The organism is Nocardiopsis sp. FIRDI 009, from assembly GCF_003386285.1.
Taxonomy (GTDB): Bacteria; Actinomycetota; Actinomycetes; order Streptosporangiales; family Streptosporangiaceae; genus Nocardiopsis.
Window position 1 is genome coordinate 1 of the sequence record NZ_QPNC01000018.1, and the last position, 57,671, is coordinate 57,671.

49 protein-coding genes and 1 pseudogene (1 of these 50 running past the window's edge) are annotated in these 57,671 nt (G+C 73.6%); 20 read left to right on the forward strand and 30 right to left on the reverse strand.

Annotated features, from left to right (window positions below):
• Positions 1-25: 25 nt before the first annotated feature.
• Positions 26-1,435 (reverse strand): DUF6177 family protein, encoded by a 1,410-nt coding sequence (locus DVR05_RS15300; protein ID WP_198659203.1) that lies wholly within the window; start codon positions 1,433-1,435, stop codon positions 26-28.
• 198 nt (positions 1,436-1,633) lie between these two features.
• Here DVR05_RS15300 and DVR05_RS15305 point away from each other — a divergent pair, with 198 nt between their 5' ends.
• Positions 1,634-2,005, forward strand: a complete 372-nt coding sequence (locus DVR05_RS15305) for a VOC family protein (protein WP_116246569.1) — start codon at positions 1,634-1,636, stop codon at positions 2,003-2,005.
• Between the two features lie 34 nt (positions 2,006-2,039).
• On the opposite strand, the gene DVR05_RS15310 is transcribed toward DVR05_RS15305, so the two are convergent.
• From DVR05_RS15310 to DVR05_RS15355, 10 genes are all read right to left on the reverse strand, one after another.
• Complete coding sequence (locus DVR05_RS15310; protein ID WP_157982451.1) at positions 2,040-3,074, reverse strand: TIGR04222 domain-containing membrane protein; 1,035 nt, start codon at positions 3,072-3,074, stop codon at positions 2,040-2,042.
• Between the two features lie 135 nt (positions 3,075-3,209).
• The gene (locus DVR05_RS15315; RefSeq protein WP_304598595.1) at positions 3,210-4,637 is read right to left on the reverse strand and encodes a glutamine synthetase family protein; all 1,428 of its coding nucleotides are present in this window, start codon (positions 4,635-4,637) and stop codon (positions 3,210-3,212) included.
• Positions 4,634-6,487, reverse strand: a complete 1,854-nt coding sequence (locus tag DVR05_RS15320; RefSeq protein WP_116246571.1) for an IucA/IucC family siderophore biosynthesis protein — start codon at positions 6,485-6,487, stop codon at positions 4,634-4,636. The genes DVR05_RS15315 and DVR05_RS15320 overlap by 4 nt, the downstream gene beginning before the upstream one ends.
• Positions 6,488-6,514: 27 nt before the next feature.
• Complete coding sequence (locus DVR05_RS15325) at positions 6,515-8,338, reverse strand: IucA/IucC family siderophore biosynthesis protein (RefSeq protein ID WP_116246572.1); 1,824 nt, start codon at positions 8,336-8,338, stop codon at positions 6,515-6,517.
• A complete protein-coding gene (locus DVR05_RS15330; protein WP_116246573.1) occupies positions 8,328-9,671 on the reverse strand; it encodes an MFS transporter in 1,344 nt (447 codons plus the stop codon). Before DVR05_RS15330 ends, DVR05_RS15325 begins: the two co-directional genes overlap by 11 nt.
• Positions 9,668-11,017, reverse strand: a complete 1,350-nt coding sequence (locus tag DVR05_RS15335) for a lysine N(6)-hydroxylase/L-ornithine N(5)-oxygenase family protein (RefSeq protein ID WP_116246574.1) — start codon at positions 11,015-11,017, stop codon at positions 9,668-9,670. The genes DVR05_RS15330 and DVR05_RS15335 overlap by 4 nt, the downstream gene beginning before the upstream one ends.
• Positions 11,014-12,597, reverse strand: a complete 1,584-nt coding sequence (locus tag DVR05_RS15340) for a pyridoxal-dependent decarboxylase (RefSeq protein ID WP_116246575.1) — start codon at positions 12,595-12,597, stop codon at positions 11,014-11,016. The genes DVR05_RS15335 and DVR05_RS15340 overlap by 4 nt, the downstream gene beginning before the upstream one ends.
• Positions 12,598-12,784: 187 nt before the next feature.
• On the reverse strand, positions 12,785-13,357 hold the full coding sequence (locus DVR05_RS15345; RefSeq protein WP_116246722.1) for a GNAT family N-acetyltransferase: 573 nt from the start codon (positions 13,355-13,357) through the stop codon (positions 12,785-12,787).
• Positions 13,358-13,456: 99 nt separating this feature from the next.
• Positions 13,457-14,773: an alanine racemase gene (locus DVR05_RS15350; protein WP_116246576.1), complete on the reverse strand. Its 1,317-nt coding sequence runs from the start codon at positions 14,771-14,773 to the stop codon at positions 13,457-13,459.
• A 192-nt stretch (positions 14,774-14,965) separates the two neighbouring features.
• Complete coding sequence (locus DVR05_RS15355) at positions 14,966-15,997, reverse strand: ABC transporter substrate-binding protein (protein ID WP_116246577.1); 1,032 nt, start codon at positions 15,995-15,997, stop codon at positions 14,966-14,968.
• A gap of 175 nt (positions 15,998-16,172) precedes the next feature.
• Between DVR05_RS15355 and DVR05_RS15360 the strand changes: the two genes are divergently transcribed.
• The 3 genes from DVR05_RS15360 to DVR05_RS15370 are packed head-to-tail and all read left to right on the forward strand — an operon-like array spanning position 16,173 to position 19,236.
• Entirely contained in the window at positions 16,173-17,273 is a 1,101-nt protein-coding gene (locus tag DVR05_RS15360) for an iron ABC transporter permease (RefSeq protein WP_116246578.1), read from the forward strand.
• Positions 17,270-18,376: an iron chelate uptake ABC transporter family permease subunit gene (locus tag DVR05_RS15365; RefSeq protein ID WP_116246579.1), complete on the forward strand. Its 1,107-nt coding sequence runs from the start codon at positions 17,270-17,272 to the stop codon at positions 18,374-18,376. Before DVR05_RS15360 ends, DVR05_RS15365 begins: the two co-directional genes overlap by 4 nt.
• Positions 18,373-19,236, forward strand: coding sequence for an ABC transporter ATP-binding protein (locus DVR05_RS15370; protein WP_116246580.1), 864 nt, complete (start codon positions 18,373-18,375; stop codon positions 19,234-19,236). Before DVR05_RS15365 ends, DVR05_RS15370 begins: the two co-directional genes overlap by 4 nt.
• 45 nt (positions 19,237-19,281) lie before the next feature.
• Here the strand turns inward: DVR05_RS15370 and DVR05_RS27420 are convergent, their stop codons facing one another.
• Both DVR05_RS27420 and DVR05_RS27425 read right to left on the reverse strand, forming a co-directional pair.
• A complete protein-coding gene (locus DVR05_RS27420) occupies positions 19,282-19,845 on the reverse strand; it encodes a zinc-binding dehydrogenase (protein WP_232832159.1) in 564 nt (187 codons plus the stop codon).
• A 233-nt stretch (positions 19,846-20,078) separates the two neighbouring features.
• Positions 20,079-20,231: a hypothetical protein gene (locus DVR05_RS27425; protein ID WP_232832160.1), complete on the reverse strand. Its 153-nt coding sequence runs from the start codon at positions 20,229-20,231 to the stop codon at positions 20,079-20,081.
• Positions 20,232-20,613: 382 nt separating this feature from the next.
• On the opposite strand from DVR05_RS27425, the gene DVR05_RS15380 reads away from it, so the two are divergent.
• The 3 genes from DVR05_RS15380 (at position 20,614) to DVR05_RS15390 (ending at position 24,411) form a co-directional block, all read left to right on the forward strand.
• Positions 20,614-22,641 (forward strand): PhoX family phosphatase, encoded by a 2,028-nt coding sequence (locus DVR05_RS15380; RefSeq protein WP_116246582.1) that lies wholly within the window; start codon positions 20,614-20,616, stop codon positions 22,639-22,641.
• A 122-nt stretch (positions 22,642-22,763) separates the two neighbouring features.
• Positions 22,764-23,573 (forward strand): methyltransferase domain-containing protein, encoded by an 810-nt coding sequence (locus DVR05_RS15385; RefSeq protein ID WP_116246583.1) that lies wholly within the window; start codon positions 22,764-22,766, stop codon positions 23,571-23,573.
• 184 nt (positions 23,574-23,757) lie between these two features.
• Positions 23,758-24,411 (forward strand): DUF3761 domain-containing protein, encoded by a 654-nt coding sequence (locus DVR05_RS15390; RefSeq protein WP_116246584.1) that lies wholly within the window; start codon positions 23,758-23,760, stop codon positions 24,409-24,411.
• Between the two features lie 41 nt (positions 24,412-24,452).
• Here DVR05_RS15390 and DVR05_RS15395 read toward each other — a convergent pair whose 3' ends face one another.
• Positions 24,453-25,748: a cytochrome P450 gene (locus tag DVR05_RS15395; RefSeq protein WP_116246723.1), complete on the reverse strand. Its 1,296-nt coding sequence runs from the start codon at positions 25,746-25,748 to the stop codon at positions 24,453-24,455.
• 76 nt (positions 25,749-25,824) lie between these two features.
• Positions 25,825-25,923 carry a cittilin family RiPP precursor gene (locus DVR05_RS27430; RefSeq protein ID WP_232832161.1) on the reverse strand — a complete coding sequence of 33 codons (99 nt, stop codon included), beginning with the start codon at positions 25,921-25,923 and terminating at the stop codon, positions 25,825-25,827.
• 369 nt (positions 25,924-26,292) lie between these two features.
• On the opposite strand from DVR05_RS27430, the gene DVR05_RS15400 reads away from it, so the two are divergent.
• Positions 26,293-27,345 carry a DUF2293 domain-containing protein gene (locus tag DVR05_RS15400; protein WP_116246585.1) on the forward strand — a complete coding sequence of 351 codons (1,053 nt, stop codon included), beginning with the start codon at positions 26,293-26,295 and terminating at the stop codon, positions 27,343-27,345.
• 19 nt (positions 27,346-27,364) lie between these two features.
• On the opposite strand, the gene DVR05_RS15405 is transcribed toward DVR05_RS15400, so the two are convergent.
• The gene (locus tag DVR05_RS15405; RefSeq protein WP_116246586.1) at positions 27,365-29,887 is read right to left on the reverse strand and encodes a PEP/pyruvate-binding domain-containing protein; all 2,523 of its coding nucleotides are present in this window, start codon (positions 29,885-29,887) and stop codon (positions 27,365-27,367) included.
• A gap of 271 nt (positions 29,888-30,158) precedes the next feature.
• On the opposite strand from DVR05_RS15405, the gene DVR05_RS15410 reads away from it, so the two are divergent.
• Complete coding sequence (locus DVR05_RS15410; RefSeq protein ID WP_116246587.1) at positions 30,159-31,385, forward strand: sulfotransferase; 1,227 nt, start codon at positions 30,159-30,161, stop codon at positions 31,383-31,385.
• A gap of 3 nt (positions 31,386-31,388) precedes the next feature.
• Here the strand turns inward: DVR05_RS15410 and DVR05_RS15415 are convergent, their stop codons facing one another.
• Entirely contained in the window at positions 31,389-32,312 is a 924-nt protein-coding gene (locus DVR05_RS15415) for a ketopantoate reductase family protein (RefSeq protein WP_198659204.1), read from the reverse strand.
• A gap of 257 nt (positions 32,313-32,569) precedes the next feature.
• Here DVR05_RS15415 and DVR05_RS15420 point away from each other — a divergent pair, with 257 nt between their 5' ends.
• Entirely contained in the window at positions 32,570-33,250 is a 681-nt protein-coding gene (locus DVR05_RS15420) for a pyridoxamine 5'-phosphate oxidase family protein (protein WP_116246588.1), read from the forward strand.
• A gap of 28 nt (positions 33,251-33,278) precedes the next feature.
• Here DVR05_RS15420 and DVR05_RS26620 read toward each other — a convergent pair whose 3' ends face one another.
• From DVR05_RS26620 to DVR05_RS15440, 5 genes are all read right to left on the reverse strand, one after another.
• Positions 33,279-34,451, reverse strand: a complete 1,173-nt coding sequence (locus tag DVR05_RS26620) for a hypothetical protein (protein ID WP_157982452.1) — start codon at positions 34,449-34,451, stop codon at positions 33,279-33,281.
• The gene (locus DVR05_RS15425) at positions 34,448-35,875 is read right to left on the reverse strand and encodes a hypothetical protein (protein ID WP_116246589.1); all 1,428 of its coding nucleotides are present in this window, start codon (positions 35,873-35,875) and stop codon (positions 34,448-34,450) included. Before DVR05_RS15425 ends, DVR05_RS26620 begins: the two co-directional genes overlap by 4 nt.
• Positions 35,876-36,062: 187 nt before the next feature.
• Positions 36,063-36,572, reverse strand: coding sequence for a pyridoxamine 5'-phosphate oxidase family protein (locus tag DVR05_RS15430; protein WP_116246590.1), 510 nt, complete (start codon positions 36,570-36,572; stop codon positions 36,063-36,065).
• Between the two features lie 90 nt (positions 36,573-36,662).
• Positions 36,663-37,979, reverse strand: a complete 1,317-nt coding sequence (locus tag DVR05_RS15435) for a multidrug effflux MFS transporter (protein WP_116246591.1) — start codon at positions 37,977-37,979, stop codon at positions 36,663-36,665.
• A gap of 284 nt (positions 37,980-38,263) precedes the next feature.
• On the reverse strand, positions 38,264-38,863 hold the full coding sequence (locus tag DVR05_RS15440; RefSeq protein WP_116246592.1) for a helix-turn-helix domain-containing protein: 600 nt from the start codon (positions 38,861-38,863) through the stop codon (positions 38,264-38,266).
• A gap of 205 nt (positions 38,864-39,068) precedes the next feature.
• Here DVR05_RS15440 and DVR05_RS15445 point away from each other — a divergent pair, with 205 nt between their 5' ends.
• Positions 39,069-39,989, forward strand: a complete 921-nt coding sequence (locus DVR05_RS15445; RefSeq protein ID WP_116246593.1) for a class I SAM-dependent methyltransferase — start codon at positions 39,069-39,071, stop codon at positions 39,987-39,989.
• On the opposite strand, the gene DVR05_RS15450 is transcribed toward DVR05_RS15445, so the two are convergent.
• Positions 39,986-40,702, reverse strand: a complete 717-nt coding sequence (locus tag DVR05_RS15450) for a nuclear transport factor 2 family protein (RefSeq protein WP_116246594.1) — start codon at positions 40,700-40,702, stop codon at positions 39,986-39,988. The genes DVR05_RS15445 and DVR05_RS15450 overlap by 4 nt on opposite strands.
• Positions 40,703-41,234: 532 nt before the next feature.
• Here DVR05_RS15450 and DVR05_RS27435 point away from each other — a divergent pair.
• The 7 genes and pseudogenes from DVR05_RS27435 to DVR05_RS15480 form a co-directional block, all read left to right on the forward strand.
• Positions 41,235-41,579, forward strand: a pseudogene (locus tag DVR05_RS27435) (class I SAM-dependent methyltransferase); the annotation flags it as partial.
• A 290-nt stretch (positions 41,580-41,869) separates the two neighbouring features.
• Positions 41,870-42,001, forward strand: coding sequence for a hypothetical protein (locus DVR05_RS27745; protein ID WP_255423091.1), 132 nt, complete (start codon positions 41,870-41,872; stop codon positions 41,999-42,001).
• Between the two features lie 143 nt (positions 42,002-42,144).
• Entirely contained in the window at positions 42,145-42,546 is a 402-nt protein-coding gene (locus tag DVR05_RS15460; protein WP_116246595.1) for a molybdopterin-binding protein, read from the forward strand.
• Positions 42,539-43,387 (forward strand): molybdate ABC transporter substrate-binding protein, encoded by an 849-nt coding sequence (modA, locus tag DVR05_RS15465; protein ID WP_116246596.1) that lies wholly within the window; start codon positions 42,539-42,541, stop codon positions 43,385-43,387. Before DVR05_RS15460 ends, modA begins: the two co-directional genes overlap by 8 nt.
• A complete protein-coding gene (locus DVR05_RS15470; protein WP_116246597.1) occupies positions 43,384-44,199 on the forward strand; it encodes an ABC transporter permease in 816 nt (271 codons plus the stop codon). Before modA ends, DVR05_RS15470 begins: the two co-directional genes overlap by 4 nt.
• Positions 44,196-45,299: an ABC transporter ATP-binding protein gene (locus DVR05_RS15475; protein WP_116246598.1), complete on the forward strand. Its 1,104-nt coding sequence runs from the start codon at positions 44,196-44,198 to the stop codon at positions 45,297-45,299. Before DVR05_RS15470 ends, DVR05_RS15475 begins: the two co-directional genes overlap by 4 nt.
• A gap of 190 nt (positions 45,300-45,489) precedes the next feature.
• The gene (locus tag DVR05_RS15480; protein ID WP_116246599.1) at positions 45,490-45,843 is read left to right on the forward strand and encodes a DUF3040 domain-containing protein; all 354 of its coding nucleotides are present in this window, start codon (positions 45,490-45,492) and stop codon (positions 45,841-45,843) included.
• Positions 45,844-45,878: 35 nt separating this feature from the next.
• Here the strand turns inward: DVR05_RS15480 and DVR05_RS15485 are convergent, their stop codons facing one another.
• The 3 genes from DVR05_RS15485 to DVR05_RS15495 all read right to left on the reverse strand — a co-directional run bounded on the left by DVR05_RS15485 (position 45,879) and on the right by DVR05_RS15495 (position 51,060).
• The gene (locus DVR05_RS15485; RefSeq protein ID WP_116246600.1) at positions 45,879-48,128 is read right to left on the reverse strand and encodes a penicillin-binding transpeptidase domain-containing protein; all 2,250 of its coding nucleotides are present in this window, start codon (positions 48,126-48,128) and stop codon (positions 45,879-45,881) included.
• A 567-nt stretch (positions 48,129-48,695) separates the two neighbouring features.
• Positions 48,696-50,042, reverse strand: a complete 1,347-nt coding sequence (locus DVR05_RS15490; protein WP_116246601.1) for an FAD-dependent oxidoreductase — start codon at positions 50,040-50,042, stop codon at positions 48,696-48,698.
• Positions 50,043-50,373: 331 nt separating this feature from the next.
• A complete protein-coding gene (locus tag DVR05_RS15495) occupies positions 50,374-51,060 on the reverse strand; it encodes a 1-acyl-sn-glycerol-3-phosphate acyltransferase (RefSeq protein ID WP_116246602.1) in 687 nt (228 codons plus the stop codon).
• A 291-nt stretch (positions 51,061-51,351) separates the two neighbouring features.
• On the opposite strand from DVR05_RS15495, the gene DVR05_RS15500 reads away from it, so the two are divergent.
• Entirely contained in the window at positions 51,352-52,005 is a 654-nt protein-coding gene (locus DVR05_RS15500; RefSeq protein WP_116246603.1) for a cyclase family protein, read from the forward strand.
• A gap of 19 nt (positions 52,006-52,024) precedes the next feature.
• On the opposite strand, the gene DVR05_RS15505 is transcribed toward DVR05_RS15500, so the two are convergent.
• From DVR05_RS15505 to DVR05_RS15515, 3 genes are all read right to left on the reverse strand, one after another.
• On the reverse strand, positions 52,025-54,097 hold the full coding sequence (locus tag DVR05_RS15505) for an FUSC family protein (RefSeq protein WP_198659214.1): 2,073 nt from the start codon (positions 54,095-54,097) through the stop codon (positions 52,025-52,027).
• Positions 54,098-54,172: 75 nt separating this feature from the next.
• Positions 54,173-55,438 (reverse strand): hypothetical protein, encoded by a 1,266-nt coding sequence (locus DVR05_RS15510; RefSeq protein WP_116246605.1) that lies wholly within the window; start codon positions 55,436-55,438, stop codon positions 54,173-54,175.
• 112 nt (positions 55,439-55,550) lie between these two features.
• A complete protein-coding gene (locus DVR05_RS15515; RefSeq protein ID WP_116246606.1) occupies positions 55,551-56,093 on the reverse strand; it encodes a GNAT family N-acetyltransferase in 543 nt (180 codons plus the stop codon).
• A 311-nt stretch (positions 56,094-56,404) separates the two neighbouring features.
• Between DVR05_RS15515 and DVR05_RS15520 the strand changes: the two genes are divergently transcribed.
• On the forward strand, positions 56,405-57,334 hold the full coding sequence (locus DVR05_RS15520; protein ID WP_116246607.1) for a LysR family transcriptional regulator: 930 nt from the start codon (positions 56,405-56,407) through the stop codon (positions 57,332-57,334).
• A gap of 52 nt (positions 57,335-57,386) precedes the next feature.
• Here DVR05_RS15520 and DVR05_RS15525 read toward each other — a convergent pair whose 3' ends face one another.
• Positions 57,387-57,671 carry the 3' portion of a LysR family transcriptional regulator gene (locus DVR05_RS15525; protein ID WP_116246608.1) on the reverse strand. It continues 639 nt past the right edge of the window, so 285 of the gene's 924 nt are visible here — the last part of the coding sequence; its start codon lies beyond the right edge, outside the window — the gene reads right to left on this strand; the stop codon is at positions 57,387-57,389.

Below are 57,671 nucleotides of genomic sequence, written 5' to 3' on the forward strand. Positions count from 1 at the left end.
CTACCGCAGACAGGCAGCCCAAGAATCATGACAAAACGGATCTACAACTGGAGTACCGGGGTGTTGAGGTAGAGGTCGACCGCCTGCTGGCAGAACTCCTCGGAGTAGGTCTTGCGGGCCATGCCCTGATTCTCGCTTCCTCCCGACACCTGTCGGGTTCAGCGTGTCCAAGATCCAGGGTTAAGCCCCGGTCGCTGCGTCCGCGCACACGCCGCACCTGGAGCCCCTCCAGGAGCCCCTCGGCGGCCAGGGTCCCGACCAGCTCCGGCAGGGCGTCGAACGGCACGTCGCCCTCCTCGGTGAAGCCGATCGCCAGCGACACCTGCTCGCCGACCCGATCGCCCCGCCTCTCCACGCGCAGCGACCCCGCGAACGGGTGGCCGACGCCGTGCGGCCCGCTGACGTGCACGAGGGTGCGGCGGCGCGACCGCTCGCGCACGAACCCCGCAATCCTCTTCCGGTCCCAGGCGGTGAGGGCCGGTTCGTGCGGGCCCCATCCGGCGGGCACCGCACCGGCCAGACGCCCGGTGAGGATCTCGACCGCCCGGCCCACGCGGGCCTTCGAGGCGTCGCGGTGCAGCACCGACAGCTCGATGATGAGCTGTGTCTCCATCGGGTCGGTGGAAAGGAACCCCGGGACGGCCTCGGGTCCATCGGACTCCTCGGCCGCTCCCGTCCCGGGCCGGAGCACCGGCGCGTGCTCCCCGCGTTCCCGGGCGTTGCGCAGCTCCTCCTCCAGGCCGTTCAGGTCGGCCCGCTCCGGAACGAAGCCGTACGCCTCGTCCCAGCGCAGCGCGAGGCCGGTCAGACCGTCGAAGTGGGTGCCGTCCCCGTCGCGCACCACCCAGCGGCCGAGCGGCCCGGCCAGGAAGGTGCGCAGGGCGTAGGTGAGCCGGGAGGTCGCCGGGGTGAGGACCTGGATCGCGCGCCGTGCGCCGTGGACCCCCACCGCGTCGTTGAGCCACGACGAGAACCCCACCACCGCGCGGTCCTGGGCGACGACCACCGCGTGCCGTGCGGCGCGTTCGACGGTCGGGTGCGCGGTCTCCTCCCACACGTCGGCGTCACCGGTCGAACCGTCCGGGAGCGACGTCCACACGAGCCCGCCGAGGCGTAGCGCGAGCGCGTCGGCGATCCGGTGCGCGGCATCGCGGCCCGGAGCGTCGGGACGCGCGCGCAGCTCCAGCCACCAACACGGATCGGGCAGGCCCGTGGTCGCCTCGTTCCCGAGCAGCCGTCCGACCTCGCCACGCGCCTCCACCCGCTGCCCCGGTTCGATCGTCACCAGGAGGTGTCCGGCCGCGTCACGCACCTGGAGGACGCCGGTCTCCTGGTAGCGGCCGAGGAGCAGGGCGGGGTCGAGGTCGGCCAGGACCCGGGTGAGCGCGGGGGCGTCGGGCTCCTGGGCCACCAACGCCACGACGTCGTAGCTCAACGGTTCTCCGTCTGGTCGGGAACAGGGGGGGTAGGGGGTGACGCGGGACGCTGGGTCGGCCACCTCCGGTGGGTGAGCATAGCCAGGCCGTGGTTTCCCACAGAGCGCGACCACGCCCTGACGGCACGGCGGTCCCGGTGCCGGTGCCGCCATCGGCCCCGGGCGGACCCACGCCCCTTGTCACACCGCTCGGGGGCAATGGCCGCCATGACCCATCGCCACCACGGCATCGACTACGTCGAACTCACCGTCGCCGACCTCGACCAGGCCAAACGCTTCTACACCGAGGCCTTCGGCTGGAGCTTCAACGACTACGGACCCCGGTACGCGGGTATCCGGGGTCCCGCGGGCGGGGACGCCCCCGAGGTCGGCGGCCTCGCCCTGGGGGAACGGCCCGATCCGGGCGGGCCGTTCGTACTGCTCTACTCCACCGACCTGTACGCGTCGGCGGAAGCCGTCCGGAGAGCGGGCGGCGACGTGGTGAACGGCCCCTACCCCTTCCCCGGCGGGCGGCGGTTCCACTTCACCGACCCCGACGGCAACGAGTCGGGCGTCTGGTCGAAGGACTGACCCCTCCGGCGCCGCCCGACCCCTCGTCCACGCGTCACTCGCAGCCGTGGTTCCAGTCCCGTCCGGTGGGGTCTCCCTGGCAGCGGCGCGCGAACGCGGACAGCTCCTCGAAACGGTGGATCCTCTCTCCGTCGTCGGCGCGCGCCGACGACGGAGAGAGGACCGGGCCCTGCCCCGACACACGTCGCAGGCCGCGGAAACCGAGGACGGCCGTGTGGCGCAGCGCCTGGTCCAGGGTCAACCGCCCGCCGCCGAGGGGCGGCGCGCCGTACGACTCCCGGGCCCTGGCCAGCAGCGAGGCCCCCGCCGCGGTCACGGGTGTGGCGGTCGCCCCTCCCGCCCCGCCGACGCGCGCCAGGGCCGTCACCGACAGCAGAGCGGCGGTCCCGCCCGTGGAGAGGATGAAGACGATCCACCAGTCCGCCGTCCCCGGCCCGGCGCCGGTGACGGCGGTGAACAGGAGGATCGCCGTGAGCACCACGGAACTCAGCAGCGTGACCACGGCCGAGCCGCTCGCGTCCCTCCGGCGGTCGAGGACCCCGGGCACGTCGCCGGATCGGGTGGAGAGTCCGCGCTCGACGAGCCCGCGCCGCAACCGGCCCACCTCGTCGCTGGGAATGTCGTCCACCAGGAACGGCGCCGGTGTCCCCCCGCGCGACCGGAGGAGCGAGAGCATGTGGTGCTGGAGCGGGTCCGGCTCCCCCGGGTGCGGGTTCCCCGCCCCGTCCTCGACCGGGGTGACCCAGGCGCCGTCCGGGTGCGCGGTGACCGGACGGTCGCCGAGGACCTCCGCCTCGCTCCGCACACGGACCCGCCCGGTGAGGAACAGGTCCATGAGGGCGACCTCCCCCACCCGCACGTGTTCCCCGCCGGGATCCCCCGCCAGGTAGGCGAGTTCGTAGGGGGTGAGTTCGTCCGGGTGGACCGGGGGCGGGGACGCCCGGTCCGGGCCGGGGTTCTGGGCCCGGCGCGCGACGCCGCCGGTGAGCCTGCTCGTCAGGGGCCGTGCGCCCAGAGCCGTGCCCGCGCACACGCCCGCGGTCAGGGCGATGATGATGCCGGCGTCCACTCCGATCCTCCCGTCGTCACCGTCTCCAGACTCCCCCGACCCCCGACGCCGTCACCACGCCGGTGTGAACGCCCGGTGACCGCTCCGGGGACCGCGCGGCGCCCCGCCTCCTCGCGCGGCGGGGGCGCCGCGGTCTCAACCGCGCTCGAAGTGGCGGCGGCGCTCGAAGTCGGTGACCGACGCCGAGAACGCGGCCAGCTCGGAGCGGGCGGCGGCGGCCTGGTGCCGCACCACGTCCGGGCCGAAGCACGCGCGGGCGATCTCGCTGTTCTCCCACGCCCACACCGCCTCCTCCAGGGAGGTCGGCAGCCGGGGTCCGTCCTGGGCGAACGCGTTGCCCACCGTCGGCTCCGGCAGCGGCAGCGCCTGCTCGATCCCGTACAGCCCCGCCGCGACGATCGCCGCGACCGCCAGGTAGGGGTTGGCGTCCCCGCCGGGCACCCGGAACTCGATCCGCGCCGACTCCCCGGAGCCCACCACGCGCACCGGGCACGTCCGGTTGTCCAGCCCCCACCCGATGCTGCTCGGCGCGAACGCGTCCGGCGCCAGCCGCTTGAACGAGTTCATGTTCGGCGCGTACATCAACGAGAAGTCGCGCATGCACGCCAGCTGCCCGGCCACGAAGTGCTCCATGTACTTCGACATGCCGTACCGGCCGGTCCCGTCGTCGGCGAAGACCGGCGCGCCGTCCTCGTCGCGCAGTGACAGGTGCACGTGGCAGGAGTTGCCCTCACCGCCGTCGTACTTGGCCATGAACGTCAACGCCACACCGGCCTGCGCGGCCAGCTGGCGGGCGCCCGCCTTGTACACCACGTGGTTGTCGCAGGTGCGCAGCGCCTCATCGTAGCGGAACACGATCTCGTACTGTCCCGGGTGGCACTCGCCGCGCGCCGACTCCACGGTCATGCCCGTGCGCTCCATCGCCGTGCGGATCCGGCGCATCAGCGGATCGACCTCGGTGACCTCGGGGACGGCGTAGTCGGAGTTGAACCGCGTCGCCGGGGTCAGGCCCCGGTAGTCGGCCTCGAACGCGCTCTGGTAGTCGTCCCGGAACACCAGGAACTCCAGCTCGGTCCCGGCCAGCGCCCGCCACCCGCGCTCGGCGAGCCGGTCCAGCTGGGTCCGGAGCACCCGGCGGGGCGCGACGGCCACGGGCGCGCCGTCGGCGCCGTGCGCGTCCCCCAGGACCAGCGCCGTCCCCGGGTCCCACGGCAGGTACCGCAGGGTGGACAGGTCGGGCATGATGTCGAGGTCGCCCAGCCCGCCCCGCCACGGGTCCGTCGCGTAGCCGGGGCGCGCCTCCATCTCCACGTCGGTGGCCAGCAGGTACAGGCACGCGCCGAACCCGTCCCGGACGATCCGGTCGGTGAAGTCGCGCGGGTTGACCCGGCTGCCCTGCACCCGGCCCTGGAGGTCGGGCAGGGCGACCAGCACGTCGGTGATCGCGCCCGAGGCCACGTCGGCGCGCAACCGTTCCAACGGGACCGGGAAGGGCGGCGGGGGCGGGGCGGGCGGCAGGGTCTCGGTCAGCGGCGGCAGGTCGGCGCCGAATCCGGTGGTCACTGGGTCTCCTTCGACGACGGGCCGCGGTACAGCGGGTTGGGGATCGGCGGCGCGTCCAGGTGGAACTCGGCGTCACGCTCGGCCCGCTCGTGGTACCCGCCGCCCAGCAGGCGCTCCCGGTTCAGGCACACCCGCTCGAACTCGGGCTGGAGCAGGTCGAAGGCGGCGTACCGCTCGGCCAGCTCGGGGAACTCCTCCTGGTAGCGCAGGATCTCGGCGCGCACCAGCTCCCAGAACCGGTCCTCGGGCACGCCCAGCTGCTCCTCGACCAGCGGCGCCAGGTACCGGAAGTGCCCGATGAACAGCGACTTGGCGATCGAGGACGTCAGTTCCCGGGCGTCGAAGCGCATGAGCACGCCCAGCGCCTCCTCGGGCAGGTCCGCGTACTCCGGCAGGTCGGTGTCCAGCAGCTTCATGTCGTCCACGAAGTCCTTGACCGCCAGCCGCACCGGGCGGTCGCGGTCGTCGTAGACCACGATCGCGTTCTCCCCATGCGGGTTGAACGCCAGACCGTAGCGGTAGAGCAGGTGCAGCACGGGCGGCAGGATCGCGCCGAACAGCCTGGTCAGCCACGCCTCGGCCGACAGCTCCGAGCGCTCGACCAGCTCGGCGGTCAGCGACCGGCCCCGGCCGTCCACGTGCAGCAGGGCGGCCAGGGTGCGGGCGGTCTCCTCCTGGCGCAGGTGCTCGGTGACCGGCTCGCGCCACAGCGCCCCCAGGAGCTGGCGGTGCCGGTAGGGCGCGTCGGGGATGTCCTCCAGCACGGGGTGGCGGACGGCGACGGCGGCCACCTCACCGGGCAGGATGACCTCGCACCGCTCGGACAGGAAGGCGTCCTTGTCGCGGAGCTGGTGCACCCACGTGGTGCTGGCGGGCGCGGCCCGGCACAGTTCGGTGGGGATGCCCCGGTAGACCATCGTGTTGAGGATGGCCAGCGACAGCTTCACGTTGAGCCGGTCGGGGCGGGTGAGGTTGGTGAAGGTGCGGATCGACTGCTGGGGCAGGTAGCGGTCGGGGGCGGTGCCCAGGGGGACGATCAGCCCGGCGGCCACCTCGGCGGCGAACAGCGGCACGACGACCTCGTCCCACTGCCAGGGGTGGACGGGCAGCCACACGTACTCGTCGGCGCGCTCGCCCGCCTGGTCCTCCAGGCGCGCGGTGAACCGCTCCAGGACCTCGGGGTCCAGCTCCTGGGCGCGCAGTTCGGGCTGGGACAGGCCGGGTACGCCGTGGTGCTCGGCCAGCGAGCGGTGGACGGCGATCCACGGCAGGAGCTGGGCGCGGCGCTCCTCGGGCGGGTACAGCGCCCGGTCGCCGGAGGAGAAACCCACCCGGCCCTTGTTGGCGAAGATCCACGGGTGCCCGCTCTGATGCCCCTCCAGGTGGGCGTGGTCCAGGTCGGCCAGGCGGGCGGCGGTCGCCTCGCCCTCGGCCAGTCGGGTGTCGGCCGAGAGCGTGGACATCAGCTCGCCGACCGTGAACGCCTCCACCGCCGGGTCGACCACCCCGGCCGCCCCCAGGTCGCGCAGCAGCCCGAAGGGCGTACCGGGGCAGGCGGCGCCGTCGGGGGCGTGCCGCTCGACGCTGCCGGGTTCGACCCGCCAGGCGTCCATGCTGGTCCGGCGGCCGGTGAAGGTGTAGGCGGCGCCGGCGCCGGTCTCGGCCCGCCAGCGCCCCTCGGCCTCGGGCCCCAGCGGCTCGGGCCGCAGGGCGTACTCGAAGCACAGCTCCGCGACCATCTTGGCGATCAGGTGCTCACAGGCGCGGTCCCAGCGCTCCGGGGACAGCTCGGTGGGCACGGGCAGCGGATCGGGCGGGGTGACGGGGGGCCTGGTGGCGTGGGTGTCCATGGTGTTCTCGCTTCCGGGGAGAGTGGGTCAGGGCTGGGCGAGCGGGTTGTCGACCATGCCGTGCATGACGTCGAACTCGGCGTCGCGCTCGGCGCGGTCGTGGAACCCCCCTCCCATGAGCTGCTCGCGGTTGAGCGCGACCCGGCCCACCTTGGGGGCCAGCAGGTCGAACCACGCGAAACGCTCGGCCAGCTCGGGGAAGCGCTCGTGGTAGGCCGTGATCTGCTCGCGCGCCAGCGCCCACAGCCGCTCCTCGGAGACCCCGAGCTGGCGCTGGACGATGTCGGCGAGGTAGCGCAGGTGACCGGCGCAGATCGCCGACAGCACCGAGTGGGCCAGCTCGCCGGGCTGCCAGCGGTGCAGCATCGCCCGCACGTGGTCGGGGATCTCGGCGTACTCGGGCAGGTCGAAGGGGAGCAGTTCGACGTCGGAGCCGAAGTCCTTCATGGCGACGCGCACCGGTGTGTCGGTCTCGTCGAAGATGAGCACGATGTTCTCCCCGTGCGGGGTGAACGACGCGCCGTACCGGTACAGGTAGTGCAGCACGGGCGGCAGCAGCGCGCCGACGAAGCGCCGCAGCCACTCCTGGGCGGTCAGCCCCGAACGCTCCACCAGTTCGGTGACCATCGCGCGCCCGTCGGTGCCCTCCAGCAGCAGGCACGCCATGGTGCGGGCGCGCTCGCCCTCGGCCAGGCTGTTGTGCACCGGCTCGCGCCAGATCGCGCCGAGCAGTTCGTGGAACCGGTAGGGCGCCTGGGGGAGGCGGTCGAAGACCGGGTGCGGGACGGTCGCGGAGGCCACCTCGCCCAGCATGACCACGCGGCACTCCTCGCGCAGGAAGTCGTCGCGCGCCACCAGTGACCGGAGCCAGGTGCTGGTGTGCGGCGCGCACGCGGTCTGTGTGCCCGACAGCCCCCGCCACACCAGGGTGTTGCGGATCATCAGCGGCACCTTGACGTTGCGCCGGTGCGGCCGGTCCAGGTTCATCAGGGTGCGGATGGACTGGAAGGGGCGGTAGCGGTCGCGGCTGCGGCCGAGCTCGACCACCCGCCCCTGGGCGATCTCGGCGGCGAACAGCGGCGCCACGATCTCGTCCCACTGGAAGGGGTGCACCGGCAGCCACAGGTAGGCGTCCGGGTCGCCGCCGCGCGCCCGCACGGCCTCGGCGAACTCGGCGCGCTGGTCGGCGTCGAGCTCCTCCTCGACCAGGCGGTGCCGGTCGGTGTCGGGCATGGACTGGAAGCGGCCCAGGTCCGGGTGGACGGCGATCCACACCAGGTGGAAGGCACCGCGCGCCTCGGGCGTGTACCGGGCCGCGTCGGCGGCCGAGAAGCCCAGCCTGCCCTTGTTGAGGAACATGCACGGGTGACCGGTCTGGTACCCCTCCAGGTCCTCGTAGGCCAGGTCGGCCAGGGCGGCGGCGCCCGGGGTGGCGGCCAGCAGCCGGGCGTCGGCGGTGTGGGTGGCCAGCAGGTCGCGCACGACGTCGGCCAGGGAGTCGCCGGGCAGCCCCACGGTCTCCTGGGCGTCGGTGACGAACACGGTCGGGTCCCAGGCCGCCGTGGTGCCCTCCGGGGTGGTCCGGGTCAGGGAGTCGGGGTTGACGTGCCAGGAGCCGAAGCCGCCCCGGCGGGCGGTGAACCGGTACTCGACGCCGCCGTCGACCGTCAGCGACCACGCGGGGTCGCCCTCGCCGTCCCCCTCGACCGGGACGGGCACGACCATCTCCTCGTAGGCCGTCTCGGCGACGACCCGGGCGAGCAGGCGGCGGCCCGCCTCGCGCCAGAGCCGCGCGTCGGGGTGGTCGTCGGCCTCGGTCGCGCCGGGCAGCGGGGTGGTGTCAGTGGACATGCTGGTCCTCTTCCTCACGGTTGCGCGCTCGCGGATCACGCGCGGGTGCGGGGTCGGTCTCGTGGGTGGTCGGGGGTGTGCGGGCGGCCCGGGGACCGCCGGCCGGGTCGGCGGCCGCCGCGTCCTCGGCGGGACCCTCGGGGAGGGCGATGAGCAGGAGGGACAGCACCGCGAACAGTCCCGCCCCGGCGGCCAGCGGCAGGCCGAGTCCGGCGGTGGCCAGCCCCGTGGCCAGCAGTGGGCTGATCAGGGTGGCGCCCACGCGCACGGTCTCCACGGCGGCGAACGCCGGGCCGCGCGCCCGCGTGACCGCGAACACCCGCAGGTCCAGGGCGACGTGGCCCAGCCCGAGCCCGGCGCCGAACACCACCCGGCCCAGGGTCAGCAGGGCCAGGTCCGGAGCGAGGAACTGCACGAGCAGGCCCAGCGCCGCGACCGAACACGCGATCGGCAGCAGGGCGCGGCCCAGCACGGTGTGGACCCGCCCGGCCAGCGGCAGGACCGCGAGCACGGTCAGCTGCGGCAGCAGGAACAGGGCGGCGGCCACGGTGGGGCCGATCCCGGAGTCCTCGGCGTAGAGGGTGAAGAACGGGCGGACCACCAGGCGCGCCGACTCGGCGGCCAGGACGGCGGCGCACACCGCCGCCAGGGGCAGCAGCAGTGCCGGGCGCGACCACCGCCGGGCGGGGCGCGCGCCGGTCGACCGGGTCGGGGGACCCCCGTCGGCCGGGTGCTCCGCGTCGCCGCCGCAGGCGGGTTCGTCCCGGACGGCGGGCTCACCGGCACGGCCGCGCGGCAGGTGGCGGTGGCACAGCACGGCCAGCGCCACGTACAGCAGCGCGCACGCGGCGATCCCCCAGCGCGGGTTGGGCAGCGCCATGATCCCGGCGCCCAGGACCGTGGCGGTCACGGTCCCGACGTTGATGATGTAGGTGTGCGCCATGACGTCGCGCATCCGGTCGTTTCCGCTGCCCACGAAGGCCGGGTAGGCCAGCGCGAAGGACATGGTGACCGCCACCTGCACCGCCGAGAGCACCGTGAAGACCGTGTAGGTCGGCGCGGCGGCGATCATCAGCTCCAGGACGGCCGAGATCCCCAGCCCCCAGGTGACCAGGGTCGCCATCGGGAAACGGCGCGCCACCAGACCCCACAGCGGCATCGCGACCAGGGCGGTGACCCGGCACACCCAGATGTAGGTGCCGGTCGCCGACATGTCCGTGACGCCGAACAGACGCTCGAAGAGCTGGGGGTAGAAGGGGCTCAGGGCCACGTCCGACACCAGGTGCAGGACGATGACGAGCAGGTACAGGCGGCGGAAGGCGGGGACGGTCACTCGCCGTCCCCCGGGGTCTGGGGCGCGCCGAAGGACGTGAAGGCGGTCCGCTCGGGCAGCCGGTAGACGGTGCGGCCGGTCAGGCTGTTGAGGATGGTGGCCGCCCGCCACGCGCCCAGACCCAGGTCGGGGGTGCCCACACCGTGGGTGTGCAGCTCGGCGTTCTGCACGTGGATCGGCGCGGTCAGCGCCGGGTCGGTGCGCAGGCGGTGGTCGGCGTCGATCGCGAACCGGCCGCGGTCGTCGGTCTCGATCAGCTTCAGGACCGGCTCCAGGAAGTCCGGCCGCCGTTGGGCGTACCCTGAGGCGGCCACCACGCCGTCGGTGCGGGTGGTGAACACCCGGTCCTGCTCCCGGTGGCGGAAGGTGAGCGCGATCCGGCCGTCCTCCTCGCGCGCCCGGAGAAGCTCGCAGTGGGCGCGCAGGCTCACGTCGACCGGGGCGCCGCCGACGCCGCGCTCGTACAGCGCGTCGTGGATGTCGGAGATGGTGTCGGCGCTGATGCCCTTGTACAGCTGCCACTGGGCGGGCACCAGACGGTCCCTGGTGGGCTGGGGCAGCGCGTGGAAGTAGCGGGTGTAGTCGGGGGTGAAGTGCTCCAGGCCGAGCTTGGAGTACTCCATCGGCGCGAACGCGGGGGAGCGGGTGAGCCAGTTGATCCGGGTGTCGGCGTGGGCGGGGGAGCGCAGCAGGTCGAGGAAGACCTCGGCGCCCGACTGTCCGGAGCCGATCACGGTCAGGTCGCGCGCGCCGTCCAGCCCGCGCACCCGGTCCAGGTACTCGGCGGCGTGGAACACGCGGTCGCCCGCCAGCTCGCGCAGCGCCTCGGGCAGGACCGGTTCGGTGCCGATACCCAGGACCAGGGCGCGGCCGCGTACGGTGCGGCGGACGCCGGAGGACTCCTCGTACTCGACGGTGAACACGCCGTCGTCGTGGTGGACCGCGCCGACCCGGGCGTCGAAGCGGCACGAGTCCAGGCCGGTGGCCACCCAGCGGCAGTAGTCGTCGTACTCGCGGCGCGGCACGTGGAAGTTCTCGGAGAAGTAGAACGGGAACAGCCGGTCGTGGTGGCGCAGGTAGGACAGGAAGGACCAGCGGCTGGTGGGGTCGATCAGGGTGACCAGGTCGGCCAGGAAGGGCACCTGGAGACGGGCGCCGTCCAGCAGCAGACCGGGGTGCCAGGAGAAGCCGGGGCGGGCCTCCAGGAAGCGGGCGCTCAGGCCGGGGACGCCGTCGGCGAGGGCGGCCAGGGCCAGGTTGAAGGGGCCCAGGCCCACGCCCACGAGGTCGTGGACCTCCCGGTCGGGGCCGGCGGTGTCGGGGGTGGGGTTCGGGGCGGCGGTCATCGGGCCTCCTCCAGGTTCTGGACGGCCGCGGCCTCGGCGTCACCGGCGGCGACGACCAGGGCGAACAGGGCGGCGATGTCGTCGGGGGTGGTGTCGGGGTTGAGGAGGGTGAGCTTGAGCCAGACCCGTCCGTCGATGTGGGTGCGGCCCACCACGGCCTGTCCGCGCTCCAGCAGGCGGCGGCGCAGGCGCGCGTTGACCTGGTCGCTGTGGGGTCCCGCGTCGTAGCGGAAGACGACGGTGGTCAGTGCGGGGGCCGCCGCCAGGGTCAGCTTCGGGGAGGCGACCACCTGGGCGCTGGCGTCCAGGGCCAGGGAGCGGCAGGCGTCCACCATGCGGCCCAAGCCCTCCCTGCCGAGGGCGCGCAGGGTGACGGCGATCTTGAACACGTCCGCGCGCCGGGTGGTGCGCAGCGAGTAGCCGAGCAGGCTGGGGTAGCCCGCCTCCTCGTCGTCGGTCGGGTTGAGGTAGGACACCGACCGCGACAGCGGCGCGAACGAGGCGCGTTCGCGGGTGAGCAGGACGCCCGCCGCCACCGGCTGCCAGCCGAGCTTGTGCAGGTCCAGGCTGACCGAGTCGGCTCGGCCGAGGCCGTCCAGCAGGCCGCGCAGCCGGTCGGAGAAGAGCAGCCCCCCACCGTAGGCGGCGTCCACGTGCAGCCACACGCCGTGCTCGGCGGCGATGTGCGCGACGGCGGCCAGCGGGTCGATGCCGCCCAGGTCGGTCGTGCCCGCGGTGGCCACGACGGCGACGGGGACGTCGCCGTCCTGGCGCACCCGGTGCAGGGCCCTGCGCAGGGCCTCGGGGCGCATCCGGTGCTCGGAGTCCACGGGGACGGTGACGACCGCGTCCTCGCCCAGCCCGAGCAGGGCGGCGGCGCGCTGGACCGAGAAGTGCGCGACCTGTCCGCACAGGATGCGGGGGCGGTCCCCGTTCGCGGCCGCGGCCACGCCCGCGCGGGTGGCGTCGAGGCCGGAGTGGGCGGCCAGCGCGTGGTCGCGGGCCAGCAGCAGCGCGGTCAGGTTGGACTCGGTGCCGCCGGAGGTGACCACGCCCCCGGCCCGCTGTCCGTCGTACCCGGCCAGGTCGGCCAGTTCCGCGATGACCCGGGTCTCCATGGCGGTGGCGGCCGGGGCCTGGTCCCAGGAGTCCAGGGACTGGTTGAGGATCGAGGCGACGGTGTCGGCCGCCACGGCGACCGCCAGCGGGGGGCAGTGCAGGTGGGCCGCGCAGTGCGGGTGGGCGGGGTCGGCGGCCCCCGCGGCGAGGACGCCGGTGAGGCGGTGCAGCACCTCGGCGGAGCGGTCGGGGCCGTCGGGCTGGACGGTGTCCAGCGCGTCGGCGACCATCGTGGCGACCTGCTGGGGGGTCATGGCGGGCAGGGGGCCGCCGCGGCGGGTCGAGGAGTCGACCAGGGACCGGGCGGCGGACTCGACGAGGGAGGCGACGGTGGCCGGTCCGCTGGCGGCGCCGGGGTGACCGAGGGATCCGGCGAGAGCGGATGTGGTGAGGTCGGGGAGGGGGCGGTCGGCGGCGTCGGTGACGGTCGTCGGGGGCCCGGTCCTGGGCGTGGTGTGCATGAGGCGTCAGAACTCCGTTTTCCGTGACGGGTCGGTAACGCGCGGATGGCGGGCATGGGCAGGGGCGGGTGCCGCGAACGGACGCCGGCCGGCGTCGGCGGGAGGTCGCGGTCGGACCGGGGGCGGTTCGGCGGTCCCGCCCGGACGGTGGCGGGCCCGACCGGGCGGGGACGCGCGAGGCGGCCGGTCAGCCGCGGAGCGGCATGATCAGGCAGTGGTGGCGTCTCCAGCCGTCGTGCGGGGCCAGTTCGCCCACGTGGAGCCACCCGTTGCGCACCGCGATGTCCAGGGCGTGGTCGTTGCCCTCGGCGACCAGGGAGGCGGCACGCTCCTCGGTGCGCCCGGACAGGAAGAACGGCATGGCGCGCTCGACGAGCCCGGTGTGCCGGTAGGGGGTGCGCACGAGCCCCTCGCACACGGCCAGGGTGCGGCCTGGGCGTTCGTCGACCATGTCCTGGGCGTCCACGCCCGGGGCGGGGGTGAACCCGTCCCACCAGCCGGTCGTGGTCGGCAGGGTGTACCCGTAGACGAACCCCACCAGGTCGCCGTCCACGTGTGCGACGGTCATCCGGAATCCGGGGCGGGCCGCGCTGAACGCCAGGCGTTCGCCGAAGGGCGGGTCGTTGTGGTCGGGCAGGTGCAGGACGTGGGCGTAGACCTCCTCGTAGGCCGAGACCCAGGGGGTGAGGTCGGCCAGGACGTCGGCGCCGGTGAGGTTGCGCAGGTCCAGCTGGGTGGTGGTGGGGGCCGAAACGGCCATGGCGGTCTCCTGTGTGTGGGGGACGGGGTCGGTGGTACGCGGTCCGGGGGCGGCCGCGTGCCGGATGACCAGCATGTTAATTAGGGCAGGCTAACCTAATCATGTCAAGGGTGAGTGTTGGAGGGTGTCCCGTGCCACAGTCGCGACCGGTGCCCGGCGCGTCGTGACGGTCACGCGCGGCGCCCCCGGATGCGCCAGGAAGGCGGGCATCGCGAACTCGTGCCCGTAGGCGCCCGCGTTCGGGAAGACCAGCACGTCACCGGCGCGCACGGACGCCACGCGCACGTCCCTGGCCAGAACGTCCTCGGGCGTGCACAGTTCACCGGACACGGTCACCGGGACGTCGGCCACCCCCGGACGGGGCAGTGCCGAGGGCCACGCCCGCCCGGGCAGGACCGCGAAGTTGTGCCGGATCTCCCACGACGTCGGCAGCTGGAAGTGGTTGATCCCACCGCGCACCACCGCGAAGTGACCGCCGTAGGACGACTTCACGTCCGTCACACGGGCCACGTACCAGCCGGTCGGCGCGGCGATCCACCGCCCCGGCTCGAACACGACCTCCACACCCGGGTCGCCCAGCTCCGCGAGCGCGGCGCCGAAGGCCGCCAGATCGAAGGAGGCGTCCCCCTCCTCGAAGGGCACCCCCAGCCCCCCGCCCACGTCCACGACCCGCAGGTCCACGTCGTGGGCGCGCGCGGTCGAACGGGCCCACTCCAGACACCAGCGCACGTAGGCGGCGTGCGCGGCGGCGTCGGTGTTGCCGCTGACCGCGTGTACGTGGAAACCCACCAGGTCCAGGCCGGGCAGCAGGGCGGCCGTGCGCAGCGCCGAGGGCACCAGCGGTTCGGGCACGCCGAAGGGGCCGGGGGTGCCGCCCATGACCAGGGCGCCGCTCACCGGCACCCGCTCGGGGTTCACCCGCAGCGTCACCGGCATGACCGTGCCCGCCTCGCGCGCCGCCGCCGAGATCCGGTGCAGCTCCAGCTCGCTCTCGGCGTTGACGACGACGTCGGCTCCCTCCCGGGCGCGCAGCCGCGCCAGCCCCGACAGCAGCTCGGGGGTCTTGCCGGGACCGCTCACCGCGATCCGTCCCGGCCGCGGGCCGTCCCCGCGTCCGTCCAGCGCGGCCAGGCAGGCGCGCGCCTCGTACAGCGAGGCGGCCTCGAAACCGTCCACCGCCTCGGCCAGGTGGGCCAGGACGGGAGGGAAGCCGTTGGACTTGGCGGCGAAGTACACCCGGGCCCAGGCGGGCAGTGAGGCACGCAGCGTCCGGGCCCGGTCGGCGGCCAGGGAGGGGTCGTAGACGTATCCGGATCCGGGATCGGCGGCGAGCGCGTGGGCGGCCTCGCGCACCCGCTCGGGGATCCGGTCGACGGGGAGCGCGGGGGCGTTCTCGAAGGAGCGGGGCGGTTCCACGGCGGGTCCTTCCGGTGTGGTGGGGCGCCCCGGACACAGGGGGTGTCCGGGGTCCGACACGACGGAGGGGCCCGTTCGTCGATGGGCGTACGGGCCCCTCAGCGGTCTCGTCTGGTGGTGCGTGTTCGTTCGGACGCCGCTGGGGCTTCCGAACACGGGCCGAAGCGAAGCGGAGGCCCAGAACAAGCAGGGCTAGCGCTGCGGGTCGACCCCGAAGATCTCGGCCATGTCGTCGAGCACCGCGTGGGCGGCGATCAGGCCGACACCGGAGATCCAGTAGGCGTCGTCGACCTCGGTCTTGGCGCCCTCCAGCTCGCTCCACAGGGGGCTGTTGGTGTACTCGTCCCGCTGCTCGCCGACACCGTCCTGGCCGCCGTCGTCGTAGGCGGCGACGAAGATGCGGTCGGCGTCCAGGTCGAGCAGGCGCTCCTGGCTGTGGTAGGTGACGATGTCCTCGGCCTCGGTGGAGGTGCCCTCACCGGAGGGCAGGCCCATGTCGTCCAGGATCACACCGATGTAGGAGTTGCGCGTGTACAGGCGCACACCCTCCGCGTCACCGGCGAACCGCACGATGGAGACCGTGGGCGCCTCCCCGCCCTCGGCCTCGACGATCGCCTCGCCGATCGCGGCGGCCCGCTCCTCGTACTCGGTGATGAGGGCCTCGGCCTCGTCCTCCACGCCCAGCGACTCGGCGGTCAGGCGCAGGTTGTCCTTCCACGTCGCGCCGGTGGTCTCGGACATGACGGTCGGGGCGACCTCGCTGAGCTGGTCGTAGCCGTCGCCGTGGCGCACCTCGGCGGACAGGATCAGGTCCGGCTCGGTGCCCGCGACCAGCTCGGGGCTGATGTCCCACAGCAGACCGACCGGGACGGCCTCGTCGTGGGTGCCGGTGTTCCAGTCGCTCTCCACCAGGTAGTCCGGCAGGGCGTCCACGTCCTCGGCGAAGGTCGTGAAACCGACGACGTTGCCGCCCAGGGCCAGCGTGGCGTCCACGTAGGTCGAGTCGAGGGGCAGGACCCGCTCGGGGGCGGCCGGGATCTCGGTTTCGCCCATGGCGTGCTCGACGGTCCGGGGGAAGCCCTCGGAGGAGCCGCTCGGGGCCGCGCCGTCGTTACCGGCGTCGTCGGCGGGACCGGCGGCCCCGCAGGCGGTGAGCAGGCTGACGGCCGCGGCGACGGCCACGGCGGGAAGGCCCGTGCGGCGCAGGAGGGAGGAGGATGTCATGAGGAAACTCGCAATCGGGGTCGGTACTCGTCCTCGCGACCGTGCCGAACGGGGGGAGCACTGTCGCCGACGATGTGTTGTCCCAGGCCGGGACGTGGCAAACTTAGATCATCACCGTATGGCTAGGCAAACCTAAGTTAGGTTTACCTGGCCCTCGTCATGAGGGGAGCAGTGGGTGAGTGACACCCCCGGGGCCGCGACCGCCGGCCCCGTCACCGCGCCCGGGAACGGCCTCGCGTCCGCCGCCGACGACCCCCCGCCCACCGGACTGATCGGCGCCCGCCGGGCCCGCAGGGTCGCCGGCCTGGGGCTCCTGGCGGTCCTGCTCGCACTGGTGGCGCTGAGCAGCGTCCTGCTCGGTGCGCGCACGCTCGACCCCGCCACCGTCTGGCAGGCGCTGTCCCACGCGGCCAGCGACGAGGCCAACATCATCGTCAACGAGATCCGCCTGCCGCGCACCGTGCTCGGCCTGCTCGCCGGGCTCAGCCTCGGCCTGGGCGGCGCCCTCATGCAGGGGCACACGCGCAACCCCCTGGGCGACCCGAGCATCCTCGGCGTCACCTTCGGCGCCGCCTTCGTGGTGGTCCTGGGGATCCACTTCCTCGGCATCGACGACCTGCGCACCCAGGCATGGCTGGCGTTCGCCGGCGCCGGAGCGGCGGCCGTGGTCGTCTACCTCATCGGCTCGGTGCCCGGCCGCGGACCCACCCCCATCACCCTGGCCCTGGCCGGTACCGCGGTCAGCTGGCTGATGTACTCCCTGGTCTCGGGGATCGTCCTGCTCGACCAGGACACCATGGACAACTTCCGCTTCTGGCGGGTGGGCTCCCTCACCGGACGCGACCCCTCGATCATCTCCGAGATGCTCCCCTTCGTGATCGTCGGCGTCGTCCTGGCGCTGGCCAACACCCGTGCGCTCAACGCCCTGGCGCTGGGCGACGACACCGCCCGCGCCCTGGGCTACCGCGTCGGCTGGGCCAGGGCCACCGGTCTGCTCGCCATCACCCTGCTCACCGGCGTGACCGTGGCCGCCTGCGGCCCGATCGCCTTCGTCGGACTCATCGTCCCGCACCTGGCCCGCAGCGTGGTCGGCTCGGACCACCGCTGGCTGCTGCCCTACTCCGCGCTGCTCGGCGCCATCCTGCTCATGGCCGCCGACGTCCTCGGCCGCTTCCTGGCCCCGCCCGGGGAACTCCAGGTCGGGGTGGTGCTCGCCATCCTGGGCGCCCCCTTCTTCATCCACGTCGTCCGACGCAGGAAACTTCTCTCCCTATGAGTTCCACGATCTCCCCCGCCGACCCCCGCACTCGGACACCCGCGCGCCCGCGCCCCGTGCGCGCCCTGCGGGTGGGCCCGGTCGCCCTCCGGGTCCGCCCCCGGCTGCTCACCGCCTCCCTCCTGACCTGCACGGCCATCCTCGTCCTGGTCACCCTCAACCTCGTCATGGGAGAGACCGAGATCACCGTCGGGCAGGTGTGGGCCAACATCGTCGGCACCAGCAGCGACCAGTACTTCACCGTCTGGCGGGTGCGCATGCCCCGCGTCGTGGTCGGCCTGCTGGCCGGCGCCGCCCTGGCCGCAGCCGGGGCCATCACCCAGACCATCATGCGCAACCCCCTGGCCAGCCCCGACCTGCTCGGCGTCACCCACGGCGCCAGCGCCGGGGTGGTCGCGGTCATGGCCTTCGGCGGCAGCTACGGCATCGTCAGCGGCCCCCTCGCCGACATCGGCGTCCCGGCCGTCGCCCTGGCGGGCGGGCTCCTGGCCGGGGTCCTGTGCTACGGCCTGGCCTGGCGCGCGGGCATCGACGGCTACCGGCTGCTCCTGGTCGGCGTGGGCGTGTCCGCCGTCCTGATGAACGTCACCCTGTGGATGCTCACCCTGGGCGAGGTCACCGACAGCGGCCGCGCCATGGTGTGGATCGCGGGCAGCCTCACCATGCGCACCTGGCCGAACGCCGTCCCCGTCGCCCTGGCGCTGCTGGTCTGCCTGCCCGCCGCGCTGATCATGAGCCGCACGATGGACGCCCTGTCCTACGGCGACGACATCGCCCGGGGACTGGGGGTGGGCGTGGAGCGGGGCCGCACCGGGCTGCTCGTCCTGGCCGTGCTGCTCGCCGCCTTCGGCACCTCGGCCGCCGGACCGATCCTGTTCGTGTCCCTGGCCTCACCGCAGATCGCCCTGCGCCTGGCCCGCGCCCCCCGGCCGCCGGTCCTGCTGTCCGCCCTGGTCGGCGCCGGACTCGTCTGCGGCGCCGACCTCATCGCCCGGAACCTGTTCGAGACCATCCAGCTCCCCGTGGGCGTGGTCACCGGCAGCCTGGGCGCCCTCTACCTCATCTACCTCCTCGTCCGCGGTAACCGAAAGGCCCAAGCTTGACCACGACCTCCGGCAACCCCACGCACGTCGACGCACCGGCCTCCCCCCAGCCCGACTCCGCCGCCCGCGCCCGCCTCACCGCCCGGGGTCTGACCCTGGCCTACGACGACCGCACCATCGTCGACGGCCTGGACGCCGACATCGTCGAGGGCACCATCACCTGCGTCATCGGCCCCAACGGGTGCGGCAAGTCCACGATGCTGCGCGCACTGGGGCGGCTCATGCGCCCCCGCGCGGGCGTGGTCGAACTGGACGGGCGCGACATCCACCGCACCCCCACCCGGGAGGTCGCCCAGGTGCTGGGCATCCTGCCCCAGCAGCCGACCGCGCCCGACGGGCTGACCGTCGCCGACCTGGTCGCCCGGGGCCGCCACCCCGCCCAACGCTGGTACCGGCAGTGGTCGGGGGACGACCACCGCGCCGTGGCCGACGCGCTGGCCCAGACCGGCCTGCTGGAACTGGCCGACACCCCCCTGGACGAACTGTCGGGCGGGCAGCGGCAGCGGGCGTGGATCTCGATGGTGCTGGCCCAGGGCACCGACCTGCTGCTGCTGGACGAGCCCACCACGTTCCTGGACCTCGTGCACCAGGTCGACGTGCTGGACCTGGTCCGCGACCTGCACCAGCAGGGCGGACGGACGATCGTCATGGTGCTGCACGACCTCAACCTCGCCGCCCGCTACGCCGACACGATCATCGCCATGCGCGACGGCTCGGTCGTGGCCAGCGGTCCGCCGGCCGATGTGCTGACGCCGCGGCTGCTGGCCGAGGCCTTCGGGCTGGAGGCCGTGGTCGTGGAGGACCCGGTGACCGGAGGGCCGATGGTCGTGCCCGTGGGCAGGAGCGGGAGCGCGTCCTAGATCGTCCGGGAGGGGGTCACAGGCCCCCTACCGGGCCTGGGGAGTTCACCAGCGCTGCCCGTTGCCCTCGACGCCCGTGTTCTCGAGGAGGCTCGGGTGGGCCTCGCCGAGGGTGAAGGTGGCGAACGGGCGGGGGTTGAGCAGGCCACCGGCCACCAGGCGTGTCACCGAGTCGAACTCCCTCAGGCTCGCGACGTGCGACCCCTGGAACCGCTTCTGGCGCATCCACAGGAAGCGCAGGTCCACATCCGCGTCGTAACCTCTGGTGCCTCCACAGGCGACGACCATGCCCGCGTTGTCGCACAGGGAGACGGACGTGGGGATGGTGTCCTCCCCAGAGTGCTCGAAGACGATCCTCGGCGTGCGCTTCCCGCCGAGCCGTCGCCAGAACTCCTCCCCGAACTTGCGGGCGCCCTTCATCCAACGGGCGAACCCCTCCTCGTCGTCGATGTCGGGGAGCCTTCCCCAGTGCTCGAAGTCCCTGCGGTGGATGACACCCTCCGCCCCGGGCGAGAGGCAGTAGTCGCGCTTGGCGTCATCGGAGACGACCGCGACGGGAATCCCCCCGAAGAGCCTGGTCAGCCGAATCGCCTTACGCTCCTGGCCCATCTGGAGCTGGAGACCGGTGTGTCCGACTCCACCGTCCGGGATCTGGGGGAGACCCTCGGGCTGTGTCGCTCCATAGGCGGAGAGCGCCTTGAGGCGTAGGCGTTGCGGGTGCTGAGGAGGGTGCTGCTGAGGGACCAGGCCCGGGAGGCCATCCGTGCGCTGAACATGGTGCTGGACCTCACGTACGCGTCCGGTGACCGTCACGCCCCGTGGCTCCGGGACGCGGTGCCCCGTCAGTCCTCCCTGTCCTCGACGGATGCTGAGCGGGCGGGGGTCGGCCGGGCCAGTCCGCGCAGGGACCGGGCATCGAGGACCGCCGCCTTCGCGAAGGGGTTGGGGAGGGTTTCGCCGACGGAAGGGGTGTCGGCGCGGGGAGTCTCTTCCATGTGAGTCAACGTGGATACCCAAGTCTTCTTTGCCAAGGGTTCTTGGCCAAGAAATCTTGGGCATTCTGGCGGGACGAGGTGACCCGAGGAGGCGCTGGAGAACACGACCCCGAGGGTCTGGCACGAGACGCTCCGGTAGGACATGATCACGTTCGGTGTCGACCGTGTGCGTCCGGGCCGACCGGGAACCCTTCCACCCCAGGGGGTGCGACGGAGTTGTAGGCGCGTTCATCCCGGTTTCACCAACGTGTGTGAAACCTCGGCCAAGGTCGAGACCGGCCGGTGGCTCATCCACCGGTTGACCAGCTTCGTCCTTCGCGCCCGCCACCGGTTCCCCGCCCGGAGGGGCGTGAAGGGGTAGTCACGATCCCGAGGAGAACGTGTGTCCGAGTCCGCGCCCCACCGCCGCGCACTGCCGTTGATCGGCCAGGTCGGAGGCGGGCGTTCCCGCGCCACGTGCAGACTGCGCTGCGGCGACGCCTGTTTCCACCCCGCCCCCAACACCAGCGACAACGCCTACTTCGGCGACATCTTCCAGAAGGTGGTCTCCCGACGCGCGGCGCTGCGCACGAGCGCGGTCACCGCCGGCGCCGGTGCGCTCGGCTTCGCCGCCCTGAACCCGGCCTTCGCCGACCGCGGTCGCGGCCCGAACCGCCCCAAGCCCAACCCCCGCGCCACGTTCCACAGCGTGCTGCCCAACAACGACGACCAGGTCACCATCCCCAAGGGCTACGACCAGCACGTCATCATCCGCTGGGGCGAGCCGGTCCTGCCCGGGGCGCCCGAGTTCGACCTGGACAACCAGACCGCCGAGGCCCAGGCGCAGCAGTTCGGCTACAACTGCGACTACGTCGGCTTCCACCAGCTGGACGACGACCGCGCCCTGCTGTGGGTCAACCACGAGTACACCAACGAGGACCTCATGTTCGCCGGGTACCCCGGCGGCGCCGAGGCCGACCTCGAACAGATCCGGACCGCCATGGCCGCGCACGGCGGCTCCCTGGTCGAGATCGAGCGCGTGGGCGGCACCGGCCAGTGGCGGCTCGCCGGCGGCGAGCGGCCCTTCAACCGCCGGATCACCGCCACCACCCCCCTGCGGATCGCGGGTCCGGCCGCCGGCCACGAGCTGCTGCGCACCGAGGCCGACCCGACCGGCACCGAGGTCCTGGGCATGCTCAACAACTGCGCGGGCGGCATGACCCCGTGGGGCACCTTCCTCAGCGCCGAGGAGAACTTCAACCAGTACTTCAACTCCGCCCCCGGTACGCCCCAGAGCAATCGGTACGGTCTGCCCACCGGCGCCTCGCGCCGCCGCTGGGACCGGGTCGACGAGCGCTTCGACCTGTCCAAGCACCCCAACGAGGCCAACCGGTTCGGCTACGTCGTCGAGATCGACCCGCTCGACCCGCAGGCCGCGCCGGTCAAGCGCACGATGCTCGGCCGCTTCAAGCACGAGGGCGCCAACACCCGCCTGACCGAGGACGGCCGCGTCGCCGTGTACATGGGCGACGACGAGCGCTTCGACTACATGTACAAGTTCGTCAGCGACGGCCGCTACGTCGAGGGGTCGCGCCGCCACAACCTCACCCTGCTCGACTCGGGCACGCTGTACGTGGCCCGGCTGGAGGGCAACAGCCCCGCCGAGGAGATCGACAACTCCGGTGAGCTGCCCTCGGACGGCGCGTTCGACGGCACCGGCCGGTGGATCCCGCTGTGCACCGCCACGGAGAGCTTCGTCGACGGGTTCAGCGTCGCCGAGGTGCTCGTGTACACCCGCCTGGCCGCCGACGCCGCGGGCGCGACCAAGATGGACCGGCCCGAGGACTTCGAGGCCAGCCCGGTCACCGGCAAGGTCTACTGCGCCCTGACCAACAACTCCGCCCGCGAGCCCGGCCAGGTCGACGAGCCCAACCCGCGCGGCCCCAACCGCTACGGGCACATCCTGGAGATCATCGAGGCCGACAACGACGCCGCCGCGACCTCCTTCACCTGGAACGTGCCCATCATCTGCGGCGACCCCGAGGACGACGACACCTACTTCGCGGGCTTCGACAAGTCCAAGGTGATGCCGATCTCCGCCCCCGACAACCTCACCTTCGACGCCCGGGGCAACCTGTGGATCTCCACGGACGGCCAGCCCGGCAGACTGGGCTACAACGACGCCCTGCACGTGGTGCCGGTCGAGGGCCGTTTCCGCGGTGAGCTCAAGACCTTCGCCACCGTCCCCGTGGACGCCGAGGCATGCGGCCCGTTCGTCACCCCGGACAACAAGACCGTCTTCCTGGCCCCGCAGCACCCCGGCGACGGCGGCACCCTGGAGGCGCCCACCAGTACCTGGCCCGACCGTGAGTTCCCGCGCCCGTCGGTGGTGTGCATCTGGCACCCCCGCGGCCGCGACGTCGGCAGGTAGCCACCGCCCCGCCGGAGACGGCGGAGCACCTCCCGGGCCCGGACACCGCACGGTCGGTGGCTGGGCCCGGCCGCGTGCGCGCACTCCTTGTGGCCGCTTCCCGTGTGCGGGGACAATGCCCCATGACCACACACCCCTCAGCCGGTGGCCCCGACCCCGTCGACGCCGACCCCGTGTCCGCCTCCACCGAGGCCACCGACCGCCTCATCGCCCGCCTCGACCGCTTCGACCGGCGGCCGGAGGCCCGGGCCCTGCGCGCCCGGATCACGGAACTGCTCGACCTCGCCCCCGGCGCCACCGTGGCCGACGTCGGCTGCGGCTCCGGCCTCGCGGTCGCCGAACTCGCCGACGCCGGGCTGACGGCGGTCGGGATCGACCCCGATCCGCGCATGCTCGCCCACGCCCGTGCCCGACGCCCCGACCTGGACCTGCGCCAGGCCGACGCCTACGCGCTGCCCCTCCCCGACGGAGCCCTGCGCGGCTACCGGGCGGAGAAGGTCTACCACGTGCTCGACGACGCGGCCCGCGCCCTGGCCGAGGCCCACCGTGCCCTGGCGCCGGGCGGCCGCCTGGTCCTGGCGGGGCAGGACTGGGACGCCTACGCCGTCGACTCCGACCACCCCGGCACGACGCGCGCGATCGTCCACGCCAGTGCCGACGGCCTGCCCGCACCGCGTGCGCCACGCCGCCAGCGGGCCCTGCTGCTGGACGCCGGGTTCGAACGGGTGCGCGTCGAGGGCCGTGTCCTGACCTTCACCGACGACGACGTCCTGGGCATGCTGCTGGGCATGGCCGAGGCCGCCGTGGCCGCCGGGGCCGTCGGCGAGGAGCGGGCCGGGGAGTGGACGGCCGACCAACAGGACCGCGCCCGGCGCGGAAGGCTGTTCGTCGCGATCCCGTTCTTCCTGGTCAGCGCGCGGAAAAGGGAATAAGCCGGGTCGTCCTTCGGCGGAGGTTCCCCATGCGCGGTGCCCTTGCGCTGACGTGTCACGCGTACCACTGGTTGACCCGCTGTCCACTTCCGGTCATAACGAGTAAAGATCTCCCAAAACCATACGTGGTGGTTACAGAAATCCGGAGAATCATGTCAAACACGGATATCTGGAGTCACCCCCCATGACCTTCCTCCCCCCACCGCCGCACATGTACGGCCCACCGCCACCGCGGAGCGGTCGCGCGGTCGCGAGTCTCGTACTGGGGATCGTCAGCCTGGTCGGCTGCTTCGCCCTCGTCGTTCCGCCGTTCATCGGTCTGCTCCTGGGATGGCTCGGGATCCGGCAGATCGACCGGGGCGAGCGCAGCGGCCGGGGGCTCGCCGTCAGCGGTCTGGTCATCAACGCCGTTGCGGTCGCGCTGACACTGCTGGCGCTGGTCGGGGCGGCCCTCGACGGCACCGAGGTGGAATCGGGTACCCCGCCCTCGGTCCGCCCGTCGGCCTCCGCGTCCGCGGTGTCCTCTCCCCCTCCTCCCTCACCCAGCCCGTCCCCGTCGCCGAGTCGCGACGACGACCGGACCGACGATGACGACGGTGGCCGGACGGCTTCCGAACCCGAGGAGGAATCGGAGCCGGAACCCGCGCCGGAGCCCGCGCCCGCGCCCGAACCGGAGGAGGAACCCGAGCCCGCGCCGGAACCCGAACCGGAGCCTCAGCACCCGGCGGGGGCCACCGCCCTGTGCGAGGACGGCACCTACAGCTACTCCGAGCACCGCCGCGGTACGTGTTCCCACCACGGCGGCGTGGCGCTGTGGATCAACCGGCCGCCGTCCTAGCCCACGGGGGAGGGCGCGGGGTCGGGATCGGTCCCCCTCCCTCACCGGGCCGGGACGGAACGCTCCCTGCGCACGACCGCCCGGACGCCCACCGGCTGGAGCGCGAGCGCCGGGCGGGGGCGGACTCCGTCGGCCCCGACCAGCTCCAACCGCACGCGCGCCCGCAACGCCGAGGCGATCACCTCGATCTCGCGCAGGGCCATGGCGGCCCCGACGCAGCCGCGCCGGCCCCCGCCGAACGGGAAGAACGCGTAGCGGTGGGCGGGACCGCCACCGTCCAACCACCGCCCAGGTCGGAAGGACGCGGGCTCGGCGAACCACCGTTCGTCCCGGTGGGTCACCCACTGGCTGAGTCCCAGCACCGTCCCGGGGGGCAGGACGTAACCTCCCGCCTCGAACGGGCGCACGGTCTCCCGGCTGATCACCCACGCGGGCGGGTACAGCCGCATGGCCTCCTTGGCGGCGGCCCCGGCGAAGTCCGTCCCCTCTCCGCCCGGGCGTCCGCCCTCGGCCACCCGCCCGTCCGCCTCGGCGTCCTCACCCAGGGCGAAGAAGAGCCAGGTCAGGGCGTCGGCCGTGGTCTCGTATCCCGACATCAGCAGCGTCGCCAGCTCGTCCCGCACCTCCGCGAACGACGGCGGCGGGTCGCTCTCCAACAACCGGCCCAGCGCCGTGGTGCCGCCGTCGGGCCGGTGCTCGTCGACCAGGTCCGCCAGCACCCGGTCCAGGGCCCGCAGCGCACGGCGCAGCTCCAGGTTGACCGGGGTCGGCACCCAGCGGGGCAGGCGCGGAGCCGAGGTCAGCCGCATGATCGCGCCCACCGCCTCAGCCAGGATCCGACCGCGCGAGTCCAGCTCACGCCCGGCGACGTGCTCGGCTCCCACCCGCATGGTCAGGTCGGACATGGCCTCGTGCACGTCGATCTCCTGGCCGTCGTGCCAGGTGTCGACCAGGCGCGCGACCGCCTCGCGCGCCGCGTGCGCCAGGTCGGTCAGCCGGCCGCTGCGGAAGGCGGGCCGCAGGCGGGCGCGCTTGCGCTCCCAGTCGACGCCCTCGCTGTTCATCGTGGCGAGCGGGAAACCCGTCCCGCCCCTGCGGCGGACGCCCGGACGGAGCTTGACGACGGTCTCGCCCCGGTCGACGAGGACACGGCCGATGTCGTCGGGGTGGGCGAGCAGGACGTTCGAGGGGGTGAGCGTGACCACGTCGCCGTGCTCGCGCGCCGCGCGGGTGAGGAACCCCAAAGGATCGAGGGCGTAGTCGGCGACGTTGGCGGTGCCGCGCCCGTCGCGCGGGCCCGGGGGAGCGGGCCCCGGGACGGTCGGGGAGGCCGTCACGTCGCGCGCCCCCGCCACGGGGCGGACCCGCGCCGCGGGGGCGACACGGGCCCGGGAAACCAGTCCACCAGGTGGCCTAGTAGTAGATGTAGGGGGCGGTCAGCCGCTTGCCGTCCACGAGTCCGAGCTTGGCGGCGATGCGGTAGGCGGCTCTCTTCACGGGGGATCCTTCCACTCGGTTCCGGACCCGTGCGGGGCCGGATACCGGCGGAATCTACACAGCGCCGGTCGGGCGGACAACGGGCGCGGAGGTGACCGCTTCCTTACCTTCGGGCGGTGTGGACATGGCGGCAGGGCACAGGTCGCCGCCCTGAGCCGCGCCGATCGGCTCGTGGTCGGCGATCGTTCAGGGAACGGGCGGTAGGACGTACACCGTGTCCACGTGTCACCCCCGCGGGTACCCACGGTGTCCGGAACGACGGGGTCGGCTGTCGACTGATGAGAACGCTGTGGGAGTCGTGCCGGGGCGTCGCGCGGCGGGGTATGTGCCCGCGGCTAGGGTGGTGCGCTGTCGGGACGGACGTGTGTGGAGGGGCGGGGCATTGTGACCGATCTGGGGACCAGGCTGGGGCGCCGGGTGGCGGCGGCCGCCGACGCGGCGGTCGCGCGGCGCGGGGCGGTGTCGGTCCTGGACACCTTCACCGCGCTGGGCTGGGTCACCGACCGGGCGGTGGACACCTGGCGGCACGGCCGGGTCGACACGCTCCAGGACCTCGTCCAGACCCCCCTGGACAAGCAGCGCGCCGCCGTCGCCCTGCTCGCGGCCTGGGCCGGGCAGCGGGGAATGGAACGGCACGAGGGCGAGTACCCGGCCGCCACGCGCGACCGCCGGGAACTGCGCTTCACCACCGGCGCCGACCCCGACGACGAACGCGGGTTCCGCGTCCACTGGGTGTCCCCGAACGCCACCGCGGCCCAGCGGGGACGGGAGGAGCGGCGGCGCGCGACGGTCCCCGACCTGGAGGTCCAGGAGGCGGACGGACCGTGGGAGTGCGCCGACTGCGGCCTGACCGGTGCGGGACCCGCGCTGGTCGAGGACGGCGCGCCGCACTGCCTGACCTGCGTCGACCTGGACCATCTGGAGTTCCTGCCCGCCGGGAACGCCACCCTGACCCGCAGGGCGAGGAAGGAGAGCGTGCTGTCGGCCGTCGTGGTGCGGTGGGTACCCTCCCGCCGCCGGTTCCGCCGCCTCGGCCTGCTCGTGGAGGAGCGCGCCCTGGTCGCGGCCGAGGAGTCGTGCCTGGCCGACGAGGACGCCCGTGCCCGCCGCCGTGAACGCGACGCCGTGCGCAGGGCCGCCCGGGACGCGGTGTTCCAGGAGCGCTTCGCCGCCGAGATCACCCGGCTCTTCCCCGGCTGCCCCGCCGACCGCGCCCGGAGGATCGCCGAGCACACGGCCGTGCGCGGCAGCGGTCGGGTGGGGCGCTCCGCCGCCGGACGCGACCTCGACCCCGGGGCGGTGCGCCGCGCGGTCGTGGCCTCCGTCCGACACGAGGACACCCCCTACGACCTGCTCCTCATGGAGGGGGTGCCCCGGGAGGAGGCCAGGGCGCGCATCGCCGACGGCATCGACCGCGTCCTGGCCGGGTGGGCCTGACCGCTCCGGCACCGACCCGCTACCCCCGCGTCCCGGACTCCCCCGCGGCCCCGTCCGCCACGGGCTCCGCCGCGGCGGAACCCTCCGGAGCCCCGGACTCCGCCGACTCCACGGTGACCGTGCCCGCCGTGCCGTCGACCGTGACCACCTGTCCGGTCCGGATCTGCCGCATGGCGTCGCGCACGCAGACCACGGCGGGGATCCCGTACTCGCGGGCCACCGTCGGGCCGTGCGCCACCGGGGATCCGGTCTCGGCCACCAACCCGGCCGCCGTCATGAACAGCGGCGTCCACCCCGGGTCGGTGGTCGGCGCGACCAGGATCTCCCCGGGCTCGACGCGCGCCCCGGACGGGTCGCGGACCACCCGGGCCCGTCCGGTGGCCCGACCCGCCGCGGCGGGCATCCCGGGCAGCGCGCCCTCCTCGGCCTCCGGGCGCGGCAGGATCGTCTCCACGTCGGTGCCGTCGGACAACAGCAGGACCGGGACGTGGGGGCGACGCACCTCCCGGTCGTGGACGGCCCGGCGTCCGGCCACCGGGGACCGATGGTCGGCCCCGTCGTGGACGGCCGCGCGCACCTCGTCCATCGTCAGGAACATGACGTCGTCGGCCCGCTCCAGCAGACCCCGCCGCACCAGGTCCGCACCGATGAGCAGGAGTTGGCGGCGCATCTCGGCGAACGGGATGAGCCAGGAGAACTTGGCGAGTTCGCGTGCTCCGGTGAGCTCACGGGACCGGCGCATCGCGAAGGAGGCGATCCGTCCGCGGACGGGCCGCCGGGCGCGTCCGCGCAGCGACAGTTCGCTGATCGTCCTGCGGGCCCGCACCGCGGCCCTGGCGAACCTGCGGTCGGGCGCCTGCTCGGGGTCCTCCACCCGCAGGTAGTTGGCGATGGCGGACAGCAGCGGGGAGGGATCCTCGGCCCAGCGCGGCATACCGATGTCGACCTCGGCGGCGGCCCGGTGACCGTACACCGCCAGGAAGTCCGCCAGCCCGATGTCGGGCAGCGCGCCCTGACGGTACATGTCGGCCAGCTCGGCCGGGTCGGTCTCCAGGAAGAGCGCGCGGTGTGCGTCCGCGTTCTCGGCCACCCGCCACAGGGCCAGGTCCATCTCCGTGGTGACGTTGTGCGGCATGCCGCCCAGGACGGCGTCGAGTTCCTCGTCGGTGGCCACGCCGTCGAGCAGCGCCGAGGGGAGCAGACCGAGGAGGATCCCGGCGAAGGTCGGCCAGGCCACGGCCATCATGGGGGCGCCCAGGACGGGGGCGTAGGCGTCCTCGCTGACGAAGGCCAACCGTTCGGCGGCGGTGGTCTCCGGGCCGGGGCGCGGCTGGCTCCGGAACTCCTCCAGCGCCCGGTCCGCCCCGGCCCTGGCCCGCGCGGGGCGGGCGATCGTCGCGGCGACGCGCGCCACGGCGGTCGGCAGCAGCCGCGCGGCGAACCGGAGAGCGGGGCCCGGGGCGAAGGGCAGACCGGGGCTGGGGGAGAAGCGGGCGTCGTCCAGGAGGTACTCGACGGCGCGCCTGACCCGCGGCCCGTAGACCTCCATCGCCCGGGGGAGCCGTGCGCGTACCGGCGCGCTGCGCATGAAATCGGTCAGGTCCAGGTACAGGCGTCCCCCCACGGGGGTGAGGATCGAGGCTCCCTCGCGTGGGCCGGCGTCGATGCCGTGGGAGGAGCACCACCTCACCCACAGGTGTGTCATGCGGTCCATCCCCATGGGGGTGAACGGACGGAGCATGCCCTGCATGTGCCCGACCTCCAGGTACAGGCGCTGACCAGGGACGCCGGCGTCCGGGGGCGTCGGGAACAGGGTGGTGATCGGCCGGGACTGGAGCAGCCACAGCACGCCGTCGGCGTCGTAGGCCCACTCCACGTCCTGCGGTGAGCCGAAGTGCTCCGCCAGCCGCCTGCCCGCCGCGCGCAGCTCCTCCAGCTGGTCGGCGGCCAGGCACCCGCCCTCGACCGCCGCGGCCGGTTCGCCGTCCACCAGGACGTGGTGGTCGGGGACGACACCGCCGTCGACCACGGCCGGGCCCGGACCGGGGGCGGCGTCCACGACCGCGCGGGAGCGGCTGCCGGTGAGCGGGTCGGCGGTGAAGAGCACCCCGGCGACCCCCGCCTCGACCATCCGCTGGACGACGACCGCCATGTGCGTGTCGGCGCGGTCGGCCCCGGCGGCCTCACGGTAGGCGACCGCGCGGTCGGAGTCCAGGGACGCCCAGCACCGGCGCACCGCCTCCACCAGTTCCTCGGTCCCGCGCACGTCGAGCAGGGTGTCCAGCTGTCCGGCGAAGCTGCTGCCGGGCAGGTCCTCGGCCGTGGCGCTGGAGCGGACGGCGACCGGGCCGCCGCCCAGGCGCTCGTAGGCGGCGGCGAGCTCGCCCTCGGGCACCGTCCCCGACACGTGCGCCTCGGCGGTCAGGCAGAAGCCCGGGGGGACCCGCTCGCCCGCCGCGATCATCTCACCGAGCCCGGCGGCCTTACCGCCCACCGTCCCGATCAGCCCTGTGTCGATCTCCTCCAGCTCGATCACGCCCATCCCGAACCCCCTCGCGGCCCTGGCGAACGGCCCCCTCGTGTGGAACGAGGTCGAAAGCGGGTCGTGCCGACCCTCGCCGAGGACACGCGCCGGGCGTGCGTGGCCGTTCGTACGCCTCGGAGCGTCGGCCGCCGTCCGGCCATCAATCTACGCCGCCTCCCGGCCGGAGGCCAGGGCCCGGAACCCGTTGAACACGGTCTTTGCGACACGTGCCACCCTGTGGTCGAATCGTCGTGCTCCACGCCGATGCCGGACGAGTGGAAGGGCCGCCGTGAACGTTCGCCCCGCGTGGTGGGTGCACCTGGTCAACACCCTGATCGCCCCGGTCGCGGGCGGGCGGCCGCGCTCCGCCGAACGCTCCTTCGGCGCCGCGATGCGCGACGCCGCGCGGCGCACCGGTCTGACCTGGCCCGCCGACGAACCCTTCCTCTCCGACCTGCGCGTCCTGCACGAGGCATGGCACGCGGTCCCCGACCTCACACCGATCGGACGGGTCAGCGTCCAGGCCGAGATCCGCCGACGGCTGCAGACGCGCCTGCGCATGCTCCACCTGCTCGACGTCCACCCCGAGTTCGCCGACGAACCGATCGACCGGCCGGTGTTCATCACCGGGCTGCCCCGGACGGGGACCACCTTCGGCCACGGCCTCCTCGCCGCGCACGCCGACGCCCGCGCCCCCATGCTGTGGGAGCTGTGGAACCCCGTTCCCGACACCGGCAGGCCCGGGGAGCGCACCCTGAGCCGACGCCGGCGCCTGGCCGCGGCGCGCGCCATGATCCGGGGGATGGACGCCATGCTCCCGGGCTTCCAGACGATCCACCCGATGCACCCGCTCGAACCGGAGGAGTGCGTCTTCGCCCTCCCGCACAGCCTGGCCCACCACGTGCGCGCGCCCGTCCCCGGCTACCGGGCCTGGTTCGGGCGGCGCGACGCCGTGCCCGACTACCGCTACCTCAGGCAGCAGCTCCAGGCGTTGCAGTGGAGGCGCCCGCGACGGCGCTGGGTGCTCAAGTCCCCACTGCACCTGCTGACCCTGGACGCGCTGCTCGACGTCTTCCCCGACGCCACGGTGGTGCTGACCGACCGCGACCCGGTGCGCGCGATGGCCTCGTGGTGCAGCCTGACCGAGGCGGGGATGCGCCTGCACTGCGCCGACGTCGACCCGCGCCGGATCGGCCGCGAGTGGCTGGAGATCTGGTCACAGGGCGCCGAACGGGCCAGGGCCGTCCGCCGCGCCCGCGGCGCCGACCGCTTCCTGGACCTGCCCTACGCCGAACTGACCTCGGACCCGGTCGCGGTGGCCGAGCGGACGTGGCGCTCCCTCGGAGCGGGGTTCGATGCCGAGTCCCGGGCCCGGACACTGCGCTACGCCCGCCGTGACCGCAGGAGGAACCCGGGCGGGCACCGGTACGGGCCGGAGCGCTACGGACTCGACCCCGACCGGGTGCGCGCCGTGTTCGGCCCCGACCCGACGGGCTCCGGGGCCGAACGCGGCTGAGGCTCAGGCGTCCCGGGTCGCCGAGTACACGCTCAGGTGGGTGTGGGCCAGGGAGAACAGGGGAGCGGGCACCCCCAGCTCGCGGGCGCGGCGGACCAGGTCGCCGACGATGTGGTCCGCCTCCACCGGGTTCCCGTGCGTCAGGTCCCAGTACAGCGTGGGGCTGGCGTCGCTCCTGGGGTCGGAGATGACCGACCGTGCCCAGTCCATGAACTTCTCGCCGGGTGCGTGCCCGGCCGCGGTGGCGATCGCGACGGCCTCGGCGGTCATCGCGGAGGTGAACTCCGCCCCGCCGGGCGCTCGGTTGATCGGACCGATGGGGCCGCGCATCAGGCAGGTGCAGGCGCCCATGGTCGCCAGGAACACCCACTTCTCCCACATGCGCCGGAGGATCTCGCCGGTGGCCGTGGCGGCGAACCCGGCGCCGTCCAGGGCCGCGTGCACGCGCTCCAGGGGCTGGACCGGGGTGTCGCAGAGCGGTCCGTAGACCAGTTCGGCCAGGTCGCCGACCCGTTCGACCTCGCCCTCCTCGCCCAGTCGGGCCTGCACCAGCCCGACCCCGCCGTAGACGCGGTCGGCGCCGAACCGCTCGACCAGGACCTCGACGTGGCGCATGCCGTTGAGGAAGGGCACCACCACCGTGCGCGGACCCACGGCGGGGGCCAGATCCTTGATCGCGGCGTCCAGCGCGTAGGACTTGACCGCGAGCACCACCAGGTCGTAGTCGGCGCCGAGCCGGTCGGCGGTGACCGTCGACACCGGGGTGGACGCCACGCTTCCGTCCAGGTCACGCACGCGCAGGCCGCGCTCGCGCAGCAGTTCGGCGCGCGCGGGCCGGACGAGGAAGTCGACGTCGCGACCGGACCGCGCCAGACACGCCCCGAAGTACCCTCCGAGCGCGCCCGCGCCCACGACCAGTATCCGCATGGTCTCTCCCACCCGATCGGCGATCAACGTCGCACAACGTATGACGATGGGATGGATCGCCGCAAGAGAGATCTTCGTCGGAAGGGCGTGGAGGGACGTCGATGGAACCAGGGGATGACCTTGGCGTATGAATCAGTTGTGTATCCGAATTAAAACAACTGATTCTATTTATTCATTGCTCTTAAGCAACAGAATCAGTAAGATCACCCGGGTAGGTTCCCCGAGGGAAGCCGTCACGGCTTCGGAAGAGCTGATCCATGCCCGCCACCCGCCACCTCCCGCCGCCGTCCGCCACTGAACGGACCCGGCACCGGCGCCTGCGCGAACAGGGCGGTACCGACCGCGCCGAATTCGACGCCATCCTCGCTGCGGGCTTCGTCTGCCACATGGGCGTCGTCGTGGACGGGAGCGTCCTGGTCGTACCCACGGTCTACGGCGCGGACGAGCGCACCCTGTACCTGCACGGGTCCGTGGCCAGCCGCAGCCTGGTCGCCGCCCCCGGCACCGAGGTCTGCGTGACGGTGACTCACGTGGACGGACTGGTGCTGGCCCGCTCGGTGTTCGAGCACGGCGTCAACTACCGCAGCGCGATGGTCTTCGGGGTCCCGCGCGTGGTGGAGGACCCGGACGAGAAGCTCACCGGTCTGCGCCTCCTCACCGAGCAGGCGGCGCCCGGTCAGTGGGGCTACGCCCGCCTGCCCAACCGCAGGGAGCTGGCCGCCACGGCATTGCTGGCGCTCCCGCTCGACGAGGTCTCGGTCAAGACCAGCTCCGGACCGCCGGAGGACGGCGACGGCCCCGACGCGGCCCTGGACGTCTGGGCGGGGGAGCTTCTGCTGCGGACGGTGTGGGGCGAGCCCGTCGCGGACCCGGCGCTGTCCCCCGGGACCGGGGTGCCCCGGCACATCGCCGCGCGCCAGGGCACAGCCCTGGGCTGAGACGGCGGGGCCGCACGCCACGGCGGGCTCAGGGCGTGTACCGGCCCACACGGCGGGCGCGCGCGGCCCGGTGCCGCTCCAGCAGGGCCCGGTTGAGCAGGTGGGCCAGGCCCGCGCGCTCTATCCGGGTGATGAGGCCGGAGCGGTCCGTGCCCAGCGCCCGCGCCGCGCCCTCCAACGACCAGTCTGCCTCCTCCAGCGCCCGCAACAGGCGGCCGCGCCGGACCTGGGCGTTCGAGAGCCGGAGGGTCTTCAGGTAGGCGACGCGGCCGTCCGCGGCGGTGATCACCTCACCGATGTGGTTGTCGCGGTCTCCCCGGAAGGAGGGGAGGAACCGGCCGAGGGTGAACCCGGATCGCTCGTACAGCCACTCGAAGGCGTGGTCGGCGCCGGTCAGCGACGGCAGCATGAGCTCGTCGTGGCCCGTCGCGGAGGCGGCCCGGCTCGCCTCGACCGCACGGCGCAGGTCGGCCAGGTCGCGGACGGAGCCCGGGTCGATCGGCTCGTGCAGCGCCCGCACCGTGAAGTGGAGCAGGCCGTACACGAACAGCTGCTCCCCGAACATGTCCAACAGCAGCGTCGGGTGCAGGACCCGGTAGTCCTCCGGGTGCGGCACGACGTGCACCGCGGCCAGGGCGTCCGCCACGTGGACCACCACCCCGCACTGGTCGGGGTGGATCTCGAACACGCGCAGCGCCTCCTGGAGGTCGCTCACGTGCTCGCCCCGGTAGACGGTCTCCTCCCGGGGCGACAGGCCGTCACGGACGGTCTTGTCGGCCCACTCCGCCCACGCGATCGGCGGGCCGCCGAACCCCAGGGACAGCAGGCCGTCCACGGCCAGGTGCAGGGGCAGGAACCGGGAGCGGTTCCTGCCCAGCCTCTGCACGCGGCGGTGCTGGAAGGCCAGCCGCACCCGCTCGCGCGGGGCCCGTGCGTCGGCGTCCAGGAGCTGGGTGCCGTGGGCGGCGCTCGGCTCGGGATCGTCGCCCCAGGTCGCGACATAGGCGTGCGGGACGTAGCCCACGTACACGCTCCGGCGGCCCGACCCCGCGACGGTCACGGGCGACTCGTTGACCTGGTCGTGCAGCCGCAGCCCCGGGACCGGTTCGGGGCGCAGCAGCGGGACCAGGCGGATGTTGCCCCACTGCTGGGAGGGGCCGGTGGCCAGGTCACCCAGGTCCAGGGTTCCGGTCGTGCTCACGCGGCCTCCAGGTAGGCGGTGACGGTGGCGTCCAGATAGGCGCGCAGGTCCGCCAGACCCAGCCGCCCCTCCCCGAACCGCGCCAGCCCCACCAGCGAGGGCAGCGTGGCCGGGTCGCGCAGGCCCAGCGTGGCCACGGCGGGCGAGAGCGGACGCATGCTCAGCCCGTCGGCGTCGAACACCGGGTTCAGGTGCAGCATCGTCGTGCTCCGGTCGGGGTCGATCCGGGTGCGCCACGCGGTGAGGGTCTCCGACAGCAGTTCGGGATGGTCGTCGTGCCCGTCGGAGACGACCAGGACCCGCTCGGGCCGCCGCTCCAGCGCCTCCAGGATCGACTCGGCCAGGTGGGTGGGGCCGACCGGGCGCACGGTGAGCGCGTCGCGGTGCCCCGACACCCAGTGCGACGACGCCTCCGGCGACAGCGCCGCCACGAGGTGGTGGCAGGCCAGGGCGATCGCCAGCGGATGGTTGCGCCGGACCGGGGAGCCGAACGAGGAGTAGCTGTCGTCGAGCACCACGGCGGTCGGCGGCCACGTCCCGGCCATCGGACCGGCCGCCCGCCGCGCCGAGCGGTCCAGGGCCTCCTCCAGTTCCGCGCGCCGCGCACGGCGCTCGGACAGCGGCAGCCCGAGCACGTACACGCACAGCCGGAGCAGGGGCGCGGTGCCCAGGTCGAGGGTGGAAGCGAGCCCGTGCCGGTCGGCCGTCGCGGTCAGCCGCAGCCGTTCGGCGTGCGTGGCCCGCTCGCGGATGTTCTCCAGGAAGCGGTCACGGGGGATCCCGTGGTGGGCGGCGAACCCCTCGGCGACCGTGTACGGCAGGGCGTACAGGGCACGGGCCGAGTGGTGGGCCGCCGCGTGCGCGCGCAGCAGCGCGGAGGCGTAGGGGAGACGGCGGCGCGACGCGGGTGGGGAGAACAGGAAGTGCTCGACCTCCTCGGGCAGCCGCACCCGGGCGTGGCGGGCGGCCGCGCGTAGCCCGCGGCGGTACTTCAGCGCGTCCAGCGCCAGGTCGGGCCGGTCACCGATCCACGCCCGCATCGTCGCGCGGGTACGGCGGTTGTTGACCCGCCGCGCGGCCAACCGGCCGAACAGCCGGTAGACGCGCTGGGGCGGCATCAGCGCCAGACGGCGGCGGATGAGCGCGTTCTCCCGGGCGCGCTCGTGCGCGGGGGCGTCGGGTCGGGGGCGGGCGAGCAGGTTGGCGATGATCAGCGCCGCGTTGTGGTCGTTGACGTGCAGCGCCAGGGTCGCCGCGTACAGGTCGGGGAGGGTCTCGCGGACGTAGTCGTGCAGGAAACCCAGGGACAGCCGCTGCCGTCCCGCCGAGGAGTGGAACTCGCGCTGGCCGGAGGAGGACATGGCGGCGCCGGCGAACAGGAGCAGGTCCTCACAGGCGAGCAGGTCGGCGTAGGTGTCGGTCACGGGGGGCTCCGGTGACTGGACGGGGACGGGCCGGGGAGAGGCGGCGCGGACAGCGTGAATGATGCTGGTGAAGAGCAGTTCCCGGAAGTCGCGACCTGAGTCCCACGGCCCGTCGGAGGCAGACGGTAGCAGGGGGCGCCGTCGGCACGGAAGCGGATATCGCGCCGGAACGCGGTGATCCGATCGCTCAGGGGTCGAACCGCCACCGGGTGGGGCCGTGCGGGGCGTCGTCGGAGGGGAACGCGTAGACCGTGGTCGGAACGACGGTGTACACCGCGTACGGCGGGGGACCGGCGGTCGGCGCGCCCTCGGCGCCCGTCAGCACGCCGTCACCGGCCCGAGGAGCCCATCCGTACCGTTCGGCGTAGGCGCGGGCGACGCGGCCCACCCGGGCACGGTCCGCGATCCGCCGGGCCGACCCCTCCACCACCAGGTCCATGCCGCCCGCCTGGAAGGCCAGGCTCACCTCAGGGGCGGCCGAGAGCAGCCCCGCCTTGACCGTGCCCTCGCCCGACGCGAACCACGGCTGCCCGGACACCCACACCGCGAGCACGGGCCTGGTGTGCGGTCGGCGGTCGGCGCGGGGCACCGACAGCCAGTAGGTGCCGGTGTGGCTCTCCAGCAGGGGCAGGACCTCGGCCCAGGATCCGGGCGCACCGCCCGTCAGGGCTTCGGCGCGGGGGGTCTGGGGTGCCATGACGGCTCCTTCGCGGTCGCTTCGGCGGGTGCGCGGACCACGTTAGACCGGGAGGGCGACGCGGTCGGTGACCCACGCTGGACGCGACGGTCAGCGCCCCCGTCGGTGGACCAGGAACGCGGCGGCGGCGAAGACGGCGAGCGCGCCCGCGGCGGTGGCGACCATGACGGCGGACATGCCCGACAGCGTCACCGGCCCGCCCAGCCCGGCGGTGGCCGCCAGCGCCGACCCCAGGCCGAACTGCACCGTCCCCAGCAGCGCCGACCCGCTTCCCGCGACACGCGGCGGCTGGCCGGACAGGGCGAGCGCGGTCGCGTTCGGGGAGACCAGGCCGGTGCAGACCATCATCGCGAACAGCGCGGCGGTCACCGTGACCAGGCTGGCCAGGCCGGTGGCCGCCAGCAGCGGCAGCGCGGCGACCGAGACCAGGGACCCGACCAGGCCCAGCGCCAGCCGCCGGTGGATCTCCACGCGGCGCACCAGGGCGACGTTGGCCTGGTTGCCGAGGATCATGCCGAGCGTGGTCACCGCGAAGACCAGGCTGAACTGCTGCGGGGTGGCGTCGAACCGGGACTGGGAGACGAACGAGAAGGCGGAGATGTAGGTGAAGCTCATTCCGAAGCTCAGCGCCAGGGTGAGGGTGGGGCCGGCGAACCGGACGTCGCGCAGCAGACGGCCGAACAGCCGCAGCTGGGCGGTCGCGCTGGTGCGCTCCCTGCGGTCGGCGGGCAGGCTCTCCGGCAGGGCGAGGAAGACCAGGGCGAGGGTGGCCAGACCCACCAGGCCCAGGGCCGTGAAGATCAGCTGCCAGGGGCCCAGGACGAGGAGCTGACCGCCCAGGACCGGCCCGAGCATCGGGGCGAGCCCGGCCAGCAGGACGAGCCGGGAGAAGAACGCGGCGGCCGCGTCGCCGTCGAACACGTCGCGGACCACGGCACGGGAGACGACGAGCCCGGTGGCGGCCGACAGCCCCTGGACGAACCTCAGCGCGACGAACGCCTCCACGCTGGTCACCAGTACGCACCCGAACGTCGCGGCGGTGAACACCGCCATGCCGACCAGCAGCGGCGTCCGCCGTCCCCAGCGGTCGCTGAGCGGTCCCGCCACGAGCTGGCCCAGGGCCAGGCCGACCATGACGGAGGTCAGGGTGAACTTGACGCTGGCCTCGCTGGTGCCCAGGTCGGCGGCGATGTTCGGCAGCGCGGGCAGGTAGAGGTCGGTGGCCAGCGGGCCGATCGCGGACAGCACCCCGAGGACGAACACGAGCAGCGCCACGTGGCGGCGCGGGCGCGCGACCGGGCCCGACGGGGCCGGTCGGGGGACGCCGGAGGCACCGGCCGGGGCGGGAACCGGCCGGTCGACAGGGGGGACGGGACGGTGTTTCGGGCGTGCGGAAAGCAGGGTCATGGAAGGCTCCAGCGCGGGGCGGGACGAGGATGCGAAGAGTCGCGTGCGGGGGCGCCGAGAACCGCCTTCGGGCGGAGCGCCGTCGAACACCGCTCACGGCGGTGCCACCCGCGTCCAACACGGCACCCGGAGCGGTGAGTCCCCGTGGCGCGCGCCGATCCGCGTGATCACCGCCACGCGTCGCGATCCGCCTGGCCACGGGCGTCTGCCCGCGCTGTGACGACCCGCATGCCGATTCCCGGCCCCGCGGGCCCGCGCCGGTGGTAGGGGTTCCGCGGTCCGCCTCAGTCCCGTCGCGTGCCGCCCTTCCTGGGCCGGGCGCGGACGTGGACGCGCTCCCCCTGGCTGCCGAAGAGACTGAGGATCTCGGCGGGCCCCTCACCGTCGGTGCCGAACCAGTGGGGGAGCCGGGTGTCGAACTCGGCCGCCTCCCCCGAGGTGAGCATCACGTCGTGGTCGGCCAGGATCAGGCGCACCCGACCGGAGAGCACGTAGAGCCACTCGTACCCCTCGTGCGTGCGCGGCTCGGGGGTGGCGCGCGTTGCGGGCAGGATCATCTTGTAGGCCTGCAACGGCCCGGGGAAGGTGGTCAGCGGTACCACCGTGCTGCCGTGCGCGCGGCGGGGCCGGAGCCGCACGCGCGGATCACCGACCTCGGGCGCCCCGACCAGTTCGTCCAGGGGGACCTGGTGGGCCTGGGAGATCGGCAGCAGGAGTTCGAGACTGGGTCGGCGCTGGCCCGACTCCAGCCGCGACAGGGTGCTGCGGGAGATACCGGTCAGCTCCGCGAGGGCGGCCAACGTCAGGCCGCGGTCGGTGCGCAGCCGCCGCAGACGGGGACCGACCTCGGACAGGGCGCGGGTGACGGTGTCGGAGTCATGCACGCCTCCATCCCACCCCTGCGGTGCGGCTATGGCAAGCGGGCGTGCCGTTTCCGGGAAAATCGGGTGGGAGACCGTGGACCGGCGCTCCGCGTCCCGGAACCGGCAACGGAAGTTGCCCCGGTCCGGGCGGCTCCGCACGCTGGGGGTGTCCGAGCCCCGTCACCGCCCGACCGGGCTGATCCGCTCCCTTGGGGAAGGCCGACGCATGAGCGCGCACCACGACCACGACATCGACTGGGGGGCCATGCTCGCCCACCTGGAACTCAAGGCGGAGATGCACGCACCCGCCCTCGACGCCGCCGCCGACTGGATGCGCGGCCTCCTCGACGCCGACGGCCGTGCCGACTCCGTGGACCGCGTGCTGGACGTGGGCAGCGGGCCCGGCGCGATCACGTGCCTGCTGGCCCGGCGCTTCCCGGGGGCACGGGTGGTCGCCGTCGACCAGTCGGAACCGCTGCTGGAGCACGCGCGGTCGCGGGCCGAGGAACAGGGCGTCGGCGACCGGGTGGACGTGCTGCGGGCGGACCTGCCCGATGACCTGGACGCGCTCGGCGCCGCCGACGTCGTCTGGAGCAGCCAGACCGTCCACCACGTCGGCGACCAGCAGGCGGCCCTGGACGGGCTCGCCGCCGCGCTGCGCCCCGCAGGGCTGCTCGCGGTCGTCGAGGGCGGACTGCCCGCGCGCTACCTTCCCCGGGACATCGGAGTCGGCCGCCCCGGACTCCAGGCGCGCCTCGACGCGGCCTGGGAGGACCGTTTCTCGACGATGCGCGCCGAGCTGCCGGGGTCGGTGGCCCAGGTGGAGGACTGGCCCGCCATGCTCGCGCGCGCCGGGCTGGTCCCCACGGGGTCGCGGACCTTCCTCGTCGAACACACGGCACCGCTGGACGCCCGGGTGCGCGAGTTCCTGCGCCTCCATCTGGAGCACGCGCTGGACACGTTCGGTGACGCGCTCGACGCCGGGGACCGGGCCGCGGTGGAGCGGCTGGCGGACCCGGACGCCCCGGACGGCGTGCTGTGGCGCCCGGACGCGTTCTACCTGGCGGCCGTCACGGTGCACACCGCACGCATGTGCGCGTCGGACCCGGGTCGAGGCGAGGCGGAGGCCCAGAGGACGACCGCCTAGTTCCTGGCCTTCCAGTCGATGAGGACGACCCGCTCGTCCCCGACGACCCACGCGTCGTGGCCGGGTGGGACGCACGCGAGCTGCCCGGCGCGGAACGTGGTCTCGGAGCCGTCGGCCATCCGGCAGCACAGGGATCCGGACTCGATGTAGGCGCAGTGGTCCAGCATGCACAGGTCGGTGCCGGCGGACTCCCTGACGTGGGTGGACCAGCGCCAGCCGGGTTCGAGGGTCATGCGGACGATGTCCATCCCGCCGATGTGGACGATGTCGGCGCGACCCGGCCCCAGGTCGCCGCTCTCGGCCGGCGCCTCGAAGTCGCCCACCTCGATCCCGGCGGCGTGCTCCTCGTCCCAGGCCTGCACGGTGGACTGGTGGACGATGCGGCCGTCCCTCAGGTCCAGCATCGTCATGCTCATGACCTTGCTGCCGTCGGGGTAGGAGCACCGTTCGGTGTAGGCGGCGTGGTCGCCCTCGACGACGCACTGGAGCACCTCGTGGCGCATGTCCCTGGCGAACAGCTCCCGCATGCTCTCCTCGATGGCGTCCCTGCCGTGCAGCACGGTGGGGGCGCTGGGCGGGGTGCGCTGGTCGAACATCTCCAGTTCGGCGTCGTCGGAGAACTGCGCCAGGAAGGTGTCGGCGTCGCGTGACTCCACCGCGCGCTTGAGCAGTTCGGCGTCGAAGGGTCGGGCGGTCTCAGCTGCGGCGGACATGATCCGCCTCCTTCCGGACAAGGCTCACCGTGGGGCGGTTCCATCCTCACCTCCAGCGTGCGCCTCGCTCCGGTACCGGTTCGCCCAAGGCGGGGTCACGTGAGGGTCAGCCGTGTGTACCCGGCCGCGTCACGGTTCTTTGGCTCACCTTTCCCCCAGGTGGTTTCCGCAGCTGTGCGGGGCCGTTTCGGCGCGGTTTCGCTTCCCCACGTTCGGCTTGGCGGTTTCGGGTTTTCTCGTGCCCGGAGCCGTCGGCGTCCTCGTCGTTGTGCCTCGGGTTCCTGTCCGGATTCGGCCAGATCCGGAATAATCGCCGGACGCTCGGGCTTTCCGTTCTCCCGGTGCGGATACCACCGCCGAACCGCCTGTGTTCGGGTGAGTTCGGGGCGTTTCTCGGGTACTGTGGGGGCATCGAGATTCGTCTTCCTGTTCGGTTTTTCGCATATCCGCTGATCACCGGGTGGGGACCGTGGTATTCGCCTGTCTGTTCCGCCCGAGGGGCTTCTCCGGACATTTCGGAAGGGGCGTGGGCATGGCGGCGAAACAGCGGGTCGAGGGCCTCGGTGAGATCTATGACCGGTACCGGCCGCGCTACCCGCGGGAATTCTTCGGGACCATCGTCCACGAACTTCCGCACTTCTCCGAGGTGACGGTCGTGGACGCGGGGGCGGGCACCGGGATCGCGCTGGAGGGGCTGCGTCCGGCCCTGGGGGAGGGAGCGCGCTACCTCGCCGTCGACGTGTCCGAGGACAGGGTGGACCGCGGCCGCGAGAAGTTCCCGGACGTGCGGTGGGCGGTCGGAGCGGCCGAACCGTTCCTGGAGGGGCTCACCGAACCCGTGCAGCTCGTCGTGGCCGCGCAGTCCTACCCGTGGCTGGACCGGTCCCGGTTCGTCACGGCCTGCACCCGGGCGCTGACGAGCGGGGGTCTGCTCGCCGTCATGCAGAACAACCGCGATCACGCCCTCAGCGCGTTCCTCGACGCCTACGAGACCCTGCTGGAAGGGCACAGCCCCGGCTACACCCGACGCCACCGCGACCTCGACGTCGCCGGGGAGCTGGCGGCGGGCTTCGACCCCGCCGGCGGGCACGTCGGCGTCGCCGTCCTCACCTGGAGCAGGCGGATGGACGTGGCCGACTTCGTGCGCCTGGCCCGTCCTCGACCCGGGTGCGGCGGGCGGTCGACCACGAGGGCGAGGGGTTCCTCGACCGGGTACGCGCGCTGTGCGAGGCCCACGCGGGGGACGGCGGCCTGGAGGTCGCCTACCGCTCCGAACTCTTCCTCGGCCACCGGGGGTAGTCGAGCCCTCCGGGCCTACGGGGACGGAGGAACGCACAAGGAGGCGCTGAACTCGCATATCCGAGTCGAAGATCCGTACAAGATCGCGTATGCGAGACGGGTTCGGCTGGAAGGATCGCGAAAGCCAGTGCTACGTTCTCCCCATGCCCACCTACCGGATCAGCGACGCGGCCGAGCTCCTCGGCGTCAGCGCCGACACCGTCCGGCGGATGGTCGACTCCGGTCGCCTCCCCGCCACCCGCGACGAGTCGGGCCGACGCCTGCTCGACGGCGCCGAACTCGCCCAGTACCTGAGCGCCGCCTCCGCGGACGACCCCGCCCGCGCCCACTCCTCCGCGCGCAACCGCTTCCGCGGACTGGTCACCAGTGTCACCCGCGACGGTGTCATGGCCAGTGTCGAGATCCAGGCCGGACCCCACCGCGTGGTCTCCCTGATGAGCCGCGAGGCCGCCGACGAGCTCGACCTCCGGGTCGGCGGCCTGGCCACGGCGATCGTCAAGTCCACCAACGTCGTCGTCGAGACCCCCGGCGGCCACCATGCCTGAGGCCCCCCTCCACCAGCGCCCCCGTGCCACCGCCCCGCGCTGGAGGGCCCCCCTCGTGGCCGGAGCCCTCACCCTGACCGCCTGCTCCGCCGCCGACGGCACCGGGCCGGACGCACCGGGAGCCGCGTCGCGGGACGGACTCACCGGAACGCTCACCGTCCTGGCCGCCGCCTCCCTCACCGACGTCTTCACCGAACTCGCCGAGCAGTTCGAGACCGACAACCCGGGCGTGGAGGTGGAGCTGGGCTTCGCGGGCAGCAGCGCCCTGGCCGCCCAGATCAACTCCGGAGCCCCCGCCGACGTGTTCGCCTCCGCCAACACCGACACCATGGCCCTGGTCGTCGACGGCGCGGGCCTGGACACCGCCTGGGCCGCCGACCACGGCCGGGACGGCGCGGTCTTCGCCACCAACACCCTGCGCATCGCCGTACCGCCGGGCAACCCCGCCGGTGTCGAGGACCTGGCCGACCTCTCCGACGACTCCGTGGCCACCGCCCTGTGCGCACCGGAGGTCCCCTGCGGGGCCGCCACCACCGCCGTCACCGACGCGGAGGGCGTCGAGATCGCCGCCGTCACCCTGGAACAGGACGTGCGTGCCGTCCTGACCAAGGTCGAACTCGGCGAGGTCGACGCCGGGCTGGTCTACGCCACCGACGTCGCCGCCGCCGGGGACGCGGTCGAGGGCGTCGACTTCCCCGAGTCCGACTCCGCCGTCAACGCCTACCCCGTCGGAGTCCTGGCCGATGCCGCCGACCCCGAGCTGGCCGCCGCCTGGGTCGACCTCGTCCTGTCCGACACCGGCGCCGACGCGCTCGCCGCCGCCGGGTTCGGAGCGCCGTGACCGCCCCCGCACCCGCCCGCGGACGCGCGCTGCGCGCCCGCTCGGGGCGCCCGCCCTGGATCCTGCTCGTCCCCGCGCTGCTCGGTGTCGCCTTCCTGGTCCTGCCCCTGCTCGGTCTGCTCGCCAGCACCCCCTGGGCGACCATGGGCGAACGGATCACCGATCCGGCGGTGCTGTCCGCGCTGTGGCTGTCCCTGTCCACCGCCACCGTCGCCACGGCCGTGTGCCTGGTCCTGGGGGTGCCGCTGGCCTGGCTGCTGGCCCGAGCCGAGTTCCCCGGACGGCGCCTGGTCCGCGCCCTGATCACCGTCCCCCTGGTCATCCCGCCGGTGGTCGGCGGGGTGGCGCTGCTCCTGGTCCTGGGGCGCAACGGCCTGCTCGGCCGCCACCTCGACGCCTGGTTCGGGCTGACCCTGCCGTTCACCACGGCCGCCGTCGTCATCGCCCAGGTGTTCGTGGCGATGCCGTTCCTCGTCGTGAGCGTGGAGGGCGCCCTGCGCGGGGCGGACCCCCGCTTCGAGGAGGCCGCCGCCACCCTCGGCGCCAGCCGCGCCACCGTCTTCACCCGGATCACCCTGCCCGCGGTCCTGCCGGGCGTCGGGGCGGGCGCGGCCCTGTGCTGGGCCCGCGCCTTGGGCGAGTTCGGCGCCACCATCACCTTCGCCGGCAACTTTCCCGGCACCACCCAGACCATGCCCCTGGCGGTGTACATGGCCATGCAACGCGACCCCGAGGCCGCCGTCGTGCTCAGCCTCGTCCTGCTGCTCGTCTCGCTCGCCGTCCTGGCGGGCCTTCGGGGGAGGTCGACGTGACCACGACCGACGACCGACGCACCCCCGCGGACGGATCCGGAGCCGACGAGCCCGCGCTCGACGCCCGCCTCCGGCTCACCCGGGGCGACTTCACCCTCGACGCGACACTGCGGGTCGCCGCGGGGGAGGTCCTCGCCCTGCTCGGCCCCAACGGCGCGGGCAAGTCCTCGGCCCTGCGCGCCCTGGCCGGGCTGGTCCCGCTCACCGACGGGCACGTGCGGATCGGGGGCCGCGACGAGACCACCACACCGGTCGAACGCCGCCCCGTCGGCGTGGTCTTCCAGGACTACCTGCTCTTCGGCCACATGAGCGCGCTGGACAACGTCGCCTTCGGACCGCGCTGCCAGGGGCTGTCCAAGGCGGCCGCGCGCGGCCGGGCGGCCGAACTGCTGGAGGGCATGGACCTGTCCGCCCACGCGCGCTCCCGGCCCGGGCGGCTGTCCGGCGGCCAGGCCCAGCGGGTGGCGCTGGCCCGGGCGCTGGCGGTGCGCCCCCGGCTGCTGCTCCTGGACGAACCGATGGCGGCTCTGGACGCCAGCACGCGCGTCGACGTGCGCACCCGGCTCCGCCACCTGCTGGAGGACTTCGACGGGGCGGCCGTCCTGGTCACCCACGACCCGCTGGACGCGATGGTCCTGGCCGACCGGGTGGCCGTGGTCGAGTCGGGCCGGATCGTCCAACAGGGGACACCGGCCGAGGTGGCCAGACGGCCCCGCACCCCCTACGTCGCCCGGCTGGTGGGGCTCAACCTGTTCCGGGGCACGGCCGAGGGGACCCGGGTGACCGTGGACCGGCGGGACGCCGAGGGGGCCCCGGTGGTCCGCGTGCACGAGCCGCACCGGGGTGAGGTCCTGGTGGCCTTCCCCCCGCGGGCCGTCGCGCTGTACGCGGACCGCCCGCACGGCAGCCCCCGCAACCTGTGGCGGCTCACCGTGGAGGGGGTCGAGCGGTTCGGCGACCAGGTCAGGGTCCGCCTGGCGGGCTCGGTGCCGCTGTCGGCCGACATCAGTCCGGCCGCGCTGGCCGAGCTGGGACTGGTGCGCGGCGCCCCGGTCTGGGCGGGGGTGAAGGCCGCCGAGGTGGAGTGTTATCCCGGTTGAGCGAAGACGGATCCCCCTCGTCGCCGGGTCTGCCGACGCCTCCGGCTCGGACCAGCGCAAACGTCAGATCTCGGATGGGTCGAATCCGTCCGAGGAAAACCCTCGGAACCTGGATATCCGACCCTCAGCCGGGGGAGACTGTAGGCACCCGGAGATGACAGTCCTTCCCCCGGCGGCTGAGGAGGGTGCCATGTCGTTAAGAGAACATGAGCGAAGAATCCTCGCGGAGATCGAACGGCAGCTCAGCGAGGAGGCACCGGAGCTTGCCGGACGTCTGGAGGCCTTCGGCTCGGACGACCCCGACGCCCCGGTCGACCCCAGCCTGACGGGTTGGCGGCCGTGGGTGGCGTGCGCCGTGATCGCGGCGGTCACCGCCGGGCTGTTGGTCCTGCTCTTCGTCCTCACCCCGAGCGCGCCCCCGCCCTCACCACCGGATCCCGCCGAGACGGCCGAGACGGCCGAGACGGCCGAGACGGCCGAGCCCGCCGACACACCGGTGGCGCCCGCCCCGGTCGGGCTGGATCCGCCCGGGACGGTGCCGTGACGGACCACCGGCCACGGGGGCCGGGGTCCGTCGGGTCAGAGCGCGTTGGTGAACCTCGCGGCGATCGGACCAGCCACGGATCCGCCGCCACCGCCTCCGTCGACCACCAGGGCGAAGGCGACGTCACCCTTGTAGCCGACCATCCACGCGTGGGTGGGCAGCTCGTCGTCCTCACCCTCGGGTGTGCCGTACTCGGCGCTGCCGGTCTTGCCGTACACCTCTCCCTGGAAGCCCGCCTCACTGGCGGTGCCGTCGGTGACCACGGCGCGCATCATCGGCCGGATGGCCTCGGCGTTGGCGATCGGGTTCGGCTCGGGCAGGCCCTCGGGGGCGGGGTCGGTCACCAGCACCGGGTGCCGCCAGGAACCGTCGGCGATCGCGGCCGGGACCGTGGCCATGTGCAGCGCGGAAGTCTCCACCTGACCCTGGCCGATGCTCTGCGCCCCCATCATCACGGCGCCGTCCGGGGGTGGGAAGCTGGGGTCGAAGTTGGGCACGCCGATGTCGATCGGCGCGTTCATCCCGAACTGCTCGGCGCTGGCCACCAGGTCCTCCGATGACAGCCGCTCGACCACGTCGGCCACCAGGGCCGTGTTGCAGGAGGTCGCGAACGCCTCGGTCATCGTCTGCTCACCGTAGGCGGCCCCGCCCGCGTTGACGAACGTCCAGCCGCCCGGGTCGTACTCCTTCGTGCACCGCATCGTCGAGTCGGGGCTCATCCCGCTGTCGAGCAGCGCGCTGTAGGAGATGATCTTGAGCGAGGAACCGGGCGGGTAGCGGCCCTCCAGGGCGCGGTTGAACCCGCCGGGGACGTTCACCACCGCCAGGATCTCGCCGGTGGAGGGGCGCACGGCGACCATCCCCGCCGGGTCGTTCGAGGTGAGGATGGCGGTGGCCGCCGCGTCCTGCACCGCCATGTCGATGCTGGTGGTGATGTCCTGGCCGTCGCTGCCGTCCAGGGTGGCGACCGTGTTCTCCTCCGTGGCCTCCAGTGACGCGGGGTCCTCGGCCTCGGCCGCGTCGACCATGAGGATGGTCGTGGCCGCCTCACCGGCCAGCCGCTCCTCGTAGGTGCGCTGGAGTCCGGAGACGCCGATGGTGTCGCCGACGCTGTAGGCGGGGCCGAGCCGTTCGACGTCCTCCTCGGTGGCCTCCCCGAGGGAGCCGACGATCATCTGGAGCGATCCGGACACCCCGGGGGCGTCCAACCGGGTGCCGTCGGCGGCCAGGATGCGGCCGCGTTCGCCCCAGACGGTCGTGCGGGCGAGCACCTGGCCCTCGCCCAGCCCGGGGTAGGCGACCTCGGGCGTGAAGTCGACGAGCCACCGCCCGTCCTCCCGGACGAGGGGGAGCTCGCCCTCCCACCCCCAGTCGCTGGCGCCCGACAGGGAGACGGTCACCTCGTAGGGGGCGCTGCCGCTGCCCCCGTCGACCGTCGCGGCGCCGACCTCGACGGAGACCGTCTCCAGACCCAGGCCCGTGTCGAGCCCCTCCATGACCGCGGCCGCGTCGCCCCCGGTGGTGACGTCGGCCAGCCGCGCGTAGTCGCGCGCCTCCCAGGCCGCGGCGTACTCGGTGAGCGCCTCCTCCGGCCGTGGCCTGCCCAGCACGAACCAGGACACGGCGCCGCCGATGAGCGCCAGCACCGCCACCGCGGCGACCACACCGATGACCAGACCCTTGCGCGAGCGGCGTCTGGGCGGTCCGGAGGCGTCGGGGTCGTAGGGTCCCTCGGGGCCTCCGGGGCCGCCTGCGTACAGGTACTCGTCACCGTCGGATCCGGGGCCGCCCGGAGCCGTTTCGGCCCGTTCCCGCCGATGGAGAGCCTCCGGCCCCGGCTCCGGGCGTCCGGGGTCCCACCCGTCCGGTTCGGCGTGCGAGGACACACCGACCGGGTAGGGGGTGTCGCCCCGGTGGGCGGGCACGTCCTGGTGCGGTGGCTCCGCGCGGTGCGCCTGGTCTGGTCGGGGGTCGGCCCAGCCGTTCCCGTGCCGGTCGTCCTCCGTCGGGGCGCCCGGGGCGTCCACGGGGGTGATCGGGTGGGGTTGGGGAACCGGAGTGCCCCAGGGGCCGTCGGGATCCTGCGGGGGGTGCGGGGCCTGGTGGGGTTCGAAAGGCGCCACGGGCTCCGGGGGCCCGGGGCGGGCGGGTTCGGAGGTGGGGGGTGCCTCGGGCCGCCGCGGGATGCGGTAAGGGTTCTCCGGACGGGGGCCCCGTGCTCGTGTTTCGTCCGAACCCTCGGAGGGCCCGGGGGAGTCGGGCCGCCGGGGGGACCAGTCATCCACGCCTGATCGTCCTTCGCTACGTCGTCGGCTTCTCGGACCTGAGGGGCCGAGCCGCGGTCGACCGCCCGACCGGTCGCCGGGAACGTCCACCGCGTCCTACAGGATCCTAGGACCCTGGTGTCATGAGAGAAGTTCCGGTCCGTGTGCGCCACGTCGTCGCACGACCGACGGCGGCGGAGGGAACCGGCCCGGGTCGGGCCGACGAGCCCCCACAGACCACGTGCCCCGCCCCCACCGAGGTGGGAACGGGGCACGAAGCGTGATGGTCGGTATGGCGGTCGCCTCTCGGCGCGGGGCACAACGGGGCTCCTGTCCGCACGGTCACCCACCCGGAGGGCGGGGCCGTACGCGGTATTCCGCGAAGGCAATAGTTGAGGCCCGGGGGACACTTGCTACCACACCGACCAACAGTGACTCTAACCCATGAGACCGGCTCGTTGTTCCGGGACACCGGCTCGGACGGCATGAGCGATCTCACGGTGACTACCGGCCGGTAGTGGGAACAAGGAAGGGCCGGTCCCGCAGAGGGGCGCGGGACCGGCCGGGAAACTCACGCGCAGGACTGAACTACTCCTGGCGCGCGATGTTGGTCTGTTCCTCCCGGGAGCGCAGCTTCAGGCGCTTGCGGCCGCGTTCGGCGCCCAGCTCCTCCTCGCGGGCCTCGATCCGCTGCCACCCCTCCCAGGTGGTGTAGCGCACGCCGCGCTCCTCCAGCAGGGCGCGGAAGGCGGTCGGGTCGGGCTCGGCGGCGGGGGTGAGGGACTCGCGGTCGGCCACCAGGTTGGTGACCGTCTCCAGGGCGTCGCCCTTGGTGTGGCCGATCAGGCCCACGGGGCCGCGCTTGATCCATCCCGTGGCGTACACGCCCTCGATGGGCTGTTCGTCCAGGTCCAGGACCCGGCCCTCGGCGTTGGGGACCACGCCGCGCTCCTCGTCGAAGGGCAGGCCGGCCAGGGGGGACCCCAGGTAGCCGATGGCCCGGTAGACAGCCTGGACCTCGTGGTCGACGAACTCGCCGGTGCCCCTGACGTTGCCGTCGCCGGTGAGTTCCATGCGCTCGGTGCGCAGGCCGGTGACACGGTCCTCACCGGTGATCTCGACCGGGCGGTGCAGGAAGTGCAGGTGCAGACGGCGCTCGGCGCCCTTGGGGTCGCGGATCGCCCAGTTCTGGAGGACCTTGACGTTGGTCTTGACCTGGTTGGACTCCTCGCAGGCCCGGAGGCTGCCCTCGTCCATGTCGAAGTCCTCGGGGTAGACGATGACCTCGACCCCGGGCTGCTTGTCCAGCTCGCGCAGCTCCATCGGCGTCGCCTTGCACTGGGCGATGCCGCGGCGGGCGAAGACGTGGACGTCGGTGATCTGCTTGGCGCGCAGACCCTCGTAGACGTTGTCGGTGATGTCGGTGTCGAGGAGGTCGTCGGCGCTCTTGGCGAGGATCCGGGCGACGTCGACGGCGACGTTGCCCGCGCCGATCACGGCGACGCTGGTGCCCTCGACGTGCCAGGAGGGGGAGACGTCGGGGTGGGAGTCGTACCAGAAGACGAAGTCCGCGGCTCCGTGGCTCCCGGGCAGGTCGACGCCGGGGATGTCCAGGGGGCGGTCCCGGTCGCTGCCGGTGGCGAAGATGACGGCGTCGTAGTGGTGGCGCAGGTCCTCGAGTTTGAGGTCGACACCGTACTCGACGTTGCCGTAGAAGGTGATCTCGGGCTTGTCCAGGATCTTGTGCAGCGCTCCCTGGATCTGCTTGATCCGGGGGTGGTCCGGGGCGACGCCGTAGCGGACCAGGCCGTAGGGGGAGGGCAGCTTGTCGAGGATGTCGATGCTGACGGACGTGCCGCACGCGGACAGGGTCTCGTCCTTGGTGAGCAGGTCCGCGGCGTAAATGCCCGCGGGACCCGCACCCACGATTCCCACTCGCAGTGGTCGCGTCATCGCACAGCTCCAAGTCTTCGCGCCAAGGTCGGACGCCATTGGTTAGGCTTGCCTAATCTATCCGGTGGTGGCACCGGGAAACCCTACTATAATGGTAGGCAATTCCCCCCGCGGCCCGAGGGGGGCGCCGGGGCCCCGGGTGGGGCCGCCCGCGCGACACCCCAGGTGGGAAGCGGTACGGAGGTCCCTGCGGCGTGCCCCGGCCAGGTGTCTCACCGGGGGTCAACGCCCGGTCAAGGACGGATCAGCCCGCCGTCGGGTGTGGGGAAAGTCACGGTCCGGAGCCGGGTGCGGCCGGGCCGGAAGGTGGAGGTCAGCTCCCCTGCGCCAGTTCGGCCTTGACCGAGGCGGCGAACCGGGGCACCTGCTCCTGGCCGGACAGCTTGGCGATCGCGGCCATGATGGCGTCCGTGGCCGACCGGCGCGCCTTGGCCCGGTGGGCCTGGCCCTCCCACGGCGACAGGTCCACCGGCTCCCCGAAGCGCACCCCCACGCGGTTGAAGGACGGGATCCGCCTGCCACCGGGCAGGATCCGCTCGGTCCCCGCCAGCGCCACCGGCACCACGGGCGCCCCCGTGGTCAGCGCGAGCCAGGCCAGGCCGGTCTGCCCCCGGTACAGGCGCCCGTCGGGCGAGCGCGTCCCCTCGGGGAAGATCCCGAACACCTCGCCGCTCCGCAGCACGTCGAGGCTGTTCTCCATGGCCTCCTGGGCGCTCTGCCCGGGGCGGCGGTCCACCGACAGCTGGCCGATGGCGCGCAGCGCGCGCGTGAAGGCCCGCCTGGGCAGCGTTCCCTCGTCGAAGAGTTCCTGCTTGGCGATGAAGCGCACGGGGCGGGGACAGGCCACACCGACGAAGAGGGGGTCGATGAGCGCGAGATGGTTGGCGGCCAGGATCACCGGTCCCCGCGCCGGGATGTGGTGGACGCCCTCCACGCGTTGCGGCCACACCAGGCGTGTCGCGGGTGCGATGACGACCTTGGCGGCTCCGTACAGTGACACGATGAGGTCGCCCCTTCTTCATGGTTGCCGGGTGGTGCGGGGAGGGGTGCCGCGGGGCACGCTCCACACACGCGCGGCATCCGCGAGACACACCCTGGCGCCACGGTCCACCGCCGTGTTGCCTCCGAGAGTATCGGGGTTCGCGCGTGCACGGTGTGCCCCGGGCCAGCCGGTTTTTCCGCTTTCTCCTACTGCCGTGACGTGGGCCACACGCGCTAGGCTCTTGGTCTAGACCTCTGGCGAGGGTACGGGGGTCGTTCCGGCCGCGCGTGCGAAGCGAGGGAGACAGCCATGCCGAAACTGGTCGACGTCAGCCACCAGATCACCGACGGAATGACCACCTGTCCGGGGCTGCCCGAACCGGTGGTGGAGGAGGGGACCGCGTCCGGCGGGTCCGGGCCCGGTCACGAGGCCAGCAGCGGACGGGTCAGCATGGTCGGCGCCACCGGCACGTACGTGGAGATGCCCTCCCACCGCTACCAGGACGGAGCCGACCTGGCCGACCTCGACCTGGACCGGGTCGCCGACCTGCCCGGTGTGGTGGTCACCGCCACGGGCGCGCGCGCCATCGGCCCCGAGGCCCTCTCCGGCGTCGACGTGCGCGGCCGCGCCGTGCTCGTGCGCACCGGGTGGGACCGCCACTGGCGTACCCGGGCCTACGGCGGCCCCGACCACCCCCACCTGACCGAGGACGCGGCCAAGGTCCTCGTCGACGGCGGCGCCAGGCTGGTCGGGATCGACGGGATCGGGGTGGACGACACCTCCCCCGTCGCCGAGGGCGCCCGTCCCGCGCTCGCCGTCCTGCTGGCGGCCGGTATCCCGGTCGTCTCGCACCTGTGCCTGCTCGACCAGCTGCCGCGGGAGGGGTTCGCCTTCTACGCCGTGCCCGCCAAGGTGCGCGGCATGGCCGCCTTCCCCGTACGCGCCTTCGCCCTCCTGGACTGACGCCTCCGGGGCGCCGACCTCACAGGTCGGCGTCCACGTCCCGCTGGGCGCGCCGCTTCTCCCGCTGGGCGCGCCGCTCGGCCTCCTGCTGGGCCGCGCGCTCGTCCTGGGCGACCGCGTTGGTCATCGCGTTGGACAGCGCCCGCAGCTCCATGTTGATCCTCGGATAGGCGGGCAGCCTCGGCAGCGCGCCCAGACGCGGTGTGCGCCGCTCCTCCATCGACGCCACCAGTTCCTTGAAGGCCAGGTCCACCCGCTGGAGCGTGATGACGCCCACCGGGGCGGGGTTCTCCAGGGCCAGGGCGGACAGCGCCAGGTACCCGGTGCGCTGGGTGGCCACCACGACCGGCCACAGCGGCCGGGTGGCGGCCGCCCGGGGCACGTCGCCGATGGCGCTCTCGTAGACCCCGCGCAGGTTGACCAGGGTCGCCCGCAGGTCGCGCCGCAGCTGGTAGCGGCGCTCCGGGCCGAGGCGCACGTCCTGGTCCAGGACCGCGACCACGCACTGGCGGGCGTTGTCCAGGACCCCGATGATCGCCTGCGGCAACCGGGTGGCCGACGCGCTGCGCCACAGCAGGAGCGCCCCGGCCAGCCCGAACAGCGAGCCGACCAGGGTGTCGATGATGCGGGACTCGGCCAGCGCCGTGATCGGGTGCGGTGAGGCCGTGTGGGACAGCAGCAGCGCCATCGGGGTGAGCAGCACCGAGGCGTAGAAGAAGTTGCGGCCCACGACCAGCTGCGTCAGGCCCTGGAAGGTCCCGGCCAGGACCACGACCACGGGCAGCGGCAGGTCGAGGGAGAGCACGAACGCCCCGATCACCACACCGATCAGGGTGCCCAGCGACCGCTGGAGCGACCGGTTGACGGTCAGGACGACGTTGCCGCCCTGGAGGACGGCGGTCGCGGTGATCGCCACCCAGTAGTAGTGGTCCAGTCCGAGCCACAGCCCGAACGCCCCGCCCAGGGTCACGGTGATCCACATGCGCAGCGCGGTCGGCCGGACCAGCGACTCCGCGCTCAGGCTGGACCGCAGCGCCCCCCACAGCGCCGGGTAGCGCTGGTCGTCCAGCTCGCGGGCGTGCTCGTCCTCCTCGTCGTGGCCGGAGCGGTGGGCCGCCTGCGCCGCCCTGGCCAGCAGGCCGTACAGCCGGGACTCCAGGGAGCGCGGGCGCATACCGCGCCGCAGGTCGTCGAGGTCGGCGGGGTCGGGCGCCCGGTCGGGTTCGGCGACGGCGGGGACCAGTCGGTCGGCGAAGGCGGCCGCGCTCTCCGGCAGGGGGGTGGTCCGTGCCATGGACACCTGCGTGGCGGCCAGGTGGATGTCGGAGACCCAGCGCAGCAGCGAGCGCAGCCGGGCCGCCTCCGGGGTGGAGCGGTAACCGCGGGTCTGCGCCAACAGGACGATCCGCCAGGACTCGGCGACCGCCACCGACGCCTTGTGCTGGGCGTGGTCGAGTTCGGCGGTGCCCACCGCCCGCAGGAGCGCGGACAGCTGCCGGTAGGCCTCCGAGACCGCCCGGTACTCGGGGTGCCGGGCCAGGACGGGGGCGCCCGACATCGACACCGCCCAGCCCACGGCCGCGCCCAGGGCGGCCACGCCCGCGTGCAGGGGGATGTCGGCCAGACCGCCGGGGGCGATCGTGGAGATGGCGCAGACCAGCACGAAGAACAGGGCGCCGGGCTTGTCCACCCGCCAGGCCGCGCACACCCAGGTGGCGGCTCCGGCGACGAACCCGATCGCGACGACCGACGCCCACACCGACACCGCCGAGGCCAGCGAACCGAGGGTCACGCTGGCGACGAACCCCAGACCGACCAGGGCCAGCGCGGCCGACCGGTAGACGTAGGGGGTCTTCTTCTCGTAGAGCACCGTCATGGAGCCCAGGGCGGCCAGGGTGCCGACCTGCGGGCCGAACAGCCACGCGGCCAGTCCGAAGGAGGCGGACATGGCGACCGCCGCCTGCACGGCGGTGGTCCAGGCCCACGTCCCCGCCTCCAGACCGAAGAGCGCTCTGAGATCGACCCTGGGCCGCGGCCGCTCCGCCACGCGGGCACGCTCCGGCCCCTGACCGGGTGACCCGCCCAGGTGCATCGGGCCGGTGTCGCCGGTCGTTCCCAGATCTCGCACGAGTTCCATCCTAGAGCGGGACAAACGGGATATTTGTGACTACTGGCGGGTGTCGGCCGCCCCGCTGTCCGTGGTGGACAGCGCCCGATCCGCGCCCCCCGCCTCACGGAGCGCGGCCTCGGCGGTCTCGGCCCGCTCCTCCGCGCGGCGGGCGCGTTCCTCGGCGCGCTCCCGAGCCTCCTCCGCCACGGCCAGGCGGGCGGCGGCCGCCGTGCGCGACTCGTCGAGGGTGATCTCGGCGTTGCGGCGCTGGGTCTCCAGCTCCGCGGCCAGACGCGACCGTTCGGCGTCGGCGCGCTCCAGTTCCGCGTTCAGCCGGGCGCGTTCGGCGTCGGCGGCGGCCCGGTCGGCCTCCCGGCGTTCGTGGGCGCGCTCCAGCTCGGTGTCGAAGCGGGCGCGTTCGGCGGTCAGGATGTCGGCGGTCTCCCGGGCCCGGGCCTCGGCGGCCTCGGCGCGCGCCGAGGCGCGTTCCGCGGCCAGGGCGGCCTCGTCGCGCAGGCGGGCGTACTCGGCGGTCTCGGCCCTGAGCTGTTCGGCCTCGGCCCGGGCGTGCTGGAGGCGGCGGGCGGCCTCGGCGCGGGCGTGCTCCAGTTCGTCCCGGACCCGTTCCACCTCCCGCCGGGCGCGCGCGTCGGCCTCGGCGATCCGGCGTTCCGCGGCGGCGAGCCCGGCGTTGGCCTCGGTGGCGGCGGCGTCGCGTTCGGCCTGCGCCCGCCGGGCCAGGACGCGCAGCTCGTCGCGCTCGGCCTCCGCCGCGTTCCTGCGTTCGACCGCCTCCTCGGCGATCCGCTCGGCGGCGTGGGTCGCGGCGACCGCCGAGGCGGCCGCCTCCTCGGCCACACGCCGGGCCGCCTCGGCCTCCCGGCGCCGGTTCTCCGCCTCCAGACGGGCGCCGTCCGCCTCGGCCGCGCGGCGGGCGCCCGCCAGACGGGCCGCCTCCACCTGGGCCTCGGCGGCGGCGGGGTCGGTCATCGTCGCGAAGGACTCGGCGGCCGCGCGCAGGGTCTCGGCCATCTGCTCGCTCTGCACGGCGAACCGGGTGAGCAGGTCGTCGGCGCGCAACCGGGCGGCGGTCACGGGCTCGGCGGGTCCTGTGGCGGGCCGGGCCTCCCCCGTGGCGGCGGCCGCGGTCTCCTCCTCACGCCGTTCGGCCTCCTGCGCCAGTCGCTGGCGCTCGCGCCAGGCCCGCCAGCGGGTGTGCTCGGGCAGGTCGCAGTACTCGGGTGGGCGGCCGGGCGAGGAGCCCCGGGGCACGGGGCGGTCACAGCCGGGGAAGTTGCAGGTGTTGGAGTCGGAGGTGGCCACGGGGTGAGGGTAGCGGTTCGGCCCCGTCCTCGCCGGGGTGTGTCGGGCCCGGGAACGCGAACCGCCCCCGTACCGGGGGACCGTACGGGGGCGGGAGGCGGCGCGGACGGCTTCAGTCGTGCGCGCCGAAACCGTCGACGCGGCAGACCATCGTGGTCACGAAGGGCCGGAAGCCCTCCTGCTCCAGGAAGCGGATGTCCTCGGAGCTGGTCGCCAGCGCGGAGAACTCGATGTCGCGCACGCCCATCGCGGAGAGCTGACGGCGCATCTCCTCCAGGAGCTTGGAGCCGACGCCGCTGTCGGAGTACTCGGGGTCGATGGCGAAGGTCTGCACGACCGCGACCCGGTCCCCCCGGTCCCAGCTGCCCTGGGCGTTCTCGCGGATGGTCACCATCGCGTACCCGGCCGGGTCGTCGCCGCTCTCGGCGAGGATCGCCAGGGTGTCGGGGTCGGCGAGCCAGGAGACGTACTGGGCCCGGCGGCGGCGCCACGACTCCTCCAGGCTCACGGCGCTGATGATGTCCGAAAGGTGCGGAGCGGTCACCGTGTGCTGCTGGTGGAGGGCGCCCCACAGGTCCACGAGCTCGTCCACCTCGTGGGCGCCCAGGTAGCGGAAGCTGAGAACGCCGACGTCGGAAGGTCGCGGTTTGGTCATCAGCGAATTTTGCATGTTCTTTCCACCCGTTCCGCCAGCATTGGGTGCTGATCCCCTGGGGGCGCGATGCGCGCCCCCGTGGTTGAACTGTGCGTCTGACTGTACGTGCCGGTATCGACCGGGACATGTTCGACACGAGGAAAGACAGTCATGAGATCACTCTAGGAGAAGAATTGGGGAATTTCTTTGATCGATCATTCGGCTGGCCGCTGGGGGTCCTCTGGACGGTGTGCAGCGAATCACGCGTCGAAGTCAGTCAAGACGCCTGAAACACCGGCGAAACATGATCTTTCTGCCATAAATTGGGAGACATGATCGACGTTCGGCGGTTGCAGCTCCTCCAGGCCCTCGACCGCCACCGCACGGTGGCGGCCACGGCGGAGGCGCTCAACGTCACACCGTCGGCGGTCTCCCAACAGCTCGCCGCCCTGGCCCGGGAGGCCGGGGTTCCCCTCGTCGAACGCTCGGGCCGTCGTTTCCTGCTCACCGGCGCCGCGCGGGTCCTCCTGGAACGCGCCCCCGCTATCTTCGCGGAGATGGAGCGCGCCACCTCCGACCTGGCCGAGTACGTCGCCGGAGACCGCGGCGTCGTGCGGGTCGGCTCCTTCGCCACCGGCATCAGCGACCTCATCGCCCCCGCCCTGGCCCGGCTGCGGGTCAGCCACCCGGGTTGGTCCTTCGAGGTCGTGCAGGCCGAACCGGAGGAGTGCACCGACATGGTCCGCTCCGGCCGCCTCGACATCGCGCTCACCATGTCCTCGGAGGACCTGCCCTCCACCGGCGACCCCGAGTTCCGCACCGATCCCGTCATGGTCGAGCTGTTCGACGCGATCCTGCCCTACCAGCACCCGCTGGCCACCCGCACCAGCCTCCACCTGGCCGAGGACCTCGCCGACCAGGACTGGATCATGTCCGCGCCCGGCAGCGCCTGGTACTCGTGCGTGGCCGCCGCCTGCAACCGGGTGGGCTTCCAGCCCCGCGTGGTGCACACCGTCGACGACTTCGGCGCCGTGTTCGGCATGGTCCAGGCCGGACTGGGCGTCACGCTCATGCCGCGCCTGGCGTGGACCGGCCTGAGCACCCCGCACATCGTCGTGCGCGGGGTACGCGAGACCGCCCGGCGCCACGTCATCGCCCTGTCCCGGGCCGGGGCCAACCCCGAACCCCTGCTCACCGCCGTCCGCGAGGCCGCCAGCAAGGTGCCGGTGCCCTCGGTGGGGCCGTTCGCCGTCGCGGGCTAGGTCCGGGCGTGCCGGCCTCGGGCCTCCGCCGCGCTGCGGCCCGCCCGGACGGTCACGCCTCCGGCGGGGGAGGGACCTCGTCGAGGACGTCGCGGGCGGCCTCGTGCAGATAGCGCGCGACCACCCGGATCGGCCGCCAGGCCCACCCCCCGGTACGCCCGGCCAGGAAGATCCGGCGCACCCCGCCCAGCTCCCCGAGGGGAGCGTGGGTCACACCGCGCCGGGTCGACACCGACAGCCGCGACATCACCCCCACCGCCACCCCCGAGGCGACGAGCTCCTCACACAGCTCCAGGTTCTCGATCCGGTGCGCGATCCGGGGGGTGAACCCCGCGTC

Excerpts from the sequence above, each read along its gene's own strand:
- DVR05_RS15445 (WP_116246593.1), top strand. The coding sequence starts at position 39,069 with ATGAGCGCGCACCACGACCACGACATCGACTGGGGGGCCATGCTCGCC.
- DVR05_RS15325 (WP_116246572.1), bottom strand. The coding sequence starts at position 8,338 with ATGTCCACTGACACCACCCCGCTGCCCGGCGCGACCGAGGCCGACGAC.
- DVR05_RS15500 (WP_116246603.1), top strand. The coding sequence starts at position 51,352 with ATGCCGAAACTGGTCGACGTCAGCCACCAGATCACCGACGGAATGACC.
- DVR05_RS15340 (WP_116246575.1), bottom strand. The coding sequence starts at position 12,597 with ATGCACACCACGCCCAGGACCGGGCCCCCGACGACCGTCACCGACGCC.
- DVR05_RS15335 (WP_116246574.1), bottom strand. The coding sequence starts at position 11,017 with ATGACCGCCGCCCCGAACCCCACCCCCGACACCGCCGGCCCCGACCGG.
- DVR05_RS15385 (WP_116246583.1), top strand. The coding sequence starts at position 22,764 with ATGACCACACACCCCTCAGCCGGTGGCCCCGACCCCGTCGACGCCGAC.
- DVR05_RS15405 (WP_116246586.1), bottom strand. The coding sequence starts at position 29,887 with ATGGGCGTGATCGAGCTGGAGGAGATCGACACAGGGCTGATCGGGACG.
- DVR05_RS15305 (WP_116246569.1), top strand. The coding sequence starts at position 1,634 with ATGGCCGCCATGACCCATCGCCACCACGGCATCGACTACGTCGAACTC.
- modA (WP_116246596.1), top strand. The coding sequence starts at position 42,539 with ATGCCTGAGGCCCCCCTCCACCAGCGCCCCCGTGCCACCGCCCCGCGC.
- DVR05_RS15390 (WP_116246584.1), top strand. The coding sequence starts at position 23,758 with ATGACCTTCCTCCCCCCACCGCCGCACATGTACGGCCCACCGCCACCG.
- DVR05_RS15420 (WP_116246588.1), top strand. The coding sequence starts at position 32,570 with ATGCCCGCCACCCGCCACCTCCCGCCGCCGTCCGCCACTGAACGGACC.
- DVR05_RS15320 (WP_116246571.1), bottom strand. The coding sequence starts at position 6,487 with ATGGACACCCACGCCACCAGGCCCCCCGTCACCCCGCCCGATCCGCTG.
- DVR05_RS15430 (WP_116246590.1), bottom strand. The coding sequence starts at position 36,572 with ATGGCACCCCAGACCCCCCGCGCCGAAGCCCTGACGGGCGGTGCGCCC.
- DVR05_RS27420 (WP_232832159.1), bottom strand. The coding sequence starts at position 19,845 with ATGGGCCAGGAGCGTAAGGCGATTCGGCTGACCAGGCTCTTCGGGGGG.
- DVR05_RS15415 (WP_198659204.1), bottom strand. The coding sequence starts at position 32,312 with ATGCGGATACTGGTCGTGGGCGCGGGCGCGCTCGGAGGGTACTTCGGG.
- DVR05_RS15345 (WP_116246722.1), bottom strand. The coding sequence starts at position 13,357 with ATGGCCGTTTCGGCCCCCACCACCACCCAGCTGGACCTGCGCAACCTC.
- DVR05_RS15515 (WP_116246606.1), bottom strand. The coding sequence starts at position 56,093 with ATGACCAAACCGCGACCTTCCGACGTCGGCGTTCTCAGCTTCCGCTAC.
- DVR05_RS15450 (WP_116246594.1), bottom strand. The coding sequence starts at position 40,702 with ATGTCCGCCGCAGCTGAGACCGCCCGACCCTTCGACGCCGAACTGCTC.
- DVR05_RS15505 (WP_198659214.1), bottom strand. The coding sequence starts at position 54,097 with ATGCACCTGGGCGGGTCACCCGGTCAGGGGCCGGAGCGTGCCCGCGTG.
- DVR05_RS15355 (WP_116246577.1), bottom strand. The coding sequence starts at position 15,997 with ATGACATCCTCCTCCCTCCTGCGCCGCACGGGCCTTCCCGCCGTGGCC.
- DVR05_RS15365 (WP_116246579.1), top strand. The coding sequence starts at position 17,270 with ATGAGTTCCACGATCTCCCCCGCCGACCCCCGCACTCGGACACCCGCG.
- DVR05_RS15435 (WP_116246591.1), bottom strand. The coding sequence starts at position 37,979 with ATGACCCTGCTTTCCGCACGCCCGAAACACCGTCCCGTCCCCCCTGTC.
- DVR05_RS15480 (WP_116246599.1), top strand. The coding sequence starts at position 45,490 with ATGTCGTTAAGAGAACATGAGCGAAGAATCCTCGCGGAGATCGAACGG.
- DVR05_RS15460 (WP_116246595.1), top strand. The coding sequence starts at position 42,145 with ATGCCCACCTACCGGATCAGCGACGCGGCCGAGCTCCTCGGCGTCAGC.
- DVR05_RS15520 (WP_116246607.1), top strand. The coding sequence starts at position 56,405 with ATGATCGACGTTCGGCGGTTGCAGCTCCTCCAGGCCCTCGACCGCCAC.
- DVR05_RS27425 (WP_232832160.1), bottom strand. The coding sequence starts at position 20,231 with ATGGAAGAGACTCCCCGCGCCGACACCCCTTCCGTCGGCGAAACCCTC.